Source organism: Nonomuraea sp. IBHARD001, from assembly GCF_056106265.1.
In genome coordinates, this window is sequence record NZ_JBWBBW010000002.1 from 7,108,391 (window position 1) to 7,166,061 (window position 57,671).

42 protein-coding genes, 2 tRNA genes, 3 rRNA genes and 1 riboswitch (1 of these 48 cut by a window edge) are annotated in these 57,671 nt (G+C 68.8%); of the genes, 9 read left to right on the top strand and 38 right to left on the bottom strand.

The window, feature by feature from the left end; translation table 11 throughout:
- Nucleotides 1-416 carry the 3' portion of a M48 family metallopeptidase gene (locus ACTWNK_RS33970; RefSeq protein WP_474309004.1) on the top strand. The gene continues 607 nt to the left of window position 1, outside the view, so 416 of the gene's 1,023 nt are visible here — the last part of the coding sequence; its start codon lies off the left edge, out of view; it ends in the stop codon at nt 414-416.
- 61 nt (nt 417-477) lie between these two features.
- Here ACTWNK_RS33970 and ACTWNK_RS33975 read toward each other — a convergent pair whose 3' ends face one another.
- The 31 genes from ACTWNK_RS33975 to ACTWNK_RS34125 form a co-directional block, all read right to left on the bottom strand.
- Nucleotides 478-2,541 carry a serine/threonine-protein kinase gene (locus ACTWNK_RS33975; protein ID WP_474309005.1) on the bottom strand — a complete coding sequence of 688 codons (2,064 nt, stop codon included), beginning with the start codon at nt 2,539-2,541 and terminating at the stop codon, nt 478-480.
- Between the two features lie 122 nt (nt 2,542-2,663).
- A complete protein-coding gene (locus tag ACTWNK_RS33980; protein ID WP_474309006.1) occupies nt 2,664-2,843 on the bottom strand; it encodes a hypothetical protein in 180 nt (59 codons plus the stop codon).
- A gap of 61 nt (nt 2,844-2,904) precedes the next feature.
- Nucleotides 2,905-4,155: a glutamate-5-semialdehyde dehydrogenase gene (locus ACTWNK_RS33985; RefSeq protein ID WP_474309007.1), complete on the bottom strand. Its 1,251-nt coding sequence runs from the start codon at nt 4,153-4,155 to the stop codon at nt 2,905-2,907.
- Nucleotides 4,156-4,174: 19 nt separating this feature from the next.
- The gene (gene proB, locus ACTWNK_RS33990; RefSeq protein WP_474309008.1) at nt 4,175-5,290 is read right to left on the bottom strand and encodes a glutamate 5-kinase; all 1,116 of its coding nucleotides are present in this window, start codon (nt 5,288-5,290) and stop codon (nt 4,175-4,177) included.
- Nucleotides 5,291-5,301: 11 nt separating this feature from the next.
- Nucleotides 5,302-6,654, bottom strand: a complete 1,353-nt coding sequence (gene obgE, locus ACTWNK_RS33995; RefSeq protein ID WP_474309009.1) for a GTPase ObgE — start codon at nt 6,652-6,654, stop codon at nt 5,302-5,304.
- 109 nt (nt 6,655-6,763) lie between these two features.
- Entirely contained in the window at nt 6,764-7,021 is a 258-nt protein-coding gene (gene rpmA / locus ACTWNK_RS34000) for a 50S ribosomal protein L27 (RefSeq protein WP_474309010.1), read from the bottom strand.
- 12 nt (nt 7,022-7,033) lie between these two features.
- Nucleotides 7,034-7,336 carry a 50S ribosomal protein L21 gene (gene rplU, locus ACTWNK_RS34005; RefSeq protein WP_049575732.1) on the bottom strand — a complete coding sequence of 101 codons (303 nt, stop codon included), beginning with the start codon at nt 7,334-7,336 and terminating at the stop codon, nt 7,034-7,036.
- Nucleotides 7,337-7,590: 254 nt separating this feature from the next.
- Nucleotides 7,591-10,611 (bottom strand): Rne/Rng family ribonuclease, encoded by a 3,021-nt coding sequence (locus ACTWNK_RS34010; RefSeq protein ID WP_474309011.1) that lies wholly within the window; start codon nt 10,609-10,611, stop codon nt 7,591-7,593.
- Nucleotides 10,612-10,826: 215 nt separating this feature from the next.
- Nucleotides 10,827-11,570, bottom strand: coding sequence for a TIGR03936 family radical SAM-associated protein (locus tag ACTWNK_RS34015; protein ID WP_474309012.1), 744 nt, complete (start codon nt 11,568-11,570; stop codon nt 10,827-10,829).
- A 174-nt stretch (nt 11,571-11,744) separates the two neighbouring features.
- Nucleotides 11,745-13,655, bottom strand: coding sequence for a TIGR03960 family B12-binding radical SAM protein (locus tag ACTWNK_RS34020; RefSeq protein WP_474309013.1), 1,911 nt, complete (start codon nt 13,653-13,655; stop codon nt 11,745-11,747).
- Nucleotides 13,656-13,674: 19 nt separating this feature from the next.
- The gene (locus tag ACTWNK_RS34025) at nt 13,675-14,559 is read right to left on the bottom strand and encodes a phosphotransferase enzyme family protein (protein ID WP_474309014.1); all 885 of its coding nucleotides are present in this window, start codon (nt 14,557-14,559) and stop codon (nt 13,675-13,677) included.
- A complete protein-coding gene (locus ACTWNK_RS34030) occupies nt 14,556-15,908 on the bottom strand; it encodes a hypothetical protein (protein ID WP_474309015.1) in 1,353 nt (450 codons plus the stop codon). The genes ACTWNK_RS34025 and ACTWNK_RS34030 overlap by 4 nt, the downstream gene beginning before the upstream one ends.
- Complete coding sequence (locus ACTWNK_RS34035; RefSeq protein WP_474309016.1) at nt 15,905-16,105, bottom strand: hypothetical protein; 201 nt, start codon at nt 16,103-16,105, stop codon at nt 15,905-15,907. The genes ACTWNK_RS34030 and ACTWNK_RS34035 overlap by 4 nt, the downstream gene beginning before the upstream one ends.
- Nucleotides 16,106-16,396: 291 nt before the next feature.
- Nucleotides 16,397-17,563, bottom strand: a complete 1,167-nt coding sequence (gene rodA, locus ACTWNK_RS34040) for a rod shape-determining protein RodA (RefSeq protein ID WP_474309017.1) — start codon at nt 17,561-17,563, stop codon at nt 16,397-16,399.
- The gene (gene mrdA, locus ACTWNK_RS34045) at nt 17,560-19,599 is read right to left on the bottom strand and encodes a penicillin-binding protein 2 (RefSeq protein ID WP_474311063.1); all 2,040 of its coding nucleotides are present in this window, start codon (nt 19,597-19,599) and stop codon (nt 17,560-17,562) included. The genes rodA and mrdA overlap by 4 nt, the downstream gene beginning before the upstream one ends.
- Before the next feature lie 5 nt (nt 19,600-19,604).
- Nucleotides 19,605-20,072, bottom strand: a complete 468-nt coding sequence (gene mreD, locus ACTWNK_RS34050; RefSeq protein ID WP_474309018.1) for a rod shape-determining protein MreD — start codon at nt 20,070-20,072, stop codon at nt 19,605-19,607.
- A gap of 76 nt (nt 20,073-20,148) precedes the next feature.
- The gene (gene mreC / locus ACTWNK_RS34055; RefSeq protein ID WP_474309019.1) at nt 20,149-21,039 is read right to left on the bottom strand and encodes a rod shape-determining protein MreC; all 891 of its coding nucleotides are present in this window, start codon (nt 21,037-21,039) and stop codon (nt 20,149-20,151) included.
- Complete coding sequence (locus ACTWNK_RS34060) at nt 21,039-22,070, bottom strand: rod shape-determining protein (RefSeq protein ID WP_474309020.1); 1,032 nt, start codon at nt 22,068-22,070, stop codon at nt 21,039-21,041. The genes mreC and ACTWNK_RS34060 overlap by 1 nt, the downstream gene beginning before the upstream one ends.
- A gap of 1,234 nt (nt 22,071-23,304) precedes the next feature.
- The gene (ndk, locus tag ACTWNK_RS34065; RefSeq protein ID WP_474309021.1) at nt 23,305-23,715 is read right to left on the bottom strand and encodes a nucleoside-diphosphate kinase; all 411 of its coding nucleotides are present in this window, start codon (nt 23,713-23,715) and stop codon (nt 23,305-23,307) included.
- 102 nt (nt 23,716-23,817) lie between these two features.
- Complete coding sequence (locus ACTWNK_RS34070; RefSeq protein WP_474309022.1) at nt 23,818-26,475, bottom strand: hypothetical protein; 2,658 nt, start codon at nt 26,473-26,475, stop codon at nt 23,818-23,820.
- Between the two features lie 11 nt (nt 26,476-26,486).
- Nucleotides 26,487-26,828, bottom strand: a complete 342-nt coding sequence (locus ACTWNK_RS34075; protein ID WP_474309023.1) for a DUF4233 domain-containing protein — start codon at nt 26,826-26,828, stop codon at nt 26,487-26,489.
- 59 nt (nt 26,829-26,887) lie between these two features.
- A complete protein-coding gene (locus ACTWNK_RS34080) occupies nt 26,888-28,174 on the bottom strand; it encodes a bifunctional folylpolyglutamate synthase/dihydrofolate synthase (protein WP_474311064.1) in 1,287 nt (428 codons plus the stop codon).
- Between the two features lie 146 nt (nt 28,175-28,320).
- Nucleotides 28,321-28,437: ribosomal RNA gene (rrf, locus tag ACTWNK_RS34085) — 5S ribosomal RNA — on the bottom strand.
- A 74-nt stretch (nt 28,438-28,511) separates the two neighbouring features.
- Nucleotides 28,512-31,615, bottom strand: a 23S ribosomal RNA gene (locus ACTWNK_RS34090).
- A 378-nt stretch (nt 31,616-31,993) separates the two neighbouring features.
- Nucleotides 31,994-33,513, bottom strand: a 16S ribosomal RNA gene (locus ACTWNK_RS34095).
- The 16S, 23S and 5S rRNA genes sit together here, the layout of an rRNA operon.
- Before the next feature lie 623 nt (nt 33,514-34,136).
- On the bottom strand, nt 34,137-36,704 hold the full coding sequence (locus ACTWNK_RS34100) for a valine--tRNA ligase (protein WP_474311065.1): 2,568 nt from the start codon (nt 36,702-36,704) through the stop codon (nt 34,137-34,139).
- A 988-nt stretch (nt 36,705-37,692) separates the two neighbouring features.
- On the bottom strand, nt 37,693-38,976 hold the full coding sequence (gene clpX, locus ACTWNK_RS34105; protein WP_474309024.1) for an ATP-dependent Clp protease ATP-binding subunit ClpX: 1,284 nt from the start codon (nt 38,974-38,976) through the stop codon (nt 37,693-37,695).
- Between the two features lie 175 nt (nt 38,977-39,151).
- The gene (locus ACTWNK_RS34110) at nt 39,152-39,775 is read right to left on the bottom strand and encodes an ATP-dependent Clp protease proteolytic subunit (RefSeq protein WP_474309025.1); all 624 of its coding nucleotides are present in this window, start codon (nt 39,773-39,775) and stop codon (nt 39,152-39,154) included.
- A gap of 12 nt (nt 39,776-39,787) precedes the next feature.
- Entirely contained in the window at nt 39,788-40,420 is a 633-nt protein-coding gene (locus tag ACTWNK_RS34115; protein WP_474309026.1) for a ClpP family protease, read from the bottom strand.
- Nucleotides 40,421-40,932: 512 nt separating this feature from the next.
- Nucleotides 40,933-42,348 carry a trigger factor gene (gene tig, locus ACTWNK_RS34120; RefSeq protein WP_474309027.1) on the bottom strand — a complete coding sequence of 472 codons (1,416 nt, stop codon included), beginning with the start codon at nt 42,346-42,348 and terminating at the stop codon, nt 40,933-40,935.
- A gap of 168 nt (nt 42,349-42,516) precedes the next feature.
- Nucleotides 42,517-43,383: a helix-turn-helix domain-containing protein gene (locus ACTWNK_RS34125; protein ID WP_474309028.1), complete on the bottom strand. Its 867-nt coding sequence runs from the start codon at nt 43,381-43,383 to the stop codon at nt 42,517-42,519.
- 245 nt (nt 43,384-43,628) lie between these two features.
- Between ACTWNK_RS34125 and ACTWNK_RS34130 the strand changes: the two genes are divergently transcribed.
- Nucleotides 43,629-44,117, top strand: a complete 489-nt coding sequence (locus tag ACTWNK_RS34130) for an ATP-binding protein (RefSeq protein WP_474309029.1) — start codon at nt 43,629-43,631, stop codon at nt 44,115-44,117.
- A 75-nt stretch (nt 44,118-44,192) separates the two neighbouring features.
- On the opposite strand, the gene ACTWNK_RS34135 is transcribed toward ACTWNK_RS34130, so the two are convergent.
- Nucleotides 44,193-44,266: transfer RNA gene (locus ACTWNK_RS34135), tRNA-Pro, on the bottom strand.
- A gap of 89 nt (nt 44,267-44,355) precedes the next feature.
- On the opposite strand from ACTWNK_RS34135, the gene ACTWNK_RS34140 reads away from it, so the two are divergent.
- Nucleotides 44,356-44,426, top strand: a tRNA-Gly gene (locus ACTWNK_RS34140).
- A 79-nt stretch (nt 44,427-44,505) separates the two neighbouring features.
- Here ACTWNK_RS34140 and ACTWNK_RS34145 read toward each other — a convergent pair.
- The gene (locus ACTWNK_RS34145; protein WP_474309030.1) at nt 44,506-46,425 is read right to left on the bottom strand and encodes a trypsin-like serine peptidase; all 1,920 of its coding nucleotides are present in this window, start codon (nt 46,423-46,425) and stop codon (nt 44,506-44,508) included.
- Between the two features lie 64 nt (nt 46,426-46,489).
- On the opposite strand from ACTWNK_RS34145, the gene ACTWNK_RS34150 reads away from it, so the two are divergent.
- Nucleotides 46,490-47,827, top strand: coding sequence for a TrpB-like pyridoxal phosphate-dependent enzyme (locus ACTWNK_RS34150; protein WP_474309031.1), 1,338 nt, complete (start codon nt 46,490-46,492; stop codon nt 47,825-47,827).
- Nucleotides 47,828-47,854: 27 nt separating this feature from the next.
- Nucleotides 47,855-49,192: a dihydrolipoyl dehydrogenase family protein gene (locus ACTWNK_RS34155; RefSeq protein ID WP_474309032.1), complete on the top strand. Its 1,338-nt coding sequence runs from the start codon at nt 47,855-47,857 to the stop codon at nt 49,190-49,192.
- Here ACTWNK_RS34155 and ACTWNK_RS34160 read toward each other — a convergent pair.
- The 4 genes from ACTWNK_RS34160 to ACTWNK_RS34175 all read right to left on the bottom strand — a co-directional run bounded on the left by ACTWNK_RS34160 (nt 49,122) and on the right by ACTWNK_RS34175 (nt 52,641).
- On the bottom strand, nt 49,122-50,213 hold the full coding sequence (locus tag ACTWNK_RS34160) for an AI-2E family transporter (protein ID WP_474309033.1): 1,092 nt from the start codon (nt 50,211-50,213) through the stop codon (nt 49,122-49,124). The two genes, ACTWNK_RS34155 and ACTWNK_RS34160, sit on opposite strands and share 71 nt — an antisense overlap.
- Nucleotides 50,214-50,319: 106 nt before the next feature.
- Nucleotides 50,320-51,867 carry a choice-of-anchor I family protein gene (locus ACTWNK_RS34165; protein WP_474309034.1) on the bottom strand — a complete coding sequence of 516 codons (1,548 nt, stop codon included), beginning with the start codon at nt 51,865-51,867 and terminating at the stop codon, nt 50,320-50,322.
- A 106-nt stretch (nt 51,868-51,973) separates the two neighbouring features.
- The gene (locus ACTWNK_RS34170) at nt 51,974-52,051 is read right to left on the bottom strand and encodes a 50S ribosomal protein bL37 (protein ID WP_474311066.1); all 78 of its coding nucleotides are present in this window, start codon (nt 52,049-52,051) and stop codon (nt 51,974-51,976) included.
- 71 nt (nt 52,052-52,122) lie between these two features.
- Nucleotides 52,123-52,641: a PepSY domain-containing protein gene (locus tag ACTWNK_RS34175; RefSeq protein ID WP_474309035.1), complete on the bottom strand. Its 519-nt coding sequence runs from the start codon at nt 52,639-52,641 to the stop codon at nt 52,123-52,125.
- Nucleotides 52,642-52,790: 149 nt separating this feature from the next.
- On the opposite strand from ACTWNK_RS34175, the gene ACTWNK_RS34180 reads away from it, so the two are divergent.
- The 4 genes from ACTWNK_RS34180 to ACTWNK_RS34195 all read left to right on the top strand — a co-directional run bounded on the left by ACTWNK_RS34180 (nt 52,791) and on the right by ACTWNK_RS34195 (nt 57,145).
- Nucleotides 52,791-53,561: a DeoR/GlpR family DNA-binding transcription regulator gene (locus ACTWNK_RS34180; protein ID WP_474309036.1), complete on the top strand. Its 771-nt coding sequence runs from the start codon at nt 52,791-52,793 to the stop codon at nt 53,559-53,561.
- Nucleotides 53,558-54,622 (top strand): galactose-1-phosphate uridylyltransferase, encoded by a 1,065-nt coding sequence (galT, locus tag ACTWNK_RS34185; RefSeq protein WP_474309037.1) that lies wholly within the window; start codon nt 53,558-53,560, stop codon nt 54,620-54,622. The genes ACTWNK_RS34180 and galT overlap by 4 nt, the downstream gene beginning before the upstream one ends.
- Nucleotides 54,623-54,664: 42 nt before the next feature.
- A riboswitch (cyclic di-AMP (ydaO/yuaA leader) is annotated at nt 54,665-54,799 on the top strand.
- 3 nt (nt 54,800-54,802) lie between these two features.
- Nucleotides 54,803-55,783: a coiled-coil domain-containing protein gene (locus ACTWNK_RS34190; protein ID WP_474309038.1), complete on the top strand. Its 981-nt coding sequence runs from the start codon at nt 54,803-54,805 to the stop codon at nt 55,781-55,783.
- Nucleotides 55,784-55,864: 81 nt separating this feature from the next.
- A complete protein-coding gene (locus tag ACTWNK_RS34195) occupies nt 55,865-57,145 on the top strand; it encodes an SNIPE associated domain-containing protein (protein ID WP_474309039.1) in 1,281 nt (426 codons plus the stop codon).
- Nucleotides 57,146-57,164: 19 nt separating this feature from the next.
- On the opposite strand, the gene ACTWNK_RS34200 is transcribed toward ACTWNK_RS34195, so the two are convergent.
- Nucleotides 57,165-57,560 (bottom strand): hypothetical protein, encoded by a 396-nt coding sequence (locus ACTWNK_RS34200; RefSeq protein WP_474309040.1) that lies wholly within the window; start codon nt 57,558-57,560, stop codon nt 57,165-57,167.
- Nucleotides 57,561-57,671 lie beyond the last annotated feature (111 nt).

Here is a 57,671-nt window from a genome sequence, read left to right on the forward strand (position 1 = left end):
CCGCGATGCGCGCCCTGATGAAGCTGGCGGGCGGCTCGCGCCTGCACGAGATGAACATCGAGGCCTTCCTGGCCCAGGCCCAGGAGTACGACACCGCCGGCGACCTGCGCGACGGCTTCCTCAAGGTGCTCAACCTGCTCGGCACCACGCACCCGTTCGCCGTGGTCCGAGTCGCCGAGCTGGACAAGTGGCAGCGCAGCGGCAGCTACGAGTCGATCCTGGGCGGCGACTACCCGCGCCGCGCCGACGACGCCGACGCCAAGGTGACCGACGAGGTCAAGGCCGCGGCCGAGTCCTACCGCCAGTCGTGGTCGGAGTCGCAGGACCCGTTCATCGGCGTGCTGCGCGACGTCGCCGAAGGCGCGGTCAACGCGGGCGAGCGCATCTTCAACCGCTTCGCCAGACGCGACAGCTAGCCCGACCTCCGTTGGACCAGGCCCGGAAGCCCGCCTTCCGGGCCTCTATCATGTCCGCGGGTCACAGCGACAGCAGCAGTGCGATCGCGCGTACGGCGGCGGCGCACAGGGCGACGAAGCCGCCGAGCACCACCAGGGCACGCAGGCCCTCCTTGCGCAGGTCGGGCAGTTGCGGTCCGACGCGTTCGATCTCGCGCCCGGCGATGCCGCCACAGACCACGCCGAAGATCACGCCGCCGACCGTGACCGGCATCGGCAGCTGCCACCAGTCGTGACCGAGCTCGCCGCCCGCCGTCAGCCACAGCGCCAGTCCGGCCGCCGCCGCCGCGGGCAGCCCCGGCCAGGCCACCACCGTGACCGCCGAGCCCGCGAACGCGAACGGGAACAGCAGCACGCGCAACGCCACCCGCACCTTGCGCGACTTGCACTTCTTGACCATCCAGTGCCCGGCCCACAACGCACGGGCCAGCACGATCAGCGTCGCCGTCACCCCGAACGTGGCCACCGGCCAGATCACACTCGCCACCACGCACGGCACCGCGAGCACCGCGAGCAGCAGCAGCGCCGCATTGCCCGCGGGCAGCGCACCGGCCGTGCCCGCCTCGGCCCTGAGCGCGGCCGTCCGCCTGGCCACCCGCACCCTGGCGCCCTTGGCCTCCTCGCCCGTCCTGGCGCGCGCGGCCTTGGCCTCCTCGCCCGTCACCGCGCCTCTGACCTTGGCGACGGCCGTCTTGCCGCGCTTGCCGTCCTCAACGGCCGATGGGCCTCTGGGCCTGGCCGCGGCCGAGGCGCCGCGTCCTTCGTCGCCCGTCGCCGTGCCACGCCCTCGGGTGGCGCCCGTGTCGGCCGTGGCGGCGCCCCTGGCCCTGGCCGCGCCGCTGTCGGCCGAGGCCGCCGCCGCCCTGGCTCTCGGGCCGGTCGCGTCCGTGGTGCCACGGCCGCCACGCGCTCCCATGCCGTCGGCCCCGGCGGCGCTCCTGCCCCGCGCCGCGGGCGCCTCGGCGCCGGAGGCGGGCCTGCCCCTGCTCACGGGCGTGTCGGCGCCGCCTGACGCACTCCTGGCCCTGGCCGCGCCCGTGCCGCCACGCCCCTCCTCGGCCGGTGTGCGTGTCCTGGCGCCGTCGGGCTGGCCCTGCGGGCGTCTGGGCGGGGTCTTGGTCTCGGTGTCCGGCCTCGGGCGCTGGGCCGCGGAGGCGCCGTCGTCCTGCGCGGCCTGGCCCGGCTGCTGACGCCTGGGGCCGGTGCCCGGATCGGTCCCCTGCTCGCTCACCCTGGACCCGGCGACCGGCTCACCCCGCGCCGACCGTACGGCATGCGGGCCCGACGCGGCGCTCGCCCTGGCCAGGCGGGTGAGGCGGTCGGCCAGCAGGGCGGCCGTCGGGCGCTTGCCGGGCTCGCGGTTGAGCGCGGCCCGCACCAGCGGCAGCAGCCCGGCCGGGACGCCCTTGAGGTCGGCCTGGCCGTTGAGCACGTTGTACATCTGCGCCTCGACCGTGCCCCGGCCGAACGTCGGCCTGCCGGTCGCGGCGAACGCCACCGTCGCGGCCCACGCGTGCACGTCGGCGGGCTCGGCGACGTGCTCGTCGGCGAACAGCTCGGGAGCGGCGTAACCGGGCGTGCCGAGGAACGTGCCCGTCATGGTCAGCCGGGTGGCGTCGAGCACCTGCGCGATGCCGAAGTCGATGAGCACCGGCCCCTCGACCGCCATGAGGATGTTGGCCGGCTTGAGATCGCGGTGCACCACACCCGCCGCATGGATGATCGCCAGCGCCGTGGCCACGCCCTGGGCCAGCTCCAGCAGGTCGCCACCGACGAGCGGCCCGCCCCGCCGTACCCTGGCCAGCAGGGTGTCGCCCTCGATGTGCTCCATGACAAGGTACGGCTTGGCGCATTCGAGGTCGGCGTCCAGCACCCGTGCGACGTAGGGGCTCTCGACCCGTCGCAGGGCTCTGACCTCTCGCTCAAGCCGTACCCTGGCGGCGGCATCGTCCTCCACCAGGTCGCGGAGCATCTTGAGTGCCACGCGCTCGCCTCGCCGGCTGGAGGCGAGATATACCTCGCCCATGCCGCCTCGGCCAACGCGCTCCAGAAGCGTGTAAGGCCCGACCTTGCCGAGCTTGCTCACGCTCCCTCCCCGCTCGGCGCACACATAAGGGGCAACACCCTAGCGCCCTCGGCCCGCCACGGCCGCGCGGCGCGCCGGAGCGTCACCAGATCATCTGGGCGAGCTCGGACAGGCGTGCCACCTCACCGGCGCGTACCGTCGGACAGCAGGGTGTCCAGCTCGGCCGTCGGCTCGGCCGCCAGGTCGCGGCGGCCGGTGCGGCGCCAGCGGACGTGGCCCCTGCCCTCCATCCACAGCAGCAGCCTGTCGGCGCCGAACAGCATGATCCCGGAAAAGGCCAGCGCGACCACGATCTCCACCATGGCCTCAGCAACGCATCCCGGGACCGGTCGCACCGGCCCGACACGCGGCGTATTGCCGTTCTCAGCCCCGGACGTGACCTTCGCCGGTGTAGACCCACTTGGTGGAGGTCAGCTCAGGCAGCCCCATCGGGCCCCTGGAGTGCAGCTTCTGGGTGGAGATGCCGATCTCGGCGCCGAAACCGAACTCCCCGCCGTCGGTGAACCGGGTCGAGGCGTTGACCGCGACGGCCGCCGAGTCGACCAGCGAGACGAACCTGCGCGCCGCCCCCTGCGAACGCGTCACGATCGCGTCGGTGTGGCCGGAGCCGTAGGTCCTGATGTGGCGCACGGCCTCCTCGAGGGAGCCCACCACGGCGGCGGCGATGTCGAGGGAGAGGAACTCGGCCCCGAAGTCCTCGTCGGTGACCGGCACGACCGCGTCCGAGTGCGCGGCGACCGCGGCGTCGCCGTGCACGGTCACCCCGGCGTCGGCGAGCGCGGCCAGCGCCCCGGGCAGGAACGCGTCGGCCACGTCGGCGTGCACCAGGAACGTCTCGGCCGCGTTGCACACCGAAGGGCGCTGCACCTTGGCATTGAGCAGGATCGACAGCGCCATGTCGAGATCGGCGTCGGCGTCGACGTAGACGTGGCAGTTGCCGACGCCGGTCTCGATCACAGGTACGGTCGACTCCTCGACCACGGAGTTGATCAGCGAGGCGCCGCCCCTGGGGATCAGCACGTCGACCAGGCCGCGCGCCCGCATGAGGTGCTTGACCGACTCGCGCGTCTGGCCGGGCACCAGCTGCACGGCGCCCTGCGGCACCTCGGTGGCGGCCAGGGCCTCCTGCATCACGCGTACGAGCACGGTGTTGGACTCAAAGGCGCTGGAGGAGCCGCGCAGCAGCACCGCGTTGCCGCTCTTGAGGCACAGCGCGGCGGCGTCGACCGTGACATTGGGCCTGCCCTCGTAGATGATGCCGATCACGCCGAGCGGCACCCTCAGCTGGCGCAGCTCAAGGCCGTTGGGCAGGGTGCTGCCGCGCACCACCTCGCCGACGGGGTCGGGCAGGTCGGCCACCTCGCGCACGGCATCGGCGATCCTGGCGATCCTGGCCTCGTCGAGCCGCAACCTGTCGATCATGGTCTCGGACGTGCCGGACTCGCGGGCCCGCTCCACGTCGAGGGCGTTGGCCGCGACGATCTCGGCGCTCCTGGCCACCAGCGCGTCGGCGAGCGTGCGCAGCGCCCGGTCCTTCGGCGCCCTCGGCAGCGGAGCCAGCTCGGCGGCGGCCTCTCGCGCCGCATGGGCAACCTTCAGGAAGTCCTCGGACATCTCACACTCCGCCTGCGATCTAGTGGTGGGACTCCAGTATGACGATGTCGTCGCGGTGAATGAGCTCGCGTTCATATTCCGGACCGAGCTCGCTGGCCAGCTCACGCGTGGAGCGGCCCATCAGGCCGGGGATCTCGCCCGCGTCGAAGTTGACCAGGCCGCGCGCCACCACCCTGCCCAGTGGCCCGCACAGGTCGACGGGGTCCCCGGCGGCGAAGTCGCCCTCGACCGACACCACTCCGGCGGGCAGCAGCGACTTGCGCCGCCCCACGACCGCCTCGACGGCGCCGTCGTCCAGGTGCAGCCTGCCCCGGCCGGTGGTGGCGTGTGCCAGCCACAGCAGCCGGGTGCCGGGGTGACGGCCTTCGGGATGGAAGTACGTGCCGACGTCGGACCCGGCCAGGGCGTGTGCCGCGTGCGCGGCGGCCGTCAGCACCACCGGCACGCCCGCGCCCGTCGCGATGCGGGCCGCCTGCACCTTGGTGATCATCCCGCCGGTGCCGACGGCTCCCGACCTGCCGAGCTCGACGCCGACCAGGTCCTGCGGGCCCCTGATGTCGCTCAGGCGCTGCGAGCCCGGCTTGCGCGGGTCGCCGTCGTAGAGGGCGTCGACGTCCGACAGCAGCACCAGGGCGTCGGCGTGGGTCAGGTGCGCCACCAGGGCGGCCAGCCTGTCGTTGTCGCCGAAGCGGATCTCGTCGGTGGCCACCGTGTCGTTCTCGTTGACGACCGGCATGATGCCGAGCTCCAGCAGCCTGCTCAGCGTGCGCTGGGCGTTGGCGTGGTGCGAGCGGCGCATCATGTCGTCGGCGGTCAGCAGCACCTGGCCGACGCGCAGGCCGTACCTGGCGAAGGAGGAGGTGTACCTGGCCACCAGCACGCCCTGGCCCACGGAGGCGGCGGCCTGCTGGGTCGCCAGGTCACGTGGCCTGGCGGTCAGGCCGAGCGGGCCGAGCCCGGCGGCGATGGCGCCCGACGACACCAGCACGATCTGGGTGCCCAGGCGGCGTCTGGCCGCGAGCACGTCGACGAGCGCGTCGACGCGGTCGACGTCGATCATGCCCTGGGGGGTGGTGAGCGAGGAGGAGCCGACCTTGACGACGACCCTCGACGCTCCGCTGATCCGATCGCGCACCTGGTGTACCCCTATCCGAGCCGGTTGTCCGTGCCGCGGGGCCCGACCCTGATCGCCTCGGCGTTGAGCGTGGGCTGCCAGTCGAAGATGTAGCCGCTCTCCATGGACCCGATGACGACCTCGGCTCCCGCGACGGCTCCGGCCTTGACCAGCTCCTCCTCGACGCCGAGCCGCTCCAGCCTGTCGGCCAGGTAACCGACGGCCTCGTCGTTGGTGAAGTCGGTCTGCCTGATCCAGCGCTCCGGCTTATCGCCGGTGACCTGGAACTGGTGGTCGGTGATCTTACGGACCTTGAAGCCGGTCTCGCCGAGCTGCCTGGGCCTGATGACCAGGCGCGTGGGCTCCTCGACCGGGGCCGCGGCCCTGGCCGCCGACACCATCTCGGCCATGGCGAACGTGAGCTCGCGCAGGCCGTCGTGCGAGGCGGCCGAGATCGTGAAGACCCGCAGGCCGCGCTCCTCCAGCATCGGCCGCACGATGTCGGCCAGTTCACGGGCGTCAGGCACGTCGGACTTGTTCAGCACCGCCATGCGCGGCCGGTCCTCCAGCTTGCCGTACGCGGCGAGTTCGGCCTCGATGGTGTCGAAGTCGGTGATCGGGTCGCGGCCCGGCTCCATCGTGGCGCAGTCGATGACGTGCACGATCGTGTTGCAGCGCTCGACATGACGCAGGAACTCGTGGCCTAGACCCTTGCCCTCGGAGGCGCCGGGGATCAGGCCGGGCACGTCGGCGACGGTGAAGACTGTCTCACCCGCGGTGACGACACCCAGGTTGGGGATCAGCGTGGTGAACGGGTAGTCGGCGATCTTCGGCCTGGCCGCGCTCAGCGCCGCGATCAGCGAGGACTTGCCCGCGCTCGGGAAGCCGACGAGCGCCACGTCGGCGACGCTCTTCATCTCCAGCATCACGTCGAGGCCGTCGCCGGGCTCGCCGAGCAGCGCGAAGCCGGGGGCCTTGCGCTTGGTCGAGGCCAAGGCGGCGTTGCCGAGCCCGCCGTGGCCGCCTTCGGCGATCACGTAGCGGGTGCCCGCGCCGATCAGGTCGACGAGGACCTCGCCGCTCTGGGCGTCCTTGACCACGGTGCCGTTGGGCACCGGCAGGATCACGTCGCCGCCGTTGGCGCCGTCGCGGTTGGAGCCCGCGCCCTGCTTGCCGTTGTCGGCCTTGCGGTGCGGCCTGCGGTGGTAGTCGAGCAGCGTCGCGGTGTTGGCGTCGACCTCGAGGATCACATCGCCGCCGCGTCCGCCGTTGCCGCCGTCGGGGCCGCCGAGCGGCTTGAACTTCTCCCGATGGACGGAGGCGCAGCCGTTACCGCCGTCACCGGCCTTGATGTGCAGGACCACCTGATCGACGAAGTCCGGCATCTCTGCCTCCCCCCTATGGGCACGTCAGTACTACTTCTGGGTGAAACACGACAAGGGGCGGATCGCCGAGTGCGATCCACCCCTTGCCTAACGTCGAGCGGTGGCGGATCTACTCCGCGACCGGGACGATGCTGACGGCCTTGCGACCGCGCTTGATGCCGAACTGCACGTGGCCCGCGGCCAGCGCGAACAGCGTGTCGTCGCCACCGCGGCCGACGTTGTCGCCGGGGTGGAAGTGGGTGCCACGCTGACGGACGATGATCTCGCCCGCGTTGACCAGCTGGCCGCCGAAGCGCTTGACGCCCAGGCGCTGGGCGTTGGAGTCACGGCCGTTCCGGGTGGACGACGCGCCCTTCTTGTGTGCCATCTCTACTCCCGATCAGGCCTGGTCGATGCCGGTGATCTTGACCTGGGTGTACCGCTGACGGTGACCCTGGCGCTTCTTGTAACCGGTCTTGTTCTTGTACTTGAGAATGCGGATCTTCGGGCCCTTGGTCTCGCCGAGGATCTCGGCGCTCACCGTGAACTTGCCCGCCTCCGTGGTCACATCGCCGTCGTTGACGACGAGCACCGTCGGCAGCGAAACCGAAGAACCGACCTCGCCGGCGACCTTGTCCACCTCGAGGACGTCACCGACGGAGACCTTCTGCTGCCTGCCGCCGCAACGAACGATCGCGTACACCGCGGAACCCTTCTGCTGTCTACTGTTGTTGAGACCCGCGACACACCCGAAGGGGTGTCCCGGACTCCCGAATGCTGCGTCCGTCATCCGGCTGCCGTCTGGAGACCAACGAACCGAGCGAGCGCGCAAGAACAGGGCACGTCGCTGACGCACCGATAGACAAGGGTACCGGTTAAAGGTCCCCTGGTCGAACCGGGCGGATCGTCGGTAGTCGGCCGAAGCCGCCCGGCGACGCTGGGGCGTCGCCGAGGGCTCTAATCTGCCGACTTGGCTCGGCGGGAGCGTCTCCGCCCCCGGCCAGAAGTCTGAGTCGCCTGGTCGTCCTCCGAAGAGGGAACGTCATCAAGCGCACCGGTCACGGTATCACGACCGGCGGACTCGTTCGCCGCGGAAACCTTGTCGGCCACCGACTTCTCGATCGCCATCTTGCCCTGGGTGCCGCGCGGCTCGGGCTTTCCCTCGACCGGTTCGGTCGAGACGATCAGCCCACGCCCGTTGCAGCAGTCACACGGCGTCGAGAAGGCCTCCAGCAGGCCCTGTCCGACCCGCTTACGCGTCATCTGGACGAGACCGAGCGAGGTGACCTCCGCGACCTGGTGCTTGGTCCTGTCGCGCGCCAGGCACTCCAGGAGCCTGCGCAGGACGAGGTCGCGGTTGCTCTCCAGCACCATGTCGATGAAGTCGATGACGATGATGCCGCCGATGTCGCGCAGCCTGAGCTGGCGGACGATCTCCTCGGCCGCCTCCAGGTTGTTGCGCGTGACCGTCTCCTCCAGGTTGCCGCCCTGGCCGGTGAACTTGCCGGTGTTGACGTCGACGACGGTCATCGCCTCGGTCCTGTCGATCACCAGGGAGCCGCCCGAAGGCAGCCACACCTTGCGCTCAAGGGCCTTGGCGAGCTGCTCGTCGATGCGGTACGCGGCGAAGACGTCGCCGTCCTCGTCCCACTTGGTCAGCCTGTCGCCCAGGTGCGGCGCGACGTACTTGACGTAGTCGTCGACCGTCTCCCAGGCGTCGTCGCCCTGGACGACCAGCGAGGTGAAGTCCTCGTTGAACACATCGCGGACGACGCGGATCGTCAGGTCGGGCTCGGAGGAGAGCAGCTCGGGCGGGCTGGCCGACTTGGCCTTGCGCTGGATGTTCTCCCACTGCGCCGACAGCCTGGCCACGTCGCGGGCGAGCTCCTCCTCGGAGGCGCCTTCGGCAGCGGTGCGGACGATCACACCGGCGTTCTCCGGCATGACCTTCTTCAGGATGCTCTTGAGCCGCGTGCGCTCCTTGTCGGGCAGCTTGCGGCTGATGCCGGTCATCGACCCGTCGGGCACGTAGACCAGGTAGCGGCCCGGCAGCGAGATCTGGGAGGTCAGGCGGGCGCCCTTGTGGCCCATCGGGTCCTTGGTGACCTGCACCAGGACCGACTGGCCCGACTTCAGGGCGACCTCGATGCGCTTGGGCTGACCTTCGAGACCGGCGGTGTCGAAGTTCACCTCTCCGGCGTACAGGACGGCGTTGCGGCCCTTGCCGATGTCGACGAAGGCGGCCTCCATCGAGGGCAGGACGTTCTGCACCTTGCCGAGGTAGACGTTGCCGACGTAGGACTGGCTGGCCTCGCGGTTGACGTAGTGCTCGACGAGCACGCCGTCCTCAAGCACCGCGATCTGCGTGCGGTCGCCGTGGCGGCGCACCACCATCATGCGGTCGACGGACTCGCGCCTGGCGAGGAACTCCGACTCGGTGATGATCGGCGGACGCCTGCGGCCGAGCTCGCGGCCCTCGCGGCGGCGCTGCTTCTTGGCCTCCAGGCGGGTCGAGCCACGCACGCTCTGCACGCCGTCGCCCGCGGTCTCCATCGAGGAGGAGCGGCCCGAACGCGGGGCGCGGATGCGCACGACGGTGTTCGGCGGGTCGTCGGGCGTGGGCTCGGCGCCGTCGTCGCCACCCCTGCGGCGCCTGCGACGGCGCCTGCGCGAGGAGGAGCTGTCGTCGTCGGCGTCGTCTGCGGCCGACTCCTCGGTCTGCTCGGACTCGTCGTCGTCGGACTCGCCGTCGTCGGCGTCGTCACGCTCACGCGACTTGCCCCGGCCCCTGCCGCCCCTGCGGCGACGCCTGCGACGGCCCGAGCCCTCCTCCTGCTCGGAGTCGTGCTCGTCGTCCTCGGCGGCGTCGTCGGTGAGCTCCAGGTCCTCGGGCTCGGGCTCCGGCTGCTTGACCGGCTCGGGCTGGGCCTGCCGCACCGGCTGTACGGGGGCGGGCTGCGCCTGGCGGGCGTGCTGCGGCTCCGGCGCCTGGAACAGCGGGGCGAAGATGGCGGCCGGGCGCTGGAACACCGCGCCCGATGCCTGCCTGGCCGGCTCGTTGCGGCCGAACGGGTCGGCGAACAGGCCGGGGCGCTCGATCTCGAGCTCCTCCCCGGCGGGCTCGTCGTCGAGGGGCTCGTCCTCGGGCAGCTCCTCCACCAGGGCGGCGGCCAGCGCGACCTCGGCCGGGCTCTCGACGGGCTCCTCATCGGCCTTCTTGCGCGACCTGCGGCGCTTGGCGGGGGCCTCGACGGCCGGAGCCTCGGCGGCGGGGGCCTCGACGACGACGGCCTCCGCGACCTCGGGCTCGGCCTCCACGGCCTTGGCCCTGCTCCTGGTCCGCCGGGTGGGCGCGCTCTTGGCGGGCGCCTCCTCGACGACCTGCTCGGGCTCCGGGGCCTGCTCGGCCTGCGCCGACGCGGCGGTGCGCCTCGACTGCCTGGTCGCCCTCGCCGGCTTGGGCTCGACGGGCGCCTCGGCCTGCTCAGGCTGGGCGGCCTGCTCGGCCGCGACGGCCGTGACGGAGGCGGCGGGGGCCTCGGGCTCCTCGGGAGCGGCGGCGGCCTTGACCGCCCGCGTCCTGGTGCGCTTGGGCTTGTCGGCGGGCGCGGCGGCGGCGACGGCCTCGGCGGGCGCGTCCACCACGCCGTTGGCGACCGCCGCGCCGTCGGTGGCAGCGCTCCCAGCCTCGTCGTCCTGCTCGGCGCTCTTCTTCGTGCTTCGGCGGCGCGTCGCCGTCGTCGTGGTCGCCGACCGCGTGCGGGTCGCCCGCTTGGGCGCCGTCTCGATCACGTCGGAGACCTCGGACGCGGTGCCCGCCGGTGTGGTCACCGGCGCGGCGGGCGCGTCGTCGATCTCGGGCGGCGGGCCCGCGGGCCTGCTGGCCGCGCGCCTGCGCGTGATCTGGTCGCTGGTGTTCTGATCGTTTGTTTCCCCGCCGGAACCGATGGCCCCGGCGTTGGGCTCGTTGTCGAGCATGCGGGCGCTCTCCCGTCAGCTCCCGGGCGCGTCGCCGCGCCGCGCAGGAGCCCTCGTGTCTCGTTGTCCGCCCGCGCCTCATGTGAGGCGCAGGCGCCAAGTCCTGTCAAATGCTGCCAAGTCCTGTCAGCGGCCACACCCCTGCGGAGCACGGCCAGGGGCCGCGTCCCTCAGATCGTCTGCCGGCACTCGGCGATGTCTGACGGACCCATTCCCTAAACGGCGACGTGGTCGCCCGCCGGTCCCGCGTCGCCGCCGCGCGAAATGTCGCGGTCAAGGTCGAACGGGTCGGCCGGCTCACCGGTGCCTGCGTCCAGCGGCCCCTGCGCCAGCCTGGTCACCTCGGGGGGGACCGGCGGCGCGAAGTCGGCCACAAGGCGCAAGCCTGTGAGCACGTCGTCGGGTCGAACGGCAGGAGTCACGTGCCGAACAACCATGCGCAGTATGACACACGACTGTCCGTGCACCTGAGCTGCGGTTCTCGATGTTCCCAGCGCCAGCACCGCCGAACGGGCGTCGAACCGGCGCAGACCCTTCTTCGTCATGCGCTCGACCTCGACGACCTCGGAGGCGAGGAACTTCGCCACGGCCGCCTCGGCCAGGTCGGCGTCGAGATCGCGCAACCGCAGCTCCCACGCCGAGACCTCCAGCCTGTCGGCCAGGGCGCCGCCGGTGGCCTCGACGACCTCGAGCACGTCGATGCCGGGCGGGAGCGAGGCGTCGAGCGCGGCCCTGAGCTGCTCGGGGTCGCACGGCCTCGTCACCCCGATCTCAAGGTACTCGGCCTCGCTGGCGACACCGGTCGGCGCCGCCGAACCCGCGTAGGAGATCTTCGGATGGGGCGAGAAGCCCGCGCTGAACGCCACGGGGACACCGGCCCGCCTGACCGCTCTTTCGACGGCACGGGTGATGTCACGGTGACTGGTGAAGCGCAGCCGACCGCGCTTGGCGTAGCGCACGCGAAGGCGCTGCACCGTGGGCGCGGGCGCAGGCCCGTCGGGAACAGGTTTCAGAGCGCTGTCATCCTTCCCATCTCGTCGTCATCATCCCAGGATAAGCCCGGTGCGGCGGCAGGCCGACGCCGCGTCCTTCACGCGATGGCCGTCACACGAACGGCCATCACGCGACGGCCGTCACACAACGCTGAGCGGCAGCAGCTTCCTGCCCGTCGGGCCGATCTGGATCTCGGTCCCCATCGTCGGGCAGACACCGCAGTCGTAACACGGCGTCCAGCGGCAGTCCTCGACCTCGACGTCGTTGACGGCGTCCTGCCAGTCCTGCCACAGCCACTCGCGGTCGAGCCCGGCGTCGAGGTGGTCCCACGGGAGCACTTCGTTCTCCTGGCGCTCACGCGTGGTGTACCAGTCGACGTCGATGCCGGTGCGCTCGGCGGCGTCGAGCCAGCGCTGGTAGGAGAAGTGCTCGCTCCAGCCGTCGAAGCGCCCGCCGTCCTCCCAGACGGCCCTGATGACGGCGCCGACCCTGCGGTCGCCGCGCGACAGCAGGCCCTCGACGATGGAGGGCTTGCCGTCGTGGTAACGGTAGCCGATCGCCTTGCCGAACTCCCTGTCGCCGCGCAGCGACTCCTTCAACGCCTTCAGCCGCCTGTCGACGGTCTCGGCGTCGGCCTGGGCGGCCCACTGGAAGGGCGTGTGCGGCTTGGGGACGAATCCGCCGATCGAGACCGTGCACCGGATGTCACGCGAACCCGTGACCTCGCGCCCGGCCTTGATGACCTTCTTGGCCAGGTCGGCGATGCCCAGGACGTCGGCGTCCTCCTCGGTGGGCAGGCCGCACATGAAGTAGAGCTTCACCTGCCGCCAGCCCTGGCTGTAGGCCGTGGTGACGGTCCTGATCAGGTCTTCCTCGCTGACCATCTTGTTGATCACCTTGCGCATGCGCTCGGACCCGCCCTCGGGCGCGAACGTGAGGCCCGAACGACGGCCGTTGCGCGAGAACTCGTTGGCCAGGTCGATGTTGAACGCGTCGACCCTGGTCGAGGGCAGCGAGAGCGAGGTGTTGGTGCCCTCGTAACGGTCGGCCAGGCCCTTGGCCACCTCGCCGATCTCGGAGTGGTCCGCCGACGACAACGACAGCAGCCCGACCTCGTTGAAGCCGGACTCGTTGACGCCGTTCTCCACCATGGCGCCGATCGTGGTGATCGAGCGCTCACGGACCGGACGCGTGATCATGCCCGCCTGGCAGAACCTGCACCCACGCGTGCAGCCGCGGAAGATCTCCACACTGAACCGCTCGTGCACGGTCTCGGCCAGCGGCACCAGCGGCTTCTTCGGGTACGGCCACTCGTCGAGGTCCATGACGGTGTGCTTGTGCACCCGCCACGGCACGCCCGCCCTGTTGGGCGCCACGCGCTTGATCCGCCCGTCGGGGTGGTAGTCCACGTCGTAGAACCTCGGCACGTAGACGCCGCCCGACTCGGCCAGGCGCATGAGCAGCTCGTCGCGACCGCCGGGCGAGCCCTCGCCCTTCCACTCGCGGACGACCTCGCTGATGGCGATGGCGATCTGCTCGCCGTCGCCCAGCACGGCGGCGTCGAGGAAGTCGGCGACCGGCTCGGGGTTGAACGCGGCGTGCCCACCGGCCAGCACGATCGGGTCCTCGTCGGTGCGGTCGGCGGCCAGCAGCGGAATACCGGCCAGGTCGAGCGCCGTCAGCATGTTGGTGTAGCCGAGCTCGGTGGAGAACGACAGCCCGAGCACGTCGAACGCGCGCACCGGCCGGTGACCGTCCACGGTGAACTGCGGCACGCCCTCGGCCCGCATCAGCGCCTCGAGATCGGGCCACACCGAGTAGGTGCGCTCGGCCAGCGTGCCGGGCAGCTCGTTGAGGATCTCGTAGAGGATGGCCACGCCCTGGTTGGGCAGGCCCACCTCGTAGGCGTCGGGATACATCAAGGCCCAGCGCACGTCGGCCGCGTCCCAGTCCTTGACGGTCGAGTTGAGCTCACCCCCGACATACTGGATCGGCTTCTGCACCTTGGGCAGCAGCGCTTCCAAGCGCGGGAAAATCGACTCGACAGACATACCACTTAGGGTATCCGCATCAGAACGCGGTCCACTCGCGATCGTCACCGGCGCGCAATGATCCCAGCCGGTGCGCGAGCTCCGCCGCCGCCCTCGGATCGCGATGGGCGTTGCGCAGCACCGCCGTGAGCGTGCGCAGCTCCCGCATGTCGCGCAGCACCGGATAGCCCGGCCAGGCCGACACGTCGTAGCCGTAGACCCTGGCGAACGCGGTCCGCTCGACCGGACTGCTGCCGAACCTGGCCCCCTGCATGGTCGGCACCAGGTCGATCTCACGCGGCCCCGCGCTGACGGAGTCCCAGTCGCACAGCAGCAGCCCGCCCGCCGTACTGATCAGGTTGCCCCGGTGCGCGTCCCCGTGGATGAGCCCGTACGGCAGGGCGAAGCGCACGCGTTCGTAGTACTCCTCCGACAGCTCGTCGCAGCGGGCGGTCAGCCAGGCGCGTTCCGGCTCGGTCAGGGTCAGCGCCGCCGTCACCGCACGGCGTACGGCGCTGAGCGGGTCGTAGACGGGCAGTTCGAACGGCACGGGCGGCAGGTCGTGCAGGCGGCGCAGCAGCACGCCGAGCGCCGCGAGGCCGGGCCTGCGCCCGTCGGGCTCGGAGTAGTGCCAGAACGTGGCCAGATAGCCCTCACGGGCGTAGGGCCCGGCCTCCTGCAGCGGCGGCGCGACCGGGAAGCCCTGGGCGGCCAGCCATCGGGCGACCTTGACCGCCGTGGTGAGCCGGTCGAGCTTGCCCGGCGCGTTGGCCTCGGCCAGCCGTACCACGACGGACTCGGCGGGCAGGTGGTAGACGGAGTTGGCGAAGCTGCGCATCAGGCGTGCGCCCGACGGGTCGAGCCCGGCGGCGCGGCACACCTGGTCGAGCACGGGGAGCACGGCGTCGGCCGCGGCGACCGTCATGTCAGCGCCTTGGCCGCGGCATGGGTGAGCCCGGCGGCGCAGAAGCTCTCCACGCGCGTCAGCAGGTGCGGCGGCAGCAGCGAGCCGCCTGCCGACAGGGTGGTGGCCAGATGGCTGATGCGTCGTTCGGGGGGCAGTTCGAGCAGCGGGAGCGCGGCACGCTCGGCCGCGTCCTGGTCGCCCGCCATCAGGTGACCGACGACCAGGTGCGCCCTGGCCATGGCCTCGCAGCCGTAGGAGCGGTGTTCGGCCGCTCCCCTGGTGTAGGCGCTGACGGCGGCCTCGGCCGCGCCGATCGCCTCGGCTGCCTCGCCCAGCGGCAGGCGGGTGGCGGCCTCGTAGTAGTGCTGTTTGGCCGGCAGGAAGGCGAACTCTCCCGCTATCTCGTCATGCAATTCGTCCCTCGTCCCTTCGCCGCGCGCGTCGCCCGCCCGCGCCAGCGACTCGTGCGCCTCGCGCGTCCTGGAGCGCATGGCGAGCGACCTGGCGTGCAGCATGTGCAGCCTGGCCGCTCCCGTGCCCGTCGACAGGTGGGTCAGTCCCTCTTCGGCGTAGCCGGTCGCCTCGCCGTACCTTCTGTCCCACAGGGCGACGGAGGCCTGCATGCCGCGGGCCCAGCCCATCAGGGAGGAGTGGCCGCAGATGCTGCCGTAGGTCCACGCGGCGCGGGCCAGCGTGTCGGCTGGCGCCCTGCGGCCCAGGTCCATGCTCACGTTGGCCATCAGCCCGCACAGGGCTCCGCTGAGGAAGTACAGCTCGGCGGCCTGGCCGGGATGGATGCGGCGCTCCAGCGCCCTTTTGGTACGTTCCTGCAGGCCACGCATCTCCACGAAGAGCGGCAGCGGCGCCTCCCACACATAGCGCCTGCCCACCCAGACGACCTCGGCCCGCAGCCGGTCGAGTGCCGAGACGCCGAGTTCGCTGGCTTCGGCGCTCTCGGCGTGGTGCCCGGCCTGCTCGGCCGCCTCGGCGATGAGGTCGGGCGCGGCCGAACCCGGAGGCGAGTAGTCGTGGGCGAAACCGAGTTGCACCGGCCCGGTGGACAGCAGCCGGCACAGCAGGTCGGTGTAGTCGCGGTCGGGCCTGGCGCCCGCCTCCCACTCCCGCCACGAGCGCTCGCTGAGCCCCCGCCTGCGAAAGCCCTCCCTGTCGCACATCGCGTGGAAGCGCGCGATGCTCTCCTCGACCGTCCAGCCGCAGGCCAGCCGGAAACACTTGAGCCTGCTCTGGTCGGGGCAGGCCAGATGGATCTCCTCGGCCATCTGGTGCACGAGGGCGACCGGCGGTGGCCCCGATAAGGAGCCGAGCGTGCGCTCGCGAATGGCGGACGCTATGACGTGATGATTCATATGCTCTTGAGCACCTCGGCCATGAACAGTTGCCCGCACAAGCTGCCTGCCGTCTCCGCGAACCACACCGTCGGCGGATTTCCCGCCGCGGCCGCGGTCCATCTTCCTCTTCCGTGCACGATCCGGTAGTCGGGATAGGCCTCGCGTAGCATCTCCAGCGCTCGCCTGGCCACCTCAGCCTCCGAGCTCGCCCGCATCCCAGCTCCTCGTCACTAGGTGTTCATCCCCTGGGCATCCCCCGAATCGGTGCCGTTTCCAGGATGTTCGCGGCGGTGTTGGCCCGCCAGTGAGAGCCGGGCTCATGGTCAGACGGGTGCGGAGCCTGCGATTCCGCTCAGCACGATGATCTCGTGACCTTCGTAGCAGGTCAGCTCGACGGCTATCAAGCCATTCGCGAGGTTGTGCAGGGCTTTGACGTGACTTGTCGGCAAAAGGAGACGACGACGACATTCGTCACAATAGGCCAAGAACATTCTTCCATTGTGCGACTAATTGAAAGATTGTTCACGTATCCGGATCGCCTGCAGGAGGCCGATCGCGATCAGGTTCGCAAATGTAGCCGTGCCGCCATAGGAAACGAAGGGCAGCGGCAGACCGGTGATCGGCATGATGCCCACCGTCATCCCGATGTTCACGAAAGCCTGGAACGCCAGCCAGCACACGATCGACCCCGCGACCAGCGTGCCGAAGCGGTCCTCGCACTGCGAGGCGATCCGCAGGCCGCGCAGCAGCACCACGCCCAGCAGCACCACCACGCTCACCGAGCCGAGGAAGCCGAACTCCTCCCCCGCCACCGTGAAGATGAAGTCCGTGTGCTGCTCGGGCACGAACCTGCCCGTCGTCTGCCCGCCGTCGAGCAGCCCCTTGCCGAACAGCTCGCCCGACCCGATCGCGATCAGCGCCTGCGTGCTGTTGTAGCCCACCCCCCGAGGATCGACCCCCGGATCGAGGAACGCCGTGAACCTCGCCACCTGGTACGGCTCCAGCACCTCGAAGTACCACACGCAGAACGCCGCCCCGAGCCCGGCCAGCGCGAGCCCCAGGATGAGACGCTTCCTCACCCCCGCCACGACCAGCGCGCCCGCCGTGATCACGGTGAGCACCAGCGTCGTGCCGAGGTCGGGCTGCAACATCACCAGCCCCATCGTCAGCCCCGCGCACACCAGCGCCAGGCACACGTCCAGCCCCCTGGGCCGATCGGTGCCCTCGGCCGGCTGGGCCAGCAACATCGCCAGCATCAGCACCAGACCGATCTTGGCGAACTCCGACGGCTGCACCGCGAACCCGCCGCCCAGCATGATCCACGAATGCGACCCGTTGACCGTCGAGCCGAGCGGCGAGACCACCAGGGCCAGCCCGGCGAGCGTCAACAGGTACACCATCGGCGCGTAGGCGCGCAGCAGCCGATGGTCGACCATCGCCACCGCACCGCACAGCGCCGCCCCGATGGCCACATTCAGCATGTGCTTCTTGACCAGGCCGGTCGCCCCTGGCGCCCACGTGCGCGTCGAGGACCACACCAGCAGCGTGCCGATCACGCACAACGCCGCGACGGCCACGAACAGCACCCAGTCGATGCGCCACACGGCCGACTGCGCGCCCACCGCCCTGCGCCCGAACGCCCGCCGCCGCAGCACGAGAGCCCTGTCCGTCATCGGGCCACCGTGCCGTCCGGCTTGATCAGCGGCAGCTTGGCCACCGGCCTGCCGTCGGGCAGGGCGGGCGGGCGCTTGAAGCCGTAGATGCCCTCGTAGATCTCGCGCACCGCCGGAGCCGCCGCCGCGCCGCCGAGCCCGCCCTGCGAGACCATGACGACCACGACGAACTTCGGCCTGTCCGTCGGGGCGAACGAGGCGAACCAGGAGGTGTCCTGCTTGCCGTACACCTCGGCTGTTCCGGTCTTGCCGCCCACCTGGACCTGGTCCATGGGGAAACCGCCGAACGCGCCTGCCGCGGTGCCGTCCGACGCCACCTGGCTGAGGGCGCGTTTGATGTAGGCGCGTTCCTTGGCCGAGATGGGCAGCTTGGCCTTCACCGGGGCCTGGATGGTCTCGACCAGCGTGCCGTCAGGGCGTACGCGGGCCCAGCCGACGCGCGGGCTGCGCAGCCTGCCGTCGCCGACCAGCGCCGCGTAGGCCGAGGCCAGCTGCAACGGCGTCACCAGGACGTCGCCCTGGCCGATCGAGAAGTTCGCCGCGTCACCGGGACGCAGCAGGAAGCCCTCCACGCAGTTCTCGTAGGCCAGTCGCTTGAGGAAGGCGGCCCTGGTGCGGTCGGACCTGGCCACCTCCGGGTAGCCGGTGCGCGAGCGCCTGCAGTTCTCCGTGCTGGTGTCGCTCCACAGGTCCTTCTTCCACGCCCGGTCGGGGATGCGGCCGGCCGACTCGCCCGGCAGGTCGACGCCGGTCGGCCTGCCGAAGCCGAACGCCCTGGCCATCGCCGCCATCTTCTCCTTCGGCTGCTTCTTCGGCCGCAGGCCGCCGTCGCGCAGCCACTGCTCGTATGCCGCCTTGTAGAAGATCGTGTCGCACGACTTGACCAGCGCCGTGTGCAGGCTGAGCGTGCCCAGGCCGATGCCCCTGAAGTTGTGGAAGGGCCGGTCGCCCACCATGAAGGCGCCCGGGCAGCCGTAGGTGCCGTTCAGCGGATAGCCGTCGCGCACCATCGCCGCGACCGACGACACCTTGAACGTGGAGCCCGGCGCGAACTCCCCCTTGATCGCCCGCGACACCAGCGGCCTGCCCGCACGGTCCGACAGCAGGCGCTGGTACTCCGACTCCGAGATACCGCCCGTCCAGATCGCCGGGTCGTAGCCGGGCGCACTCGCCAGCGCGACCACACGGCCGCTCTTCACATCCAGCACCACGCCCGCCGCGCCGTCGGCCTTCGGCGCGCGCTTCATCGCACCGTTGACCGCCTTCTCCACGACCGCCTGCACGCGGGAGTCGATGCTGGTGATCAGCGTGTCGCCGGTCGTCGGCGCCACCTCGCGTTCGGTGCCGATCACCTTGCCCAGCCGGTCGACCTGCACCGTGCGCAGACCTGGCCTGCCGCGCAGCGCCACGTCGTAGACCGACTCCAGGCCGTCCCTGCCGACCAGGTCGACGCCCGAGAACCCGGCCTTCAGCCCGTCGCGCCGCTCCAGCTCCTCCTGCGTCACCGGCTGCAGGTACCCCAGCACCTGCGCCGCCGCCCGGCCGTTCGGGTACTCCCGCACCGCCTGCACCTCGGCGCTCACCCCTGGGAACTCCTCCTGCCGCTCCAGGATCGTCAGCGCCTCCCGCGTGCTCACCCGGTCGTCGATCGGGATCGGCTGGTACGGCGAGCCCGGCCAGCACGGCCTGGTCACCCCCGCCCCGCACGGCCTGATCCGCTCGCGCAACGCCCGCACCGGACGGCCGAGCACCTCCGAAAGGCGCTTCAGCACGACCTCGCCGCCGTCCTTCATCCGGCTGAGCTGCGTGCGGTCGACCGAAACGACCAGCGCCGTGCGATTGCGCACCAACGGCCGCCCCGACGCGTCGAGGATCTGCCCCCGTACGGCGGGCACCACCACCTCACGCGTCCGCGTCTCGGCCGCCGCGCTCACGAACTCGGTGCCCCGCACCACCTGCACCTGCCACAGCCGCACGGCCAGCACGGCCAGCAGCGACAGCACCACCACGTGCAGCACGACCAGCCTGGTCCGCATCCTGCTCACGCGGCGTACCTCATCAGGCTCTGCTCACGCCTGGTCAGCAGCCAGAGCACCGGCGGCGCGAGCAGCAGCGTGTACACCGCGACCGGCGCCGCCGACTCCAGCAGCCCCGTCCACGTCACACGCGGATCGCCGATCAGCCCGCTCACCGCCGCCGCCAGCAACGGCGCCGCCAGCACACACACCACCACGGTCACGACCGGCCCCCCGATCCCCCGCCCCGCCAGATATCCGACGAAGGCCAGCACGAACGCGTACTGCCCGACGACATGCGCCGTCGGCGGCAGCAGATCCACCAGCAGCCCCGCCCCGAACCCGACGACGGCCCCCGCCGCCGGACCCCGTACGAGCGCGGCCCCCACGACGACGAGCAGCACGAGATCCGGCCCACCGCCCCCCGGCAACCCCAGCCGATTGACGACCACCACCTGCACCAACAACGCCCCCACCACCCAGAGCACCACCATCACGGCACCTCCCCGCGTAGGGGTGGTTCGGGGGTGGGGGGTGCTGGGAAGGTGGTGGCGGGGCTCTTCGGCTCGGTCATCGCGCCTCCCCTGACGTCGCGGGCTGGCGGGGCAGCACCGCGTCGCGAGGGTCGCGCCTGGGCGCCTCCACCACGACGCCGACGACGTCGAGCGCGGTCAGATCGGCGTACGGCCTGGCGTAGGCGATGCGGGTGAGCTCGCCCGGCGTCGCCTCGACGCGCTCGATCACGCCGACCGGCACGCCGGGGACATACGGCGCGCCCGCCTGCGACCCGAAGCTCACGATCCGCTGCCCGGCCCCCAGCGCGGCCGTCGAGTCGAGCAGCCGGAACCTCACCAGCCGCCCGCCCTCCCCCACGCCGTGCACCACGCCGATCTCGTTGCTGCCTTCGAGCCTGGCCCCGGCCGACGAGGCGGGATCGCTCAGCAGGACGACGGTCGCGGTCGTCGGCCCGGCGCGTACGACCCGGCCCACCAGCCCCGCGGCGTTGAGCACGGTCATCTCCGCCGTGATGCCGTCGGCGCTCCCGGCATCGATCTCGACCGCCTCCTCGAACCCCGGATGGCCCCGCCTGGCGATCACCTGGGCGGGTACGACCTTGTAGCCGCCGATCCCGGCCATGCCCAGCAGCCCGCGCAGCTCCGCCGCACGCGTCTGGTCGAGGCGTCCGGCCGTCACCTCGGCCCGCAGCCTGGCGTTCTCCTCGGTGAGGCTCTTGAGGCGCTCGTGCGCGTCCGGCGCCCCCGCGACCAGCCCGGCGAACTCCCCCACCGGCGTCGTCACCGCGGCCACCCCGCGCTCGGCCGCCCCGAAGGCCCACCCGCCCGCATCACGCAACATCCCGAACGGCGAGCCGTCCCCCGTGCGGTGGTCGACGGTCAGCATGACGAGCGCCGCGGTCAGCAGCAGTCCGAGGAGCAGCCGGGTCCGGCGCGTGTCGCGCATCAGTGCCGGGGCTCCGGAACGAGAACCTGCTGCAAAGCCTCGAACTCCTCCACGCACTTGCCCGATCCCAGCGCCACCGAGTCCAGGGCGTTCTCCACCAGGTGCACCGGCATGCCCGTCTCGTTGCGCAGCCTGTCGTCCATGCCCTTGAGCAGGGCGCCACCACCGGTCAGGGCGATGCCCCTGTCCATCAGGTCGCCCGACAGCTCGGGCGGGCACTTGTCCAGCGTGGTCTTCACCGCGTCGATGATCGCGTTGATCGGCTCTTCGGTGGCCTTGCGGATCTCCTGGGCCGACACCACGATCGTCTTGGGCAGCCCGCTCACCAGGTCGCGTCCCCGGATCTCGGCATGGCACTCGTCGTCGGTCTCGCAGGCCGAGCCGATCGCCATCTTGATCTCCTCGGCGGTGCGCTCGCCGAGCATCAGCGAGAACTCCTTCTTGGCGAACGTGATCACCGCCTGGTCCAGCTCGTCGCCGCCCACCCTGATCGACTGGCTGGTCACGACGCCGCCCATCGAGATGATCGCCACCTCGGTCGTGCCGCCGCCGATGTCGACCACCATGTTGCCGGTCGGCTCGTGCACCGGCAGTCCGGCCCCGATCGCCGCCGCCATGGGCTCCTCGACGATGTAGACCTTGCGTGCGCCTGCCTGGTACCCGGCCTCCTTGACCGCGCGCTGCTCGACGCCCGTGATGCCGCTCGGCACCGCGATGATGATGCGCGGCTTGGCGAAGTGGCGGCGCTTGTGCACCCGCTGGATGAAATAGCGCAACATCCGCTCGGTGACGTCGAAGTCGGCGATCACACCGTCCTTGAGCGGCCTGACGGCCACGATGTTGCCCGGCGTACGGCCGATCATCCGCTTGGCCTCTATGCCCACGGCCACGATCTTGCCGGTCGTGGTGTTGATGGCGACGACGGACGGCTCGTTGAGCACGATGCCGCGTCCGCGCACGTAGACGAGCGTGTTGGCGGTGCCGAGGTCGACCGCCATGTCACGGCCGAGAAACGCGAGCTTGCTGCCCATGGGGAAGGAGGCCTTCCGTAACGTCGTTCGCGAATGATTACGGATCGCATTCGCATCGTAACGTCACGTACCCACCGCTGAGCGCAATGAGCCCCGCAGTCCCAGGAAAATCTTGGCGTCTCTCCCTCATCATCCGTTTGCCGGATATGAACGCCCATTCACCCGTCGAAGCGACCCCCACCCATTCAACCAACATCACCCCCCACCCGCCCCAACTTCTCCCCGGCGCGTCGCAAACCCCCACCCCCACCCCCTCCCAAACCCCCACAACCTCCCCCCTCCCCTCCTCGCCGTCTCCCGCCCCTTCTCCCTCCTCGCTCCCACCACCTCTCCCGCCACCGCCTTCCCGCCCTTCAGCACCGCGTTCAGCAGGCCGCTCGACCGTGATCCGATCTCCCCTCCCCCATCCCCTCCACCCCCGTCCCCTCCGCTTCCCGCTCCTCCCACCCCGGCGCCCTCGCCACCGCTCCTCCCATCCCCGACGCCCTCGCCACCGCTTCCCCGCTCCTCCCACTCCGGTGCCCTCGCCACCGCTTCCCGCTCCCTCGCACTGCCCCCCGCTCCCTCGCCACCGCCTCCCTGCTCCCTTCGTACTGCCCCCAGCCCTCTCGTACCGCTCCCAGTTCCCTCGCCACCGCCCGTGCGTTCCAGAGGCCCGCCCAGCCCTCCGAGAAACGCACAAGCCCCTGGAGAGGCCCTCAGAGTGCCTCCCAGCCCGGCAAACGCCAGACCCGGCCACACAACTCCAAGCACCAGCCCCAGGGGCCAGCTCACAACCCTGCCAACGCCTGGGCTGCCGACGATTGGCCAACAACCCAGCCAGTCGCCTGTCCCCTCGCCTGTCCCATGCTCCCTGTCGCTTGTCGCCTGTCGCCTCGCCCGCGAGCCAAGTCATCGACCGAGCAACCGGCGAGCAACGCCGACAGCCAAACCGACCCCACCGCAGACGGCGAATCGCCCCTCAACGACCAGCCGTCACCATCACGGCACTCAACGACCAGCCGTCACGGCCAGCCATCCCTGGTCCCAGAACTCCACCAGCGCCACCAACACCCACAGCCAACTCCAGCAACAACCACAGCCGGCTCCGGCAACAACCACAGCGCCAATAGCCCCAGAACCCGCCCTCGGCCCCCACCTCCACCCCCAACAGCCCGAAGGCCTGAAAACCGAGAGGTCTTCAGGCCCGAGCAGCGGCGATGTCGGTACGCGACCCGACAGGCCGACTGACTTCCTAGAACCGGTCCGGGAAGAAGATCTTGATCTCGCGTGCGGCGGACTCGGGCGAGTCGGAGCCGTGTACGACGTTCTCGCCGATCTCCAGGGCGTGGTCGCCACGGATGGTGCCGGGAGCCGACTTCACCGGGTCGGTGAGCCCGGCCAGCCCGCGGAACGCCTCGATCGCGCGCGGCCCCTCAAGGACCAGCGCCACGAGCGGAGCCGACGTGATGAACTCCACCAGCTCGCCGAAGAACGGCCGCTCGGAGTGCTCGGCGTAGTGCGCCTTGGCGGTGTCGACGTCGAGGGTACGCAGTTCCAACGCCACGACCTTGAGGCCCTTGCGCTCCACGCGGGCGATCACGTCACCGATGAGACCGCGCTTCACCCCGTCGGGCTTGATCAGGACAAGAGTGCGCTCGGACACGAAAGTTCTCCTTTGAACAGATACGTCTTGGTCGCGCAATGCGGCGAACGCGCGAAGTTTACCGTCCCCACGCCGATATCCCGTGGTCGGCAAACCCCGCCCTCACCGATCCTCAGGCGAAGGCGAAGGCAACGGCACAACCGCAATAGGCCCAGTCACCCGCTCTCCTTCATCAAACTCCTCCTCTCCCCCCAACTCCCCCAGCCCGCCCAACTCCCCAGACTCCCCCGCCCCACCACGCACCTCAGAGCCACCAGGCTCCCCGGCCCCCTCACCGACCTCACCGACCTCACCGACCTCACCGACCTCACCGACCTCACCGACCTCACCGACCTCACCGACCTCACCGACCTCACCGACCTCACCGACCTCACCGACCTCACCGACCTCACCGACCTCACCGACCTCACCGACCTCACCGACCTCACCGACGTCACCGACGTCACCGACGTCACCGACGTGGATCTCGACTCCGTTGCCAGTGTTACCGCTGTCGTCAGCCCCACCGGCAACAACCTCGCCACCGCCAGCACTCCCCACAACAGCGACTCCGCCTCCGGCCTGGCCCTCGCCATCGGCATGGCCGTCGGCGTCGGCGTCGGCGTCGGCGTCGGCGTCGGCGTCGGCGTCGGCGTCGGCGTCGGCGGAATCATCCCTCTCCACACCCTCCGACGACACCCCAACACCCCCCAACACTCCGGCGCTCACCACCGCAAAGGCACCAAGGCCAGCACCAGCCCCCTTCCCGCCAGCGAGTGCCGCAGCCTTGCTTCCCGACTCCGCCTCGCCCCCAGCCTCCGACCTACGCCTAGCCCCCACCTCAGCGCCCGCAGCCTCCGACCTACCCTCAGGCCCCACTTCAGAGCCCCCATCCTCCGCCCCCACACTCCCCAGCACGACCCCACGCCCAGACTCCCCGCCCTGCCCTCCACCAGCAGGCCGTACTGCATCCGCCGCCCGCACACCTTCACCAGCCACCCCACCCCGCTCCGCATAGGGCTTCAACCCCACCGGCCCAGCCTCCCCGGCAGCAGGCCGCCCAACCCCCACACCACCCCGCTCACTCTCGCCAGCAGCATCAGCCGCCTCCTCCCTCCGAACCACAGCCCCAGCCGCACTAGCACCCGCGCCCGCACCAGCGGCCGACCCCGCACCCCCGACCCCAGCCCCACCCCCAGAAGCCGCCAGCAAATCCCCACGAGCCCCACCCCCACTCCCACCACTACCAACCCCACCTTCCCCAACCTCTCCCATCTCCCCCCGAGCCACCAGCCGCTTCTCGAACCGCCGAGCCGCATCCCCTTCGCCCACCCGAGCCGCAGGCACACCTCCCCCAGAAGCCTCAGAACCCCCCGAAGCACCAGCACCAGCCCCACGCCTCCCCAACAAGGCCCCGAGCACGATCACCGCCACCACCAACACCCCACCCACGAACGCCCAAAGATGCAGCGCCCCCACCAACCGCGACACGATCTCCTGCGCCGAAGCGACATCACTCAACAGCACCAACTGCATCCCGGACCCCAGCAGGAACCCCGCCAGCACCCCGGGAAAGCACAACGACAGCCCGAACAACGCGGCCCCGACCCCGGCCAGCCGCAACGCCGCCGTCAAAGCGACCCCGGCCCCCACGGCCAGCAACACGAACGGCACCCCGACGAGCGCTCCCTGCGCCGCGGGCACGATCAGCCGTACGGCCGCGAGGCCCAGCACCACCAGCACCAGCCCGGCGCCACCAAGCCGGAACGCCTTCGCCTGATCCACCCGCCCGGCCACCACGGACGCCGCGATCCCCAGCACGGCCGCGGCCACGAACGCGGGCCACAGCCCACTCAGCCCGGGCCCGCCGAGACCACGCAGTTCGATGGTCGTGACCTGAGCCGCAGTCGGCAGCAGCACCACACCCACCGCGACCATCGCGTACGCCAGCGTCCGCCCACCGGCCCCGTCGAACATGCCGATCGAGGCCAGCGCCAGCAACGTGGCGATGGACACCAGCGCCGCCAGCACGACCAGCGAAGGCGACCAGTTGTACGTCGTGCCGATCGCCAGCACCGCGATCCCAGCCGCGGGAACGGCCGTCAGCGTCAGCCGACTCCGCTCGACCGCCTTGGGCCCGCTCTCCGCGCCCTCCCCGCTGCGCAGCCACAGCACGAGGTACACCGCCGCGAGCGCCAGCGTGGCCCCGGTGAGCAGAGGGTACGGCTGCAGCGTGATACGCCAGTCGTCGACGCCGTCCAGCGGCCACAGGGCCATCGCCTGAGCGAGGATCATGCTCACCACGAGCATGCCGCTCCACACGGCCCGCACGACGGGAGCACGCCCCCACGCGGCGACGAGCGTGGCGGGCACGAGCAGCCCCGCACCCACGCCGTGCAGCACGCGAAGGACGGTGACCATCCACGCCGACCCGGCGAACCCGCCCGCGGCGTCGGCCAGGGCCAGCACGACCAGCCCGGCCATCAGCACGTAGGCGGCCTTCAACCGGCGCACGGCCACGGCGGCCAGCGGCACGGTCAGCATCATCGCCGGAAGCGCGAGCCCATGGGCACGCATCAGCTCAAGCCGGTCGACACCGGGAGGCAACAGCCCGCCGACCACGGAAACGGTATTGGGAATCGCCACGATCGCCAGCGGCAACGCGGCGACGATGAGGAGTCCGAGGACAACGTCGAGCGGCCAGGACGACCTGGCTGAACGCTCCGGTCCCACGGAATGCGCGTCGGTCTCGGCGGACCGCTCGATGGGGGGTACGGCCATGGTGGCCGACTTTAGCGGGAAGTCACGCCCTCGACACGGCGAGCGACGATAATTGCCGTGACCCAAAGCGCCGCGAAGATCACCCCAAGGAAGAACATCGTCGGCACCACGAACCCTGAAGCGATCGCCAGCACCTGCACAACACTACCCACGACGTACGCGAACGGACGCTTCAGCAGCCCCGCGACGATCACACAGAGCAACGCCAGGCCGATCCCCACTCCCACGGCGAGCGGCGGCGTGACACCGCCCACCATGATCGCGACCGGCGTCATCAGCCCGGCGACGATCGCCTCCATCCCCAGCACACTGGCGCACAACCGCCTGAGCGTGGGCGTGACCTCAATATTCATGACCCCTTCACCTTCGCCGAAAAACCCGGAACACCGGCCCCAGCTGTCCCCACATCCGGTCAGCCTTCGACCTTCAGCAGATGCCGGGCATCTCCCGCCGTGACCACCGATCCCGTGATGAGCACCCCGGCCCCGGCGAACTCCCCGGCCGCGTCCGCCAGGCCGATCCCCACGTCGATGGCGTCGTCCAGCCGGTCCACCAGGTGCACGCGATCGGCGCCGAACACCCCTTCGGCCAGCGCCGCCAACTCGCCCGCAGGCATCGAACGCGGTGAGGAGTTACGCGTCACCACGATCTCCTCGACGATCGGCTCCATGAGTTCGAGCAGGCCCGCGACGTCCTTGTCCTGCATGACGGCGACGACCGCGACGACCTTGTTGAAGTCGAACGCCTCGTGCAACGCCTCCAGCATCGCGACCATCCCACCGGGATTGTGCGCGGCGTCCAGGACAACCGTGGGCGTGCGCCGTACGACCTCAAGCCGTCCGGGCGAGCTGACCTGTGCGAACGCCTGCCGTACGAGCTCGATGCCCAAAGGGTCGTCGCCGCCGGTCAGGGCCTCGACCGCGGCCAGTGCGCACACGGCGTTGCCCGCCTGGTGGGCGCCGTACAGCGGAAGGTAGACGTCCTCGTAGACGCCCTTGAGGCCGCGCAGGGCCAGCAGTTGGCCGCCGAGTGCGACTTCGCGGTTCAGTACGCCGAACTCCAGGCCCTCACGTGCGACGACGGCGCCGGTGTCGGCAGCGCGTTGCATCAGCACCTCGGCGGCCTCGAGCTCCTGCTGGGCCAGGATCGTCGTGCCGCCGGGCTTGATGATTCCGGCCTTTTCACCGGCGATGGTGGCGATGTCGTTGCCGAGCCTGTCCATGTGGTCGAGGGAGATCGGCGTGATGATGGAGACGGCGCCGTCGACGATGTTCGTCGCGTCCCAGGTGCCGCCCATGCCGGTTTCGATCACGGCCACGTCGACAGGAGTGTCGGCGAATGCCGCATAGGCCATGGCCGTCAGCAGTTCGAAATACTGAATGCGCCGGCCCTTGGTATCGGTGAGTTCGACGTACGGGATGATGTCCTCGTACACCTCGGCGAATCGCTCCTCGCTCAGCGGCTCGCCGTCGACGCAGATCCGCTCTCTCATCGAGACCAGATGCGGACTGGTGAACCGCCCCACCCGGAGATTGCGCTCCTTGAGCAGCGCCTCCACCATCCGGGCCGTGCTCGTCTTGCCGTTGGTGCCGGCGATGTGAATGACGGGGTACGCCTGCTGCGGCGACCCGAGGAGATCCATCAGCGCCGTGATCCTGTCGAGCGTCGGCTCGAAGTCCCACTCGACCCCGCGCTCCATGATGGCCCGCTCTACCGCACGATAATCCACACCACAACCCTACTGACCCGATGGACTGCTCAGGCTTGCGGGCCCCACACACTCACTTTCGGTACAACGCAAAAAGGGCCACCCCGCACAAGCAGGGTGGCCCTTCTCGAAAGATTGTCCGGCGGCGACCTACTCTCCCACACCCTCCCGAGTGCAGTACCATCGGCGCAGTAGAGCTTAACTTCCGGGTTCGGAATGTAACCGGGTGTTTCCTCCACGCTATAACCGCCGTAACACTATGAAACTGTCAAACAGACCAGCTGTTTGTGGTTTCAGAATTGCCTAGTGGACGCGAGCAAGATGCTTTGTGGTCAAGTCCTCGGCCTATTAGTACCGGTCAGCTCCACACGTTACCGTGCTTCCACCTCCGGCCTATCAACCCAGTCGTCTACTGGGAGCCTTACCCACTCTCATGGTGGGAGACCTCATCTCAAGGCGAGCTTCCCGCTTAGATGCTTTCAGCGGTTATCCCTTCCGAACGTAGCCAACCAGCCGTGCTCCTGGCGGAACAACTGGCACACCAGAGGTTCGTCCGTCCCGGTCCTCTCGTACTAGGGACAGCTCCTTTCAAGTCTCCTGCGCGCGCAGCGGATAGGGACCGAACTGTCTCGCGACGTTCTAAACCCAGCTCGCGTACCGCTTTAATGGGCGAACAGCCCAACCCTTGGGACCTACTCCAGCCCCAGGATGCGACGAGCCGACATCGAGGTGCCAAACCATCCCGTCGATATGGACTCTTGGGGAAGATCAGCCTGTTATCCCCGGGGTACCTTTTAGCCGTTGAGCGACGGCGCTTCCACATGCCACCGCCGGATCACTAGTCCCAGCTTTCGCTCCTGCTCGACCCGTCAGTCTCACAGTCAAGCTCCCTTGTGCACTTACACTCGACACCTGATTGCCAACCAGGCTGAGGGAACCTTTGGGCGCCTCCGTTACTCTTTAGGAGGCAACCGCCCCAGTTAAACTACCCACCAGACACTGTCCCCGATCCGGATCACGGACCAGGGTTAGACGTTCAAAACGACCAGAGTGGTATTTCACCAATGACTCCACCACCACTAGCGTGACAGCTTCACAGTCTCCCACCTATCCTACACAAGACGTTCCAAACGCCAATGTCAAGCTGTAGTGAAGGTCCCGGGGTCTTTCCGTCCTGCTGCGCGTAACGAGCATCTTTACTCGTAGTGCAATTTCGCCGGGTCTGCGGTTGAGACAGCGGGGAAGTCGTTACGCCATTCGTGCAGGTCGGAACTTACCCGACAAGGAATTTCGCTACCTTAGGATGGTTATAGTTACCACCGCCGTTTACCGGCGCTTAAGTTCTCAGCTTCGCGACTTACGTCGCTAACCGGTCCCCTTAACGTTCCGGCACCGGGCAGGCGTCAGTCCGTATACATCGTCTTACGACTTAGCACGGACCTGTGTTTTTAGTAAACAGTCGCTTCCCCCTGGCCACTGCGACCCCCACCAGCTCCAGGCGCAAGGCCTATCACCAGCAGAGGTCCCCCTTCTCCCGAAGTTACGGGGGCAATTTGCCGAGTTCCTTAACCACAGTTCACCCGATCGCCTTGGTATTCTCTACCTGACCACCTGAGTCGGTTTAGGGTACGGGCCGCCATAACACTCACTAGAGGCTTTTCTCGGCAGCATAGGATCATCCACTTCGCCACAATCGGCTCGGCATCACACCTCAGGCTTAATAAGACGCGGATTTGCCTACGTCTCGCCCTACATGCTTACCCCAGGAACAACCATCGCCTGGGCTGGACTACCTTCCTGCGTCACCCCATCGCTTACCTACTACCCGATCGGTCCGAGCGTTCACCCCACCAAGACCCGAAGGTCACAGGAGGGGTTAAGGACTCTTAGCATCACGAGGTTCAGTATGGGCGCGTTAAAGCGGGTACGGGAATATCAACCCGTTGTCCATCGACTACGCCTGTCGGCCTCGCCTTAGGTCCCGACTTACCCTGGGCGGATTAGCCTGGCCCAGGAACCCTTGGTCATCCGGCGCGAGGGTTTCTCACCCTCGATTCGCTACTCATGCCTGCATTCTCACTCGTGTACGCTCCACGGCTAGATCACTCTGCCGCTTCACCGCAGCACACGACGCTCCCCTACCCATCCACACCTTGCAGTGTGAATGCCACGACTTCGGCGGTGTACTTGAGCCCCGCTACATTATCGGCGCGGAATCACTTGACCAGTGAGCTATTACGCACTCTTTCAAGGGTGGCTGCTTCTAAGCCAACCTCCTGGTTGTCTCTGCGACTCCACATCCTTTCCCACTTAGCACACGCTTAGGGGCCTTAGTCGGTGATCTGGGCTGTTTCCCTCTCGACTACGGAGCTTATCCCCCGCAGTCTCACTGCCACGCTCTCACTTACCGGCATTCGGAGTTTGGCTGACGTCAGTAACCTTGTCGGGCCCATCGGCCATCCAGTGCTCTACCTCCGGCAAGAAACACGTGACGCTGCACCTAAATGCATTTCGGGGAGAACCAGCTATCACGGAGTTTGATTGGCCTTTCACCCCTACACACAGGTCATCCCCCAGGTTTTCAACCCTGGTGGGTTCGGTCCTCCACGAGGTCTTACCCTCGCTTCAACCTGCCCATGCGTAGATCACTCCGCTTCGGGTCTACAGCATGCGACTCAAACGCCCTATTCAGACTCGCTTTCGCTACGGCTCCCCCACACGGGTTAACCTCGCCACACACCATAACTCGCAGGCTCATTCTTCAAAAGGCACGCAGTCACATCACACACCAGACAAGCTGGTGCAAGCTCCTACGGCTTGTAGGCACACGGTTTCAGGTACTATTTCACGACCCCTCACCGGGGCGCTTTTCACCTTTCCCTCACGGTACTTGTTCACTATCGGTCATCAGGGAGTATTTAGGCTTACCAGGTGGTCCTGGCAGATTCACACAGGATTTCTCGGGCCCCGTGCTACTTGGGATCCCCTCAAACAGTCCAAAAGGTTTCGCCTACCCGGCTCTCACGGTCTACGGCGCCCCTTCCCAGAGGCTTCGACTACCCAAAGGATTTATCACTGTCCGGAGAAGCGGCAGCTCCTCCAAGAGGGTCCCACGACCCCGCATGCGCAACGCCTGCCGGCTATCACACGCAAACGGTTTAGCCTCATCCGCTTTCGCTCACCACTACTCACGGAATCACTCTTGTTTTCTCTTCCTACGGGTACTGAGATGTTTCACTTCCCCGCGTTACCACCAACCGCCCTATACATTCAGGCGGAGGCAACACCACATGACTGGTGCTAGGTTTCCCCATTCGGAAATCCCCGGATCAACGTCTGATTGGCGACTCCCCGAGGCTTAACGCAGCCTTCCACGTCCTTCATCGGCTCCTGATGCCAAGGCATCCACCGTGTGCCCTAAAAAACTTGGCCACAAAGATGCTCGCGTCCACTATGCAAATCTCAAACAACAAACAGCAACCAAACCCGACCCGCCATCAGACCACCACCCCGAAGAAGAGGCGATGCGATCTGGCAGGAGGATGGCCCTGAATGAGGCTCCAACAGACAGCGAGCCCGCCTCAGCGGGCCCGACCGGTCCGTTCCCTCAGGACCCAACAGTGTGTTCCAGACCTGGCCCGAACCCCCGGAAACCCCGTTCCCACTCCCTCACAAGGAGGGCGGTACTAGCGGCCCGGCGACCCGGTCCAGCTGACTAGCCAGTGCTCCACTAATGAGCTGCCGTGTGCAGAACATTCGCCTGCAATCACAGCGTAGACCAGGTCGTTAGACCCAGCCGGTGCTCCTTAGAAAGGAGGTGATCCAGCCGCACCTTCCGGTACGGCTACCTTGTTACGACTTCGTCCCAATCGCCAGCCCCACCTTCGACCGCTCCCCCCCTTACGGGTTGGGCCACGGGCTTCGGGTGTTGCCGACTTTCGTGACGTGACGGGCGGTGTGTACAAGGCCCGGGAACGTATTCACCGCAGCGTTGCTGATCTGCGATTACTAGCGACTCCGACTTCATGGGGTCGAGTTGCAGACCCCAATCCGAACTGAGACCGGCTTTTAGGGATTCGCTCCACCTCACGGTATCGCAACCCTCTGTACCGGCCATTGTAGCATGTTTGCAGCCCAAGACATAAGGGGCATGATGACTTGACGTCATCCCCACCTTCCTCCGAGTTGACCCCGGCAGTCTCCCATGAGTCCCCAACCCTCCGAAGAGGTTGCTGGCAACATGGAACAAGGGTTGCGCTCGTTGCGGGACTTAACCCAACATCTCACGACACGAGCTGACGACAGCCATGCACCACCTGTCACCCAGTCCGAAGAGGGCACCATCTCTGATGCTTTCCGGGCGATGTCAAGCCTTGGTAAGGTTCTTCGCGTTGCGTCGAATTAAGCAACATGCTCCGCCGCTTGTGCGGGCCCCCGTCAATTCCTTTGAGTTTTAGCCTTGCGGCCGTACTCCCCAGGCGGGGCGCTTAATGCGTTAGCTCCGGCACGGAATCCGTGGAAGGACCCCACACCTAGCGCCCAACGTTTACAGCGTGGACTACCAGGGTATCTAATCCTGTTCGCTCCCCACGCTTTCGCTCCTCAGCGTCAGGTAAGGCCCAGCAAGCCGCCTTCGCCACCGGTGTTCCTCCTGATATCTGCGCATTTCACCGCTACACCAGGAATTCCGCTTGCCCCTACCTACCTCTAGCCGGCCCGTATCCACCGCAGAACCCGAGTTAAGCCCGGGTCTTTCACGGCAGACGCGACCAGCCACCTACGAGCTCTTTACGCCCAATAATTCCGGACAACGCTTGCGCCCTACGTATTACCGCGGCTGCTGGCACGTAGTTAGCCGGCGCTTCTTCTGCAGGTACACGTCAACTTCGTCCCTGCTGAAAGAGGTTTACAACCCGAAGGCCGTCATCCCCCACGCGGCGTCGCTGCGTCAGGCTTCCGCCCATTGCGCAATATTCCCCACTGCTGCCTCCCGTAGGAGTCTGGGCCGTGTCTCAGTCCCAGTGTGGCCGGTCGCCCTCTCAGGCCGGCTACCCGTCGTCGCCTTGGTAGGCCACTACCCCACCAACAAGCTGATAGGCCGCGAGCCCATCCCCAACCGAAACAACTTTCCACACACAGACCATGCGATCGTGTGTCATATCCGGTATTAGACCCAGTTTCCCGGGCTTATCCCAGAGTCGGGGGCAGGTTGCTCACGTGTTACTCACCCGTTCGCCGCTCGAGTACCCCGAAGGGCCTTTCCGCTCGACTTGCATGTGTTAAGCACGCCGCCAGCGTTCGTCCTGAGCCAGGATCAAACTCTCCAAACAATGCTTGGAAATGTTTCACCCGGCTGATACTGCATGTATCAACCAAAGGAATCCATCACACCCACAATGTGAGCGCGACGGGGTTGTGCATCATGCACTGGCTTTTAACACACTGTTGAGTTCTCAAGAAACGGACGCGTACACCCTCAACCACCAGGTGGCACTCCACTTCGTGTTCCGATCTTATCAGATCCGGACGATTCTTGTCAAATCGACCGATCCGGCAGGATTCGGATTTGCCCCGTTTCCGAGGCAACCCTCGTAACTTACTCCGACATTCTGTCTGTGTCCAATCGTACGGACACATCCCGAATCGGGAGGCGGTTCAGAAGGTGTGCAGTGAGAGTATCAGCCCCGGAGACCATCCTCGACCTGTCGGTCGAGGCCCTGTCTCCGCGGGGCTTGCTGCCCTGCGTTGAAAACTGTAGCAGCCGGCAGACCGTGCCACGTCCGTCTTCGGTAACGAAAGTACCTTCCCCTGGCTCGTGTTCACCAAACCAGGGATCTCCATACGAACATCGACGGCGTGTCTTCGAACACCCGACGCCCCGCACCCGAGGCCCCGCCCGGCAAAAGCGGAGGGGCCTCGGTCCGATCACCGAAACCCCTCCCCCATCACCTGCTCACCCGGCGGGCAACGCCGCGAGCTGCGCCTGCAGTCGGGCGATGTCGGCATTGGCCTGGTCCAGGCGTCCGCGGACCTTGGCCACGACATCGTCGGGCGCCTTGGCCATGAACTGCTCGTTACCCAGCTTGGCCGTCGCCTGGGCGACCTCCTTCTGGGCCGCGGCCAGGTCCTTGTCCAGGCGCTTGCGTTCGGCCGCGACATCGATGGTTCCGGCCGTGTCGATCTCGACGCTCACCCCGCCGACCGAGAGCCTGGCCGTCGCCGCGAACGACTCCGACGCCGGATCCAGCCGCAACAGCGAACGCGCGGCCGACTCGTGTGCCGCGATGGCCGTACCCGAGAGGTCTAGTCTGGCGGCGACCTTCTGGCCTGGCTTGAGGCCCTGGTCGGAACGGAAGCGCCGTACCTCGGTCACCAGCTCCTGCAACGCGAGGATCTCCGCCTCGGCGGCGGAGTCGGCGTAACGCGGATCGGGCTTCGGCCAGGGGGCGACCACGACGGACTCGCCGCCGGTCACCGCGCGCCAGAGTTCTTCGGTCACGAACGGGACCAGCGGATGCAGAAGCCGCAGCAACGCGTCGAAGACATGGCCGAGCACCTGCCGTGTGCCCTCGCGGCCTTCGGCTAGCTGGATCTTCGCCAGCTCCAGGTACCAGTCGCAGACCTCGTCCCAGGCGAAGTGGTAGAGCAGGTCGGAGGCCTTGGCGAACTCGTAGTCGTCGAAGGCGGCATCGGCGCTCTTGATCACGGTCTGCAGTCTGGACAGGATCCAGCGATCGGCCGCGGTCAGATCGTCCGGCAACTCGCCGACGCTCGCGCCGTTCATGAGGGCGAAGCGGGTGGCGTTCCAGATCTTGTTGCAGAAGTTGCGCGAACCGGCCGCCCACTCCTCGCTGATCGCCACATCGGAGCCGGGATTGGCGCCACGCAGCAGGGTGAACCTGGTGGCGTCGGCGCCGTAGCGTTCGACCCAGTCGAGCGGGTCCACCACATTGCCGAACGACTTCGACATCTTCTTCCCGAACTGGTCACGGACCATGCCGTGCAGAACGACCGTGCGGAAAGGCACCTCGCCGTCCATCGCGTAGATGCCGAACATCATCATCCGCGCGACCCAGAAGAACAGGATGTCGTAGCCGGTCACCAGCACCGACGTCGGATAGAACTTCTCCAGCGCCGCCGTCTTGTCCGGCCACCCCAGCGTCGAGAACGGCCACAGCCCCGACGAGAACCAGGTGTCCAGCACATCAGGATCCTGGACATACCCCTCGGGCGCCGCCTCGTCCGGCCCCACGCAGACGACCTCGCCGCCCGGGCCGTACCAGACCGGGATGCGGTGACCCCACCACAACTGCCGCGAAATACACCAGTCGTGCATGTCGTCGACCCAGTCGAAGTAGCGCTTGGCCAACTCCGGCGGATGAATCCGGGTACGCCCATCGCGCACGGCGTCGCCCGCGGCCTGGGCCAATGGCGAGACGTTCACGAACCACTGCAGCGACAGCCTCGGCTCCACCACAGTCTTGCAGCGCGAGCAGTGCCCGACCGAGTGCAGGTACGGCCGCTTCTCGGCGACGATCCGCCCCTCGGCCCGCAATGCGGCCACCACGGCTGGCCGCGCCTCGAACCTGTCCAGCCCGAGGAACGGCCCATGTGCGGTGATCACACCGCGTTCGTCCATCACGGTCAGCGAAGGCAGCGAGTGCCGTCTGCCGATCTCGAAGTCGTTGGGGTCGTGCGCCGGGGTCACCTTGACCGCGCCGGTGCCGAACGCCGGGTCCACATGCTCGTCGGCGACGATCGGGATACGCCGCCCGGTCAGCGGGACCTCGACCTCCTGGCCGATGAGGTGCTGGTACCGCTCGTCGTCGGGATGCACCGCGACCGCGGTGTCGCCGAGCATGGTCTCGGCCCGTGTCGTCGCGACGACGATCGAGTGCTCGCCGTCGCCGTACCGGATGGAGACGAGTTCGCCCTCGTCCTCACTGTGTTCGACCTCGATGTCGGACAGGGCGGTCAGGCAGCGCGGGCACCAGTTGATGATGCGCTCGGCGCGGTAGATCAGCCCGTCGTCGAAGAGTCGCTTGAAGATCGTGTGAACCGCGCGCGAGAGCCCCTCGTCCATCGTGAACCGCTCACGCGACCAGTCGACGCCGTCGCCCAGCCTGCGCATCTGGCCGAGGATCCGGCCGCCGGACTCCTCCTTCCACTGCCAGACCTTGTCGACGAACGCCTCACGCCCGAGGTCATGCCGCGAAAGCCCCTCTTTGGCCAACTCGCGCTCGACGACGTTCTGTGTGGCGATGCCCGCATGGTCCATGCCCGGCACCCACAACGTCTCCCGCCCCTGCATCCTGGCCCTACGCGTCAGCGCGTCCTGGATGGAGTGGTCGAGCGCATGCCCGATGTGCAGCACACCCGTCACGTTGGGCGGCGGCAACACAATGGAGTACGGCTCACGCCCACTGCCAGGGTCAGCCGAAAAATACCCTTCGGCTACCCACCGGTCGTAGCTCGGCGTCTCGACATCGGCAGGCGTGTACTGGGTCGGCAACTCTGACATGCTCACCGGGCAAGTCTATTGGGGTCTCCATGGGGGTTATCCCTTTGCGGGTGGCCACTGCTTACTCGCCTGGTCGCAGGCGACGTCACCGGCGTATGTCACGTCGCCGGCGTATGTCACCGTCTTGGGCTTGGGCTTCCTTGGGCTTGTCTCTGGCCTTGGGTCTGGCCTTGGGTCTGGCCTTGGCCACCGCAGTGCGGCTCCACGCGCGATGCCGCTCCCATCCGTCGGCACCAGACGCGCCTTCGGAAGCATCTTCCCCATGCACATGGCTGTGATCCCCAATGCCAACGGCCTCGCCACGGTCTTCACGACCGGTCGAACCACTCAACCCACACGCCTGCGCCCCTGCCTGGCGCATCCCCGGACATCGCCTGGCACCACCCGTACGCGCCTGTACTCTGCCTGGCGCATCGCCCGACATCGCCCGGCACGGCCCGCATGCCTGCCCCCCGCCTGGCGCACCGCCGGACATCGCCCGACACCACCCGTACGCCTGCCCCTCGCCTGGCGCACCGCCCGTTAGACCCTCGGGCCTCGGCACCTCACGTCTCCGGCGTCCCGCCGTCCCCGCCTCGCCGAAGTCCAGCTGGAGTGGCGTGCTTGGACAGGCCTCAGCCACGCTCCCACGGTGGGCAATGCCCGGCCTGCCGTAAAGGGCCCTCCCAGACGACACCCTCAACCCCAGCCGAATCCCTCAGCCCCTCCCCAACCTGAGCCACCACTCACCAGACCCCACTACCCGCCAGCAAGCCAGCACCCACCAGCCCAGCCGCCCGATGGCCACCAGCGTTCAGCCCTCAGACGCCAGCGCTCAGCCGGAGCCCTAAGTCACCAGCCCCCGAACGCCTCAGCCCTCAGCCACCACCACAACCTCACCCCCACACACGAACACCCCCAACCCCCGCCCCCTAAACCCACACACCACCCACACACAAGACAAAAGGGGCGGCCCCAAAGGACCGCCCCCAAGTGCAACTTCGCCCACCTACGCCGACTTCTCCCGAGGCGCACGCTGCTGCTTCGCAGCCAGTTGGTCGCGTGGCACCAGGGTGGGAATCGCGTGCTCCAGCACGACCTCCCGGGTGATCACCACCCGGGCGACGTCCTGCCGGGACGGCACCTCGTACATCACCGACAGCAGCACCTCCTCCAGGATCGCGCGGAGCCCGCGGGCGCCGGTGCCTCGGAGGATGGCCTGGTCGGCGATGGCGACGAGGGCATCCTCTGAGAACTCCAGCTCGACGCCGTCCAGCTCGAACAGCTTGCGATACTGCTTCACGAGGGCGTTGCGCGGCTCGGTGAGGATCTGGATGAGCGCTTCGCGGTCGAGGTTGTGCACCGACGTGATGACGGGCAGCCGGCCGACGAACTCGGGGATCATGCCGAACTTGAGCAGGTCCTCAGGCATGACATCGCCGAAGATGTCGGAGGAGTCGACCTCCTCCTTCGAGCGGATGATGGCGTTGAAGCCGATGCCCTTGCGGCCCACCCGGGATTCGATGATCTTCTCAAGGCCGGCGAACGCGCCTCCGCAGATGAACAGCACGTTCGTGGTGTCGATCTGGATGAACTCCTGGTGCGGGTGCTTGCGCCCGCCCTGCGGCGGCACCGAGGCCGTCGTGCCTTCGAGGATCTTCAGCAGGGCCTGCTGCACGCCCTCGCCCGAGACGTCGCGGGTGATCGACGGGTTCTCGCTCTTGCGGGCGATCTTGTCGACCTCGTCGATGTAGATGATGCCGGTCTCGGCCTTCTTGACGTCGTAGTCAGCGGCCTGGATGAGCTTGAGCAGGATGTTCTCGACGTCTTCGCCGACATATCCGGCTTCGGTCAGCGCAGTGGCGTCGGCGATGGCGAACGGGACGTTCAGCATCTTCGCCAGCGTCTGCGCGAGCAGTGTCTTACCGGAACCCGTCGGGCCGAGCAGCAGGATGTTGGACTTCGACAGCTCCAGGCCGTCGTCTCTGCCGCGGTCGCCGGACTGCACCCGCTTGTAGTGGTTGTACACCGCCACCGAGAGCGCCTTCTTCGCCTTGTCCTGACCGATGACATAGGCGTCGAGGAACTCGTAGATCTCCCTCGGCTTGGGCAGGTTGTCCCACTTGAGCTCGGAGGACTCGGAGAGCTCCTCCTCGATGATCTCGTTGCACAGATCTATGCACTCATCGCAGATGTAGACGCCGGGCCCGGCGATGAGCTTCTTGACTTGCTTCTGGCTCTTCCCGCAGAAAGAGCACTTCAGCAGGTCTCCCCCGTCGCCGATGCGTGCCACCCCAGATACTCCTTTGCGTGGGACCGCCCTGCTCCCGCGATCCGTATCCTCCGGACCCGGTCCGAACCGCTCAGGTTTCGACGTTACCGTCTTCTGGGCCCACAGTGAGCCCCCTGGCGGCGAGTCGCACCGGAACGTGCCCTATTGGGCACCGTTCCGGTGCGCTGCCATCTCGTCAGGAAGCTACGGCCTGAGCTCGCTTCTTCCGCGACGGGATGATGTCGTCGATCAGACCATACGCCTTGGCCTCATCTGCGTTGAGAATTTTGTCGCGTTCGATGTCCTTGCGAACCTCGACCGGACTCTTGCCCGAGTGCTTGGCAACGATCTCCTCAAGCAGAGAGCGCATGCGCAGGATCTCACGGGCCTGGATCTCGATGTCGCTTCCCTGGCCGCCGCCCTCGGTGGAGGGCTGGTGGATCAGGACCCGGGCGTTGGGCAGTGCGAACCGCTTGCCCGGGGTGCCACCGGCCAGCAGCACGGCCGCGGCGGAGGCCGCCTGGCCGAGGCAGACGGTCTGGATTTCCGGCCTGACGAACTGCATCGTGTCGTAAATCGCCGTCATAGCGGTGAACGACCCGCCGGGCGAGTTGATGTAGATGCTGATGTCACGGTCGGGGTCGAGCGACTCCAGCGTCAGCAGCTGCGCCATCACATCGTTGGCCGACGCGTCGTCGATCTGCACTCCGAGGAAGATGATGCGGTCCTCGAAGAGCTTGTTGTACGGGTTCATCTCCTTCACGCCGTAGGACGTGCGCTCGACGAAGGAGGGGAGAACGTAGCGGCTCTCGATATTCACTTCCAGCTCCCCCTAGGAAACGGCGCCGTGCGAGGGCACCTGACGCGCGCTGCGGACGACGTGGTCGATGAAGCCGTAGTCCTTGGCCTCCTCGGCCGTGAACCAGCGGTCGCGGTCGGAGTCCTGCTCGATCTGGTCGAGCGCCTGGCCGGTGTGGAAGGCGATCCGCTCGGCCAGCGTCTTCTTCACATAGAGCATCTGCTCGGCCTGGATGGCGATGTCGGCGGCGGTGCCACCGATGCCACCGGACGGCTGGTGCATCATGATGCGGGCGTGCGGCAGCGCGTAACGCTTGCCAGGGGCCCCGGCGCAGAGCAGGAACTGCCCCATGGAGGCCGCCAGGCCCATCGCAACCGTGGCCACGTTGTTCGGCACGTATTCCATCATGTCGTAAATCGCCATGCCGGCGGTCACCGAACCACCGGGCGAGTTGATGTAGAGCCAGATGTCGCGGTCGGCGTCGTCGGCCGCCAGCAGCAGTAGCTCGGCACAGATGCGGTTGGCGATCTCGTCGTTGACGTCGGTGCCGAGCACGATGATCCGCTCGCGCAGCAGACGCTGGTAGAGCTGGTCCTCGAGCCGGAAGGACGAGCCGTTCTCACGGCCGCGAGACTCGGGCTGGTAGAAGGACGGCGGGCTGGTCACAGCGTCACCTTCCGATGCGTCGTTGTCGATTGGCTTTGCTTGTGACCTTAACGCGCACGGCCGACCGGTCATGCCCCGTCCACCGACTGTTCGCTGACGGCGCAGGTAGCCGGGCCAACGGCCCCTCTGCCCCCGCAATCCCCCAGCTGACCCGCAACCACTCGACCCACACCCACCACTCGAAGCCACTGAACGCCAACCAACCGCCACCCGAAGACACAGAACACCACAGGAGGCACTCACCTCCCGGGCCCCCGCAATCCCCCCGGCCCCTGCCCCCACCCGCCAGCCGTACGCCCCCCTGAGCCGCGCCCCCTCGCAGGCCGCCCGACAGCGCCCCCAGAGCCCCGCCACCCCCCGATTGGGAAATTCTCCCGAGTACGCCCGGCACGCCCCGCAGGAGCCGTCTCAAGGGCTCCGGGAAACGCCGAAGCCCCGGCCCGCCGGAGCGGGTCAGGGCTTCACGGGGCGCCCGCTGTGGGCGAGCGCCTCGGCGTCACACGTGCGGCGGCCTACTTGGCGGCTGCGGTCTCGGCATCGGTCTCGGCCTCGGCGGAGTCCTCGGTGCCGTCGCCCTCGGCGGGCTCCTCGACGAGCTCCTCGCCGTTGATCTCCTCGTAGATGGCCTTGAGGTCGACCTCGTTGCCGGCCTCGTCGACGACCTTGGCGGCGTCGCCGATGACCGTCTTGGCCTTGTCGCGGACGATCTCGACCATGGCCAGCGTCAGCTGGTCGTTGTCGGCCAGGTGCTGGGCCAGCGTGTTGGGCGCGACGCCCATCTGCATGGCACGGCGTACGACGAAGTTGGTGAGCTCCTGCTCGGAGACGCCCAGCTCCTCGGTCTTGACGATCTTGTCGAGCATGAAGCCCGACTTGATGGCCTTGACCGAAGCGGTCTCGAACTCGGCGAAGCGCTCGTCCTCGCTCGTCTGGTACAGACGGAAGAACGCGTCCTTCGACAGGCCGCTCTCGGAGATCTGGTGCTCAAGGTTGTGCTTGCGCGCGTCGAGCTCGGCCTTGAGCGCGCTCTCCGGGATCGGGATCTCGATCTGCTCGAGGAGCGCGTCGACGGCCTTCTCACGGGACTGCACGACCTGGTCGACCAGCTTGTTGCGGCGAACCTGCTCGCGGACGCTGGCCTTGAGCTCGTCGAGCGTGTCGAACTCGCTGGCGAGCTGCGCGAACTCGTCGTCGAGCTCGGGCAGGACCTTCTCCTTGACCGACTTGACGTTGATGATCACGTCGGCTTCCTCGCCGGCCTGCTCACCGCCGACCAGCGTGGTGCGGAAGGTCTTCTCCTCGTCGGCGGACAGGCCTTCGAGCGCGTCGTCGAGGCCCTGCAGCACGGAGCCTGCGCCGACCTCGTAGGAGACCTCGCTGGCCTGCTGCTCCTCCAGGTTGCGGCCGTCGATCTCGGCGCGCAGGTCCATGACGACGAAGTCGCCCTTGGTCGCGGCGCGCTCGACACCGGTCAGCGTGGCGAAACGCTGGCGCAGCGAGTCGAGCTGGCCCTCGATGTCGGCCTCGACCACGTCGGCGACCGGAACGGTGACCTCGATGCCCGCGTAGTCCGGGACGTCGAAGTTGGGGCGGATGTCGACCTCGGCGGTGAACTCGATGTGCTCGCCGTCCTCGATCTTGGTGACCTCGATGTCGGGCTGGCTCACCGGGAAGACGTCGACCTCGTCGACGGCCTGGCCGTACAGCTTCGGCACCGCGTCGTTGAGGGTCTCCTCAAGCACCACGGCGCGGCCGAACCGCTGCTCGATGATGCGCGCGGGGACCTTGCCCGGCCGGAAGCCGGGGACGCGAACCTGCTGGGCGACCTTCTTGTACGCCGCATCCAGGCTCGGGCGCAGCTCGTCGAACGGCACCTCGACGGTCAGCTTCACCCGGGTCGGGCTGAGCTCCTCGACAGCGGTCTTCACGGGGTGGTCTCCTTGATCAAGCTACGAGTGTTCGCGGGCGCGTCCATCAGGTACGGCTCAACGCGCCGCGCCCACATGAGCGGTGTTGGGCACGCTCCGCCTTGGCGGGTGTCCAAACGCCGCATGCCAGTCTAGGGCAGATGTGCACCCTACAACGACGGACCGACCTCAGATCTCATTCATGATCTTGTTGAGGATGGCGACGGTCTCGTCGGGGGTGGTGCTGACCGCGCAGAGGCGTTCCATGACCTCGGTATAGCGGTCGACGTCCTCGCGTTTGTCCAGGTAGAGGGCGCTGGCCAGCTGCTCGACGTACACGACGTCCGGCAGGTCCTGCTCCGGGAAGCGCAGGATGCTGAACGCGCCGCCCTCGGCGCTGTGCCCGCCGAAGCTGAACGGCATGACCTGGATCGTGATGCCCGGCTGACGCATCAGGTCGAGCAGGTGCTCCAGCTGTGCCCGCATGACCTCGGCCCCGCCGATCGGACGGCGCAGCGCCGCCTCGTCGATGACCGCCCAGAACAGCAGCCCACCGGGCCTGTCGATGACCTTCTGGCGTTCGAGCCGCAGGTCGACCCGCCTGGCGATCTCCTCGGTGCCGACCCCGGCCGACCCGGCGGTGATGACCGCCTTGGCGTACTCCTTCGTCTGCAGCAGGCCCGGCACGAACTGCACCTCGTACGTGCGGATGCGGAGCGCGGCCTCCTCCAGCCCGACATAGGCCTGGAACCAGCCGGGCAGCAGATCGTTGAACCTGTGCCACCAGCCGGGCTCGTTCGCGTTCTCGACGAGTCCGAGGATGGCCGCACGCGCCGACTCGTCGGTCACGCCGTACAGGGTGAGCAAATCGGCTACGTCGCGTTCCTTGAAACCGACGCGACCGAGCTCCATGCGACTGATCTTCGACTCGGAACCGCGGATGAGATGTCCGGCGTCCTCGCGGCTGACGCCCTGCGATTCACGGAGCCTGCGCAGCTGAGAGCCCAGGAGGATGCGCAGCGCCGTAGGCCCTGAGCCCGGCTGATTCTGCGTCAATTCCGCCTCCTCGTTCCCCGGCATGCATGGTCCAGCGCACACAGTGTCACCACTACGGGCCGGTATGACAAGGTCTCAACCAGGTGTCCGGTTCGCCAAACCCCCGTGGTAACCGCCCATGCGGCTGCACATTGCAGGTGCACGTGCATTTGGGTCTTGCAGCACCGGGTGTCGTGACCCATGATGGCCTAGTGCATATTGGGCCAAACATGCACTAACCCTTAACCGTGGGAGGTAGCGGCAGCATGGTGGAGGAGCCCCTGGCGGCTGCTGCCGACTGCCTGCAGCTTACGCGTGAGGTGGGTTTCGATCGCCTGCTGACCTGCGGCGGCCCGGACACGACAGCGTGCCCGCTGCCCTTCCAGGCCGACTCGGTCAAGACCGCGCGCGACGTCACCCGCTCCACGCTCAGCTCGTGGGGACTGTCCGAACTGAGCGACGACGCCGCACTGGTCGTCTCCGAACTGGTGACCAACGCCGTGCGTTACTCCCTGTACGCGCGTCCGCACCCCGGCGAGCACCCCATCACCCTCCTGCTGGTACGGGTCGCCCCCCACGTCCTGCTCGCGGTCGCCGACCCGAGCGACGAGGTGCCCACGCCCAAGGAGCCGGACTTCATCTCCGAGAACGGCCGCGGCCTCTACATCGTGGAGACCTACAGCCAGAGCTGGGGCTGGGACCCCCTGGACCGAGGCGGCAAGGCCGTCTGGGCCGTCTTCCACACCGGCGACTGACCCTTCCCTCTCGCCCTGCTCACGACGAAGGCCGCCCCCGAACGAACGGGGACGGCCTTTTCGCTGTCCTGAGAGTCGGGGCGACAGGATTTGAACCTGCGACTTCTTGCTCCCAAAGCAAGCGCGCTACCAAGCTGCGCCACGCCCCGCGGCGTCGAGTGTGAAGGTACTCCGGGACTCCGGTACGCTTACGCCCTGACGACCGAACGAAGTCTAGACCAGACTTCGACCGGCTCGCGCGGACGTAGCTCAATGGTAGAGCCCTAGTCTTCCAAACTAGCTACGCGGGTTCGATTCCCGTCGTCCGCTCCGGATCGAGAAAGGCCAGGTCATTCCCAGTGCGGGGTGCCTGGCCTTTGTCTTGGGCAGGGGATTCGACGAGGCCGGGTCAGACGGTCAAGGCTGAGGAGATCGCGCGGGCCACCGAGGGGTGGCTGAGGTATTCCTCGATGTTGTGGGCGCGTTGGAGGGGGTTGATGACGGCTCGTTCGTCGACCTGGCCCTTCCAGTCGTCGTCCAGGGGTGAGCCGATGCACACCGGGTCCGCAGGGCACCACACGTTGAGCCAATGCCCCACGCGAGCAGGCCGGATCGGCCCGCCGGACAGCAGGCGGCTGTGGACGGCGTCCAGGCCCAGCGGGCTGCCGACCGTGATGAACAGGGGCACGCGCAGGGTGTCGGGCAGGACGGTGAGCAGGTCCATGGCCACGGCGGTGCCCAGGCTGTGGGCGACCAGGACGACCTCGCCGGAGGCGGGCAGCGTGTTGCGCACGGCGTCGAGCACGGCCTGGCGGGCGGTCCGGTCGTCGAGGTAGGCGGCGACGTCGCGGAAGGCGGCGGCGATGAGCAGGTGGTCGAGGTTGGTGGCGGAGGCCAGCCACGACAGGGCGCCCTGCAGCCCGGACAGCAGCCCTTCGCTTCGGATGCCGGACGGCATCCCGGCCATGCGCGCGGCCTCGACAACGAGCTGCTCGTAGATCACCCGGGCGGTGGGGCTCGACGGTGTGAACGCGGTCGCGGGATCGGCGATGAGCGCCTCGGCGGTGGAGGTGCTGAGCAGGCGGTTGCCGTAGAAGGGCAGCCAGGCGTCGGCGGGGTCGAGGGGCGGCAGGCCGGCCAGTGTGAGCCCTTTGTTCAGCCCGGCGCTCCACTCCCTGCGGATCAGCGGGAGGTCGCGGTCGTCCTGGCCACGGCCGTGCAGGAACACCAGGTGGCGCCCGCCGCCGAACGCCGTGGGCCTGGCGGCCAGGCCGGAGCGGGGCGCGGCGGCCTCGACGGCGACGACCGTGCGGGGTGCGGTGGTGGTCAGGCCGGTGTCGGGGCCCATCTCGGCCAGCAGGGCGCGTACGGCGGGCGTGTGCTCGGTCGCGGCCAGGTGCTTGAGTATGGCGCTGACCCTGGCGCCCTCGTTGGCGATCCAGGCGAGCGCGTCGTCGCCGTCGCCCTCCTGCCACCGCTCGCCGTCCTTGCGTACGAGGTTGCCTTCGGCGTCGGTCTTGGGCACGCCGGAGTGGTGCAGGGCGACGACCTGCCACTGGTCGTTGTAGACCGGCGAGCCGGAGTTCCCTGGCTCGGTGTCGGCGGTGTACTGCAGGAAGTCGGGCAGTTGGAGCGACAGTTCGTTGTGCCTGATCGCGATCTCCTTGAGCCGTCCCGCCGGATGGCCGACGACGTTCACGGGCTCGCCGACGACGATCTTGCCCTGTTTGACGTCGAGCCGGTTCCAGCCGGAGACCGCTCCCGCCTCGCGCCCGTCCGAGCCGGGCCGTACCTGGACGAGGGTGTAGTCGAGGTGGGCGTCGGTGATGAAGCAGCCTTCGGGGTCGAGGCGGTGGCGGCTCCACAGCTGGGGCTGGTTGTCGATGCCGGCCTCGGCGCCGAACTCGGCGATCACCGCAGCCGCGGCGTCGGGGTCGGGCAGCACGTGGTTGTTGGTGAGCAGCAGCCTGGGCGAGACCAGGAAGCCGGTGCCGAGCGGTACCTCCCTGCCGTTGTCGGACAGCGAGATCCTGGCCACGGTCGCTGCGGCCCGCGTTCCCCTGGCCAGGAAGCTCACCGCCTGGAAGTCGCGCGAGGCGCCGATGATGCGCTCCAGCATGCGGGGCGCACCGGCCGTGACCAGCTTCTCGATGGTGGCGTAGGCGATCTCCCCGTTGCCGACCAGCCGCTCGGCCCTGGCCACGAGTTGCGCCTGCTCGTCGACGATGCGGACGTCGTCGCGCTCGCGCCTGCGCTCGATGTCGGCGCGCTCGCCCTCGGACTCGCCGTACCTCTGGGCGGCGGCCTGGATCTGCTCGGTTGCTCTCATGGAGCAACGTTGCGCCCGGCCGCGGGCACGCGGCATGAGTAACCCCATACTCAGAACGCGGGAAATGCCGCACGATGCGGATATGACCCGTCACTGGTACAACATGGCCGCCGATCTGCCGCTCCCGCCTCCTCCGCCCCTCCATCCCGGCACGTTGCGCCCGGTCGGGCCCGACGATCTCGCGCCGCTGTTCCCGATGGCGCTCATCGAGCAGGAGGTGAGCACGGAGAGGTTCCTGGAGATCCCCGAGGACGTGCTGGCCGTCTACCGGCTGTGGCGGCCCACGCCGCTGCTGCGGGCGCGCAGGCTGGAGGCCTCGCTGGGCACTCCGGCCCGCATCTACTACAAGTACGAGGGCGGCTCCCCCTCCGGCTCGCACAAGCCGAACACAGCCGTCCCCCAGGCGTACTACAACGCCGCCGAAGGCGTCAGGAAGCTCACCACCGAGACCGGCGCGGGCCAGTGGGGCTCGGCGCTGGCGTTCGCATGCGCCCAGTACGGCCTGCAGTGCGAGGTGTGGATGGTACGCGCCTCCTACGACCACAAGCCGTACCGCCGCTCGCTCATGCGCGTGTACGGCGCGACCGTGCACGCCAGTCCTTCACCGCTGACCTCGTCGGGCGCGGCGGTCCTGGCCGACGACGCCGACTCCCCCGGCAGCCTGGGCATCGCGATCAGCGAGGCGGTCGAGGTGGCGGCGGCGTCGGCCGACACGAGGTACGCGCTCGGCTCGGTGCTCAACCACGTGCTCGCCCACCAGACCGTGATCGGCGAGGAGGCGCTGGAGCAGCTGCGCGAGCTCGGCGAGACGCCGGACGTCATCGTGGGCTGCACGGGCGGCGGCTCGAACTTCGCCGGACTGACGTTCCCGTTCGTCCGCGAGCGGCTGCAGGGCCGGATCGACCCGGTGATCAGGGCCGTCGAGCCCGCCGCGTGCCCTTCGCTGACCAGGGGCGCCTACGCCTACGACTTCGGCGACACCGCGGGCCTCACGCCGCTGCTGAAGATGCACACGCTCGGGCACGGCTTCATCCCCGACCCGATCCACGCCGGAGGCCTGCGTTACCACGGCATGTCGCCGCTGCTGTCGCACATGTACGACCAGGGCATGTTCGAGGCGGTCGCCAAGGGCCAGCGCGAGTGTTTCGAGGCCGGGCTGCGTTTCGCCAGGACCGAGGGCATCGTGCCCGCGCCCGAGCCGACGCACGCCCTGGCCGAGACCATCGCCGAGGCCCTGCGCTGCAAGGAGAGCGGCGAGCCCAAGGTCATCCTGACCGCGCTGTGCGGGCACGGGCACTTCGACCTGGCCGCATACGACCGCTATCTGTCGGGCGAGATGCAGGACTTCGAGCTGCCGCAGGAGCGCATCGAGCACGCACTGGCCGGGCTGCCTCAGGTGTGAGCGCGCCCTCCGGGTTACGGTGGTCGTATGGACGTCGATGTGATCGTCATCGGGTTGGGGCCTGGCGGGGAGGACGCCGCCGGGCGGCTGGCCGAGGCCGGGCTGCGGGTCGCGGGGGTCGAGGCGCGGTTGGTGGGCGGCGAGTGTCCCTACTGGGGGTGCATCCCCTCCAAGATGATGATCAGGGCGGCCGATCTGCTCGCCGAGTCACGCCGTGCGGGCGCGCACCTCACACCCGACTGGCCGAAGGTCGCGGCCAGGATCAGGGACGAGGCCACCGACGACTGGGACGACAAGGTGGCCGCCGACCGGTTCACCGGCAAGGGCGGCATCCTGGTCAGGGGCCGGGGCCGCATCACCGGGCCCGGCGAGGTCACCGTGACGGGCGCCGACGGCGAGCAGGTGCTCAGGGCCGCCAGGGGCATCGTGATCGCCTCCGGCTCGCAGCCGGTCGTCCCGCCGATCGAGGGCCTGGCGGGCACGCCGTTCTGGACCAACCACGAGGCCATCGAGGCGGCGACGCTGCCCTCGTCGGTGATCGTGCTCGGCGGCGGCGCGATCGGGGCCGAGCTGGCGCAGGTGCTGGCCAGGTTCGGCTCGCGGGTGACGGTGGTGGAGGCGGCCGATCGGCTGCTGGCGCTGGAGGAGCCCGAGTCGGGCGAGCTCGTCGGCCGTGTGTTCGCCCGTGAGGGCGTCGACGTGCGCACGGGCGCGCGGGCGAGCCGTGTGACCCACGCCGACGGCGCCTTCACCCTGGAGATCGAGGGTGGCGGGGCGGTGTCGGCCGAGCGCCTGCTGGTGGCGACCGGCAGGCGGGTCGACCTGCGGGCGCTCGGCGTGGCCGCCGTCGGCCTGGAGGAGTCGGCCAGGTCGATCGAGACCGACGGGCGCATGCGGGCCGCCGAAGGCGTGTGGGCGCTCGGCGACGTGACGGGCAAGGGCGCGTTCACGCACATGTCGATGTACCAGGCCGACATCGTGGTCAGGGATCTGCTGGACGAGCCGGTGCACGAGGCCGACTACCACGCCGTTCCCCGGGTGACGTTCACCGATCCGGAGATCGGCGCGGTGGGGCTGACCGAGGCCCAGGCCAGGGAGCGGGGCCTGGACGTGCACGTCGGGCTGACCGACCTGGCGGCCAGCACGCGCGGCTGGATCCATCGGGCCGAGGGCTTCGTCAAGCTGGTGGCCGCCGACGGCGTGCTGGTGGGCGCGACGAGCGCGGGGCCGAGCGGCGGCGAGGTGCTGTCGATGCTGACGCTGGCCGTGCAGGAGCGGGTGCCTGTCGCCAGGCTCAGGCAGATGATCTACGCGTACCCGACGTTCCACCGGGCGGTCTCGGCGGCGCTGCAGGCGTTCGAGTAGGCTCCGGCCTGCCGCTGACCAGTGGGCCGAGCCAGTGTGTGCCCTGGTCGGCGTCGATGAGCAGGGCCCTGGCCAGTGCGGTGAGCGGCACGGCCAGGATGGCGCCGAGCGCGCCGAGCGCCATCGTCCACACCAGCAGCGACAGGATGGTCAGCGTCGTGGACAGCCCCGCCGACTCCCCCGCGTACTTCGGCTGGATGACCGACTGGATGACGAAGTTCAGCACGCAGTAGATCACCACGACCCACACCATGGTCTGCCAGCCCGAGTCCAGCAGGGCCAGCAGCGCGGGCGGCACGAGTCCGACGATGAAGCCGATGTTGGGGATGTAGTTGGTGATGAACGCCAGCAGCCCCCACGCCAGGGCCAGCGGCACCCCGAGCATGGCCAGCGCCACCCCGTCGAGCACGGCGACGATCAGCCCGAACACGCTGGAGACGATCAGGTAGCGCACGGTGTCCTTGGTGAAGACGCGCAGCGCCTCGACCAGGTGCGGGCGGGAGGCGGCCATCGCCTTCACGGCGTCCTGGGTGAAGGTCGCGTCCAGGCTCATGCCGTACAGCAGCAGCAGGATCAGCACGAAGGCCGAGGCGACGCCGATGAGGCCGCCGAGGAAGGCCTGGACGACGCCGAGCAGCTTGGTCGGGTCGAACTTGGCGAGCACCGCGCCGATCTGCTCGGAGGTGATGCCGAGCCTGCCGAGTTCGGCCGTGGCCGAGGCGACGAGCGCGTTGTACTGCGGCGCGTAGGTGGGCAGCAGCACGGCGAGCTGGGCCACCGAGACGACCAGCGCGCCGACCAGGGCGACGAGCACGAGGATGACCACCAGGAGCGGCACCAGCATGAGCGCCCAGCCGGGTGCGCCGCGCCCGCGCATCCAGGTGCGCAGCGGGCTGACCGCGATCGTCATGGTGAGGGCGAGGAAGGCCGGACCGGCGATGTCGCTCGCGTGCTCGATCCCGGCCAGGGCGATCACCCCGGCGGCCATCGCGATGAGGAGCCTGAGACCGCGCGACTTCATGCGTCACACTATGACTACATTCGGCTACCAGGTGTGGGACCCGCAGCCGAGCGTGCCGCCCCCGCGTGGCCTCGGGAGCGGCACGTGTCCTCGGGCACGGGTGCGGTCAGCGGACCTCGAAGATCGCGGTGGAGCCGCTGATCTCGTTGCCGACGATGACGAGCGGCTTGTGGGTGGGGCTCTTGGCCGCGGGCACGAACAGCACGCCTTCGGGGCCCGAGTCGCCGTTGCCCGCCCAGTCACGGGTGTTGGCGTAGGCGGCGAGGCGCGGCGCGCTCGGGTCGCTCACGTCGTAGGCGACGACGCCGCCGACGCGCTCGAGACCGGCGAAGGCGTAGGTGCGTCCGGCGACCTGGCCGACCGTGACGCCCTCGGGCTCGGGGCCCTTGTTGTCGCTGCGGGTGTCGAAGGAGTCGTCGCTCTCGTTGTCGGCGTTGAAGTGCGTGGGCAGTTCGCGGGCGACGAGGCGTTCGAGTTCGTCGCCGGAGTCCCAGACCAGGCTGCCGCTCGCCGTACGGATGGACAGCGACCTGGCGCCGAAGGCACGGAGTTCGGTGGTGACACCGGCCGCGTCCTTGGGCGAGTCGGTGGCGACGGTGAGGCGGCCGAGCTCGGCGTCCTTCTTGAGCGCGGCGTCGGCGATGTTCAGGTTCTTGACCCTGACCTCGTCGGCGTGGCAGGCCCAGTCGCGGCTGTCACCCTCGTTGGCGGTGATCAGGTACGTGCCGCCGCGCGCGCGGAAGTGCGCGATGCCGTCGGGCATGTACATGCCCTTGACCGGGCGCGGCCTGATGTCGATCTTGCCGTCCTTGTCGGAGGCGTCCAGGCCGCTGGCGGCGAAGTCCTTCAGGCCGAGCGGCTGGATCTCGCGCACCTGGGCCGAGGCCAGGTCGACGACGGCGACGGCGTTGTTCTCCTGCAGCGTGACGTAGGCGGTGCCGCCGTCGACGGTGACGTACTCGGGCTCGAAGTCGTGCGAGGCGTCGGCTCCGGGGCCGGTGATGCGCACGCCCTTGGCGCGCAGCTCGTTCTCACGGCCGTTGAAGCGGCGGAAGTCGGCGGTGCGCACGGTGCCGCGCGAGACGTCGACGATGCTGACCGAGCCTTCGGGGTCGTCGACCTGCCCGGCGCAGTACGACAGCGGCTCGCCCTCGTTGGCGACGACGACCTTCTTGCCGTCGGGCGTGAAGGTCACCATGTCGGGCAGCGCGCCGACGGTCACCTGACGCAGCTTGCGGCCGCTGGCCGCGTCGAAGAGGGCGACGGTGCCCGGCGCGGTCTTGACCTGCGCCTGCTGGGCGACGGCGACCATGCCGCCGTGCACGGCGACGCTGTTGGCGCCGGGCGTCTGCAGCGTGCTGACCTTGCGGGGCTTGCGCGGGTCGCGGATGTCGATGACGTCCAGCGTGCCCGTCTGCGCGTTCACGACGAAGACGCGGCGGGTGGCCTCGTCGTATGCGGTGATCTCGGAGGCGCCCGCGTCGCCGGTGTCGATGCGGCCGAGCAGGGACAGCTCGATGCCCTTGGCGGGCAGGCCGGGCTTGCCGGGCTTGTTCGGCTGGATGGCCGGGTCCGCGGCCGATGCGGGGCTTGCGGTGAGGAGGGTGGCCAACGCCAGTCCAGCGGCGGTGGCGACGGCAGTCGTGGTGCGCATGAGCGGAAGTGTCACGAAATCTCCTGACGTACTGCTTACGCCCGCCTGACCGTGAGATGAACATCGCAGGCCAGACGCCCGCCGGCCGAGCCTCCTCACCGCCGGGTCAGCGTCCCGTGGGTCGCTTGCCGTGGTTGGCCTTGCTCTTCTTGCGAGCCTTGCTCTTGCGCTGGCGCTTGCCCATGGCTCCTCCGAACGTGGTCGCGTACGGCGTGCGCACCCAACGTCTCCCGTACGGGGGCGGCGGGCAAGACCTCAGTTCGTCTGCGTCACCGTCGCCTGGCCGCTCGCCGCGTCGACCTCGACGCTCGACTTCTTGCGCGCCGCGTCGACGACGTCCACGTCCCAGACCGTGCGGCCGTCCTCGTCCTCCAGTTCGGCCAGGGTGACCTGGGCTCCGGGCACGGCGGCCCTGGCCTTGTCCACGGCTCCCGAGATGCCGATCTTGTCCTTGGCCACCAGGGCCTTGGCCTCGGCCGCCTCGTCGGCGGGTTCGTTCTGGCGGCCGGTGACCGCGCCGGTCTCGGCGTCGATGCGCACGTCGACCAGCGTGCCCGTCTCGCTCAGCACCGAGCTGAACCAGCGTGGCGGCGGCTGCGGCGCGTAGAACTGCACCATCGTCGGCGTGCCGTCCTTCTTGGCGAGCTCGACGGCCTTGTCGAAGGTGACCGCTCCTGCGGGCACCGACACCGCCGGTGACGACACAGCGGTGGACGGCGAGGTCGCGGCCTGTGTGCCGCAACCGGCCAGGGCGAGCGCGAGGACACCCAGCATGAGTCTCATCCCCTGGTGATGACCGCTGACCGGCGGCGGACACGAGACCTGACCAGAGCTTTGCCCGACCACTTTCCCCCAGGAACCAACATCGTCGTGTCATAATTTGGGGGAATCTGTTGAAACACCAGTCAGCGAAGGGCGGCCGGATGCTCGCACAGCAACGGCAGCAGGCGATCGTCGAACGCGTGCGCAGGAGCGGCGGCGTCCGCGTGGCCGACCTGGTCCGCGAACTCGGCGTCTCGGACATGACGATCCGCAGGGACCTGGAGCTCCTCGCCGAGCGCGGCCTGCTGCAGAAGGTGCACGGCGGCGCGACCGTGGCCGGGCCCGGCTCGGCCGAGGAGCCGGGCTTCGCCGCCAAGTCCGGCAGGCAGCAGCCGGAGAAGGACGCCATCGCCCGCCGCGCCGCCGAACTGGTCGCGCCGGGCACCTCGGTCGCCCTGTCCGCGGGCACGACCACGTGGGCGCTGGCCCATCACCTGACCGACGTGCCCGAGCTGACCGTCGTCACCAACTCGATCCCGGTCGCCGAGGTCTTCCACCGCCATCCGCGCGCCGACCGCACGGTCGTGCTGACCGGCGGGGTGCGCACGCCCTCCGACGCGCTCGTCGGACCCGTCGCGGTCACCGCCATCCGCGACCTGCACGTCGACACGCTGTTCCTCGGCGTGCACGGCATGAGCCCGAGGGCCGGGTTCACCACGCCCAACCTGCTGGAGGCCGAGACCGACCGTGCGCTCGTCGCCTCCGCGCACCGGCTGGTGGTGCCGGTCGACCACACCAAGTGGGGCATGGTCGGCATCAGCACCATCACCGGCCTGGACGCCGCCGACGTGGTGGTCAGCGACGCCGCCTTGCAGGAAGAGGCCAGGGCCGAGTTCGGCGACCGTCTGATCATCGCGGAGGACCCCTCGTGAAGCGCACGCTTACCCACCTGGCCGACGGCAGGGAGCTGTTCTACTTCGACCACTCGGACTCCGCCGTGCGCGACGCCCGCGACCTGCGGGAGCTGCCGCCGCGCCCGCCCGCCTCCGAGCTGCGCCTGGACCCGCTGACCGGCGAGTGGGTGGCCATGGCCGGGCATCGGCAGAGCAGGACGTTCCTGCCGCCCGCCGACGAGTGCCCGCTGTGCCCGTCGGCGCCGGGCCGGCTGTCGGAGATCCCGGCCGGCTCCTACGACGTGGTCGTCTTCGAGAACCGCTTCCCCTCCTTCGGCCCCCTCCCGGGCGCGCACGGCGAGGCGGGCGGGCTGAGCGAGGTACGGCCGGGGCTCGGGCGCTGCGAGGTGGTCTGCTTCACCTCCGAGCACGCCTCCTCCTTCTCCCGGCTGGCGCCCGAGCAGGTGGAGCTGGTCATGCACGCCTGGGCCGACCGCACGGCGGAGCTGTCGGCGATGCCCGGCGTCGAGCAGGTGTTCTGCTTCGAGAACAGGGGCGAGGAGATCGGCATCACCCTGGCCCATCCGCACGGCCAGATCTACGCCTATCCGTATGTCACGCCGCGCACCCGTCTGCATCTGCGGGCCGCCGCGCGCAGGCCGGGGCTGTTCGCCGAGGTGCTCGCGGCCGAGCGGGCGTTCGGCGAGCGCGTCGTCGCGGCCAACGAGCACTGGACCGCGTTCGTGCCCGCCGCCGCGCGCTGGCCGTACGAGGTGCATCTGTATCCGCATCGGCAGGTGCCCGATCTGGCGGCGTTGTCGGAGGCGGAGATGCGGGCGTTCGGGCCGCTCTATACCGATGTGCTGCGGCGGCTGGACGGACTGTTCGGGGTGGTCATGCCGTATGTGTCGGCCTGGCACCAGGCGCCGGTCCGGGAGGGTCGGGAGCTGGCCTACCTGCATCTGGAGCTGTTCTCCATCCGGCGGGCGCCGGGCAAGTTGAAGTATCTGGCCGGGTCGGAGTCGGCGATGGGCGCCTTCGTCAACGATGTTCTGCCCGAGGAGGCGGCCCGGCGGCTGCGGTCACAGGTAGATCACTGATTGATCTCAGCGGAGAGTCGCATGGTGCTGCATTTACCACTAATATCCATCTCGCCTAGTTCCGGGCGTGTTGCCCGGAAGCCGGGGACCCACTCCCTCGGGGTGAATCCACTTCGGTGGTAGGGCTCCTCCCGCCCGAACCCGTCAGCTAACCCGGTCGGCATGAGGAGAGGAGAGTGCGTGGCGGCCCCGTCCCCCACGTCGCGTCGCCGCACGGCACCACGCTTCATCAGCACGGCGCTCTGCGTTCTGAGCGCGGCAGCCCTGGTCTGCGCCCCCGCCACCGCAGGAGCCGCGCCCAAGCCCAAGGAGAAGCAGCTCCGCGCCGACCTGGCCAAGCAGAATAAGAAGGTCGACCGCCTGATCGAGGCCTACAACGCCAAGCGCGTGCAACTGGCCAAGGCGCAGGAGTCGGAGAAGAAGGCGAACAAGCGCCTGGCCGCCGCCGAGCAGGCGCTGGTCACCGCGCAGGAGCAGGTCAGCGAGATCGTCGAGCTGCGCTACCAGGCCACGACCGGCGGCATGCGCCTGCCGTTCGGCGGCAATCTGGGCGGCGCGGCCATCCTTGAGCAGCTCGTCGGCCAGCAGGAGGCGGTGCTCACCTCCTTCAGCACCGCACGCGACGAACGCAAGCAGGCCGCCGACGCCGCCCAGGTCGTCACCGGCCAGATCCGCAAGGACGCGGCCGAGGTCGAGGGCCAGCGCGAGGAGGCACAGGACCTCATCGACGAGATCCAGAAGAACCTCGACAGGCTCGTGCCCTACGGCACCGGCCGCCGCTCCGACGGCAGCTGGGCCCCCGAGCTGCCGAGCGGCGCCGACAACATCACGCCTCGCATGCGCCTGATGCGCGACCTCATCCGCAAGAACTTCGACCTGCCGTACCAGGTGGGCTGCTACCGCGTCGACGACAGCGGCGAGCATCCGCTGGGCCGGGCGTGCGACTTCATGATGAGCCAGGGCGGTTCGATGCCCTCCGCGGCCAACCAGGCGCTGGGCGACAGGATCTCGGCCTGGGCGATCAAGAACAAGGACCGGCTCGGCGTGAAGTACGTCATCTGGCGGCAGCGCATCAACATGGGCTCGGGATGGCGCACGATGTCCAACCGAGGCGGCATCACGGCCAACCACTACGACCATCCGCACATCTCGATGTACTAGGACGCGGGGCCGCGACCGGTAAACCGACGGGCCGTGACGGCAGTCCTCTTCTGTGACACGTGTGACGAGGAGGATGCGCCGGTGGAGTACCGCTTTCATTCGCCGCCGGGCTGGCCCGAGCCCCCGGCGGGCTGGCGTCCTCCTGCCGGGTGGCGGCCGAGCCCCGCGTGGCCGCCCGCGCCCGACGGCTGGGTCTTCTGGGTCGCGGTCCAGCCCGCCGTCCCGGCGACCGAGCGCGACGGGCTGGCCGCGATGACGCAGGCCCTGCGCCAGGAGCACATCGGCCTGCAGGCCGCCGTCGCCGACGCCGCACTACGCCTGCGCGAGATCGAGCAGCAGATCATCCACACCGAGGAGACCGTGCTGCTGCAGGAGGCCGGTCTGTACGAGTACCGCCACCCGCTGAGCGACGCCGTCGCCTACAGGGACAGGCTCGCCCAGGTCAGAAACCGGATCAAGGCCCTGGCCAAGGACGGCACCGCCGTGATCGGCGCCACGAACTGGCAGATCAACGGATCGCTCGCCGAAGGGCGCAGGATGGTGCGCGACTTCTCCAGGCTGATGCTGCGCGCCTACAACGCCGAGGCCGACAACTGCGTGCGCACGATGCGCCCGTACAAGCTGCAGTCGTCGGTCGACCGGCTGGAGAAGGCCGTCGAGACGATCGTCAAGCTCGGCCGGACGATGAGCATCCACGTCAGCGGCGAGTACCACCGCCTGCGCCTGTACGAGCTGGAGCTGACGGCCGACCACCTGGCCAGGCAGGAGGAGGAGAAGGAACGCTCCAGAGCGCAGCGCGAGCGCCAGCGCGAGGAGGAGTCCGCCCGCAAGGAGTTCGAGCGCGAGAAGGCCAGACTGCGCAAGGAGGAGGCGCACTACCGAGCGGCGCTGGCCAAACTGCTGGCCGGAGGCGACGAGCGGGGAGCCGGGGAGCTCAGGGCCAAGCTGGAGGAGATCGGCGCGGCCGTCGGCGACGTCGAGGCCCGCGAGGCCAATGTGCGGGCCGGATATGTGTACGTGATCTCCAACATCGGCGCGTTCGGCCCGGACATCGTCAAGATCGGCATGACCCGCAGGCTCGAACCCCAGGACAGGGTGCGCGAACTGGGCGACGCCTCGGTACCCTTCACGTTCGACACCCATGCCCTGATCTTCAGCGACGACGCGGTCGGCCTGGAGAGCCGATTGCACAGCGAGCTGAGCAGCCGGCGGGTCAACCGGGTCAACCCGCGCAGGGAGTTCTTCCACATCACGCCCGCCGAGGTCAAGGTGGTGCTGGAGCGGATCTCCGGCCACCACCTCCTGGAGTACCGCGACACCCCGGAGGCGTTGGAGTGGCACCAGTCCCGGCATGCGCCCTGACGCCGGACCTGCTCGCGGGTCAGTCGATGCGCTGGCAGATCTCCACGGGAAGCCTGGGCGACCAGGTGGCGGTGGCCTCGTCGTAGGCGCGGGCGTAGCCGTTCTTGCCGCCGGCGCACGGGGCCGCGACGGTCGTCTCGACGTACACGGCTCCGCCTGGCGTGATGGAGTGCGTCCTGGCGACGACCCACTTGGAGAACACCGTGCGTCCCGAGTTGAACTTGACCGCGACGAACACGCGCCGATCGACGGTGAAGTTGCCTCCGGCGACCTTGAGGTGCCCGTTGAAGGTGTAGTTGAACAGGAAGCTGGGCCCGGCCGAGGCGTGGGCCGCGGAGCCGAGCGCGGGAGCGCCGACGGCCAGGAGAGCGGCGGTGGCGGTGGCGGCGGCCAGGGTACGCAGAGTGCGGTTCATCGGGATCTCCTGTGCGATCGTGTGAAACGAGCGGTCCGGAACGATGTGCCGTGCACCACCATGGAACAGGCGGCTGCCTGCAGACCGCTTTCACCGCCCCTGACATCCACC

What these genes read in the sequence shown, in the direction of transcription:
- ACTWNK_RS34150 (WP_474309031.1), top strand. Translation starts at nt 46,490, where the DNA reads ATGCCGCACGATGCGGATATGACCCGTCACTGGTACAACATGGCCGCC.
- ACTWNK_RS34155 (WP_474309032.1), top strand. Translation starts at nt 47,855, where the DNA reads ATGGACGTCGATGTGATCGTCATCGGGTTGGGGCCTGGCGGGGAGGAC.
- rodA (WP_474309017.1), bottom strand. Translation starts at nt 17,563, where the DNA reads ATGACGGACAGGGCTCTCGTGCTGCGGCGGCGGGCGTTCGGGCGCAGG.
- mreC (WP_474309019.1), bottom strand. Translation starts at nt 21,039, where the DNA reads ATGCGCGACACGCGCCGGACCCGGCTGCTCCTCGGACTGCTGCTGACC.
- obgE (WP_474309009.1), bottom strand. Translation starts at nt 6,654, where the DNA reads ATGCCGGACTTCGTCGATCAGGTGGTCCTGCACATCAAGGCCGGTGAC.
- ACTWNK_RS34070 (WP_474309022.1), bottom strand. Translation starts at nt 26,475, where the DNA reads ATGGCCGTACCCCCCATCGAGCGGTCCGCCGAGACCGACGCGCATTCC.
- ACTWNK_RS34100 (WP_474311065.1), bottom strand. Translation starts at nt 36,704, where the DNA reads ATGTCAGAGTTGCCGACCCAGTACACGCCTGCCGATGTCGAGACGCCG.
- ACTWNK_RS34175 (WP_474309035.1), bottom strand. Translation starts at nt 52,641, where the DNA reads ATGCTGGGTGTCCTCGCGCTCGCCCTGGCCGGTTGCGGCACACAGGCC.
- ACTWNK_RS34165 (WP_474309034.1), bottom strand. Translation starts at nt 51,867, where the DNA reads ATGCGCACCACGACTGCCGTCGCCACCGCCGCTGGACTGGCGTTGGCC.
- ACTWNK_RS34080 (WP_474311064.1), bottom strand. Translation starts at nt 28,174, where the DNA reads ATGGAGCGCGGGGTCGAGTGGGACTTCGAGCCGACGCTCGACAGGATC.
- ACTWNK_RS34130 (WP_474309029.1), top strand. Translation starts at nt 43,629, where the DNA reads ATGGTGGAGGAGCCCCTGGCGGCTGCTGCCGACTGCCTGCAGCTTACG.
- ACTWNK_RS34170 (WP_474311066.1), bottom strand. Translation starts at nt 52,051, where the DNA reads ATGGGCAAGCGCCAGCGCAAGAGCAAGGCTCGCAAGAAGAGCAAGGCC.
- mreD (WP_474309018.1), bottom strand. Translation starts at nt 20,072, where the DNA reads ATGGTGGTGCTCTGGGTGGTGGGGGCGTTGTTGGTGCAGGTGGTGGTC.
- ACTWNK_RS33980 (WP_474309006.1), bottom strand. Translation starts at nt 2,843, where the DNA reads ATGGTGGAGATCGTGGTCGCGCTGGCCTTTTCCGGGATCATGCTGTTC.
- ACTWNK_RS34030 (WP_474309015.1), bottom strand. Translation starts at nt 15,908, where the DNA reads ATGAATCATCACGTCATAGCGTCCGCCATTCGCGAGCGCACGCTCGGC.
- ACTWNK_RS34145 (WP_474309030.1), bottom strand. Translation starts at nt 46,425, where the DNA reads ATGAGAGCAACCGAGCAGATCCAGGCCGCCGCCCAGAGGTACGGCGAG.
- ACTWNK_RS34020 (WP_474309013.1), bottom strand. Translation starts at nt 13,655, where the DNA reads ATGTCTGTCGAGTCGATTTTCCCGCGCTTGGAAGCGCTGCTGCCCAAG.
- rpmA (WP_474309010.1), bottom strand. Translation starts at nt 7,021, where the DNA reads ATGGCACACAAGAAGGGCGCGTCGTCCACCCGGAACGGCCGTGACTCC.
- ACTWNK_RS34180 (WP_474309036.1), top strand. Translation starts at nt 52,791, where the DNA reads ATGCTCGCACAGCAACGGCAGCAGGCGATCGTCGAACGCGTGCGCAGG.
- ACTWNK_RS33985 (WP_474309007.1), bottom strand. Translation starts at nt 4,155, where the DNA reads ATGTCCGAGGACTTCCTGAAGGTTGCCCATGCGGCGCGAGAGGCCGCC.
- ACTWNK_RS34035 (WP_474309016.1), bottom strand. Translation starts at nt 16,105, where the DNA reads ATGCGGGCGAGCTCGGAGGCTGAGGTGGCCAGGCGAGCGCTGGAGATG.
- ACTWNK_RS34075 (WP_474309023.1), bottom strand. Translation starts at nt 26,828, where the DNA reads ATGAATATTGAGGTCACGCCCACGCTCAGGCGGTTGTGCGCCAGTGTG.
- ACTWNK_RS34200 (WP_474309040.1), bottom strand. Translation starts at nt 57,560, where the DNA reads ATGAACCGCACTCTGCGTACCCTGGCCGCCGCCACCGCCACCGCCGCT.
- mrdA (WP_474311063.1), bottom strand. Translation starts at nt 19,599, where the DNA reads ATGCGGACCAGGCTGGTCGTGCTGCACGTGGTGGTGCTGTCGCTGCTG.
- ACTWNK_RS34025 (WP_474309014.1), bottom strand. Translation starts at nt 14,559, where the DNA reads ATGACGGTCGCCGCGGCCGACGCCGTGCTCCCCGTGCTCGACCAGGTG.
- ACTWNK_RS34060 (WP_474309020.1), bottom strand. Translation starts at nt 22,070, where the DNA reads ATGGGCAGCAAGCTCGCGTTTCTCGGCCGTGACATGGCGGTCGACCTC.
- ACTWNK_RS34160 (WP_474309033.1), bottom strand. Translation starts at nt 50,213, where the DNA reads ATGAAGTCGCGCGGTCTCAGGCTCCTCATCGCGATGGCCGCCGGGGTG.
- ACTWNK_RS34010 (WP_474309011.1), bottom strand. Translation starts at nt 10,611, where the DNA reads ATGCTCGACAACGAGCCCAACGCCGGGGCCATCGGTTCCGGCGGGGAA.